Origin of the sequence: Streptomyces geranii (assembly GCF_002954775.1) — a bacterium.
Taxonomy (GTDB): Bacteria; Actinomycetota; Actinomycetes; order Streptomycetales; family Streptomycetaceae; genus Streptomyces; species Streptomyces geranii.
Genome location: NZ_PJME01000011.1, coordinates 1 through 55932 on the forward strand (window position 1 = coordinate 1; position 55932 = coordinate 55932).

Genomic DNA, 55932 nt, shown 5'->3' on the forward strand with positions numbered 1-55932 from the left:
CGGGGGTGGGTGGGGGGTGGATCGGCCTTGACGGCCTCGTCCTCAAACGCCGGACGGGCTAGGTCTTTCAGCCCGTCCGGCGTTTGAGGACAAAGGGGGGTCTGGGGGCGCAGCCCCCAGAAGGATGGGAACGGGTAGGGGCGGCGGGGGCGAGGAAACCCCGTCAGACCGCCTCAACCACAGACGACGCCCGAACCGAACCCGGCCCCGCCCCCTCGTCCCCCTTCTCAGGCCCCGCCCCCTTCAACGGAACCTCCTTCACGAACACCGCCGCCACCACCGCCGACACCGCGACCACAGCCCCCAGCAGGAACGCCGAGTGCGTCCCGGCCGACACCGCGTGCTGATACGCCTCCCGCACCGCCTCCGGCAACTTCGCCAGACTCGCCGCATCCAGCTGCGCCGACTGCTCGGTCACCTTCGACCCCAGCGCCCCGCCCCGCTCGACCATGACCTCCTGCACCCGGTTGTTGAACAGCGCCCCCATGATCGCGACGCCGAACGACGAACCCAACGTACGGAAGAGCGTGGTGGACGAGGACGCGACGCCCATGTCCTTCATCTCGACGCTGTTCTGCGCGACCAGCATGGTGATCTGCATCAGACAGCCCATGCCAAGCCCGACCACGGCCATGAACACCCCGGAGGCGAACCGCGAGGTCCCCGTGTCCATCGTCGACAGCAGGTACAGGCCGACGACCATCAGCACACTGCCGACCACCGGGAACACCTTGTACCGCCCGGTGTTCGTGGTCACCCGCCCGGCCACCATCGAGGTGACCAGCATCGCGCCGAGCATCGGGAGGAGGAGCAGGCCCGAGTTGGTCGCGGACGCGCCCTGCACGGACTGCTGGTACAGCGGCAGGAACAGCGTCGCGCCGAACATCACGAACCCGGTGATGAACCCGATCACGGACATCAGGGTGAAGTTCCTGCTGCGGAAGATGTGCAGCGGGACGACCGGCTCGGGCGCCTTGGTCTGCCAGAAGACGAAGCCGACGAGAGCCGCGACGCCGATCCCGATCAGCTCCATGATGCGGGCGGACGTCCACGCGTACTCCGTACCGCCCCAGGTGGTGACGAGCACGATCGAGGTGATGCCCACGGTCAGCAGCCCCGCGCCGAGGTAGTCGATCCGCGCCTGCGCCCGCTTGTTCGGCAGATGCAGGACCACGCTGATCGCGGCGAGCGCGACGACCCCGAGCGGCAGGTTGATGTAGAACGCCCAGCGCCAGCCCCAGTGGTCGGTGATGGTGCCGCCGATCAGCGGTCCGCCGATCATCGCGAGGGCCATGACGCCGGCCATCATGCCCTGGTACTTGCCCCGCTCCCGGGGCGGGATCAGGTCACCGATGATCGCCATGACGCCGACCATCAGACCGCCGGCCCCGAGCCCCTGCACCGCGCGGAACCCGATCAGCTGCCCCATGTCCTGGGCCATACCGCTCAGCGCCGAGCCGATCAGGAAGAGCACGATCGACGACATGAAGATGCCCTTGCGGCCGTACATGTCACCGAGCTTGCCCCACAGCGGAGTGGAGGCGGCGGTCGCCAGCGTGTACGCCGTCACGACCCAGGACAGATGCTCCAGCCCGCCCAGTTCACCCACGATCGTCGGCATCGCGGTGCCGACGATCATGTTGTCGAGCATCGCCAGCATCATCGTGATCATCAGCGCGAGCAGGACGACCCGCACGCTCCTCGGCTGTTTCTCAGCCGGTTCCCCGGCCCCCGCGTCTGTCTGTGTGTCCGCCATGGCTCCCACTCCCCCACGTGCTCGTGCACTCGTACTTACTTGCCGCCCGGCAAGTTGACTACACTGGGGAAGCTAGACCCGTAACTAGCCGGGCGTCAAGTAAGTTTTGTCCCAAGGGCACTCACCAGCGCGTTGAGAAGCACGCGCCGAGAAGCAGGAGTACGAGCAATGGACCGCACCAAGCAGCGCCGCCGCGGGGACACCCGCCAGCGCATCCAGGACGTGGCGCTCGAACTCTTCGCCGAACAGGGCTACGAGAAGACCTCGCTGCGGGAGATCGCCGAACGCCTCGACGTCACGAAGGCGGCGCTCTACTACCACTTCAAGACCAAGGAAGAGATCATCGTCAGCCTCTTCGAGGACCTGACGAAGCCGATCCAGGACCTCATCGACTGGGGCAGGCGGCAGCCGCACACCCTGGCCACGAAGCAGGAGATCGTACGCCGCTACAGCGAGGCCCTGTCCGAGGCGGCGCCGCTCTTCCGCTTCATGCAGGAGAACCAGGCGACGGTACGGGATCTGAGCATCGGCGACATGTTCAAGACGCGGATGCTCGACATGCGGGAGATCATCATCGACCCGGACGCCCCCCTGGTCGACCAGGTCCGCTGCGTCAGCGCGATGTTCACGCTGCACGCGGGGATGTTCGTGCTCCAGGACCTCGCGGGCGACGCGGACGAGAAGCGCAAGGCCGTACTGGAGGTCGCGATCGGCCTGGTCACCCAGGCCCACGGGGGCACGGACCAGCCGTAACGGCAGCGCGCCCCCACCCCTTCGTCAGACAGTCACACCCTTGGCCCGCAGAAACGCCACCGGGTCGACGGCCGAGCCGTAGTTCGCGGTCGTACGGATCTCGAAGTGCAGGTGCGGCCCGCTGGAGTTGCCCGTGTTGCCGGACAGGGCGATCCGCTGCCCGGTGGCCACGACCTGGCCGACCTTCACGTTGATCTTCGACAGATGGGCGTACTGCGAGTACGTCCCGTTGCCGTGCTTGATCACGACGGCATTGCCGTACGCGGACCCGTCACCGGCGCCGTTGCCGCCGGCCTTGACGACCGTACCGCCGTGCGCGGCGACGACCTTGGTGCCGCTCGGTACGGCGAAGTCCTGGCCGGAGTGGGTGGACGACCACATGTTGCCGGCCTGGTTGAAGCTGGCGCTGAGCGTGTACTTCTTGACCGGGTCCACCCAGGAGGCGGCCTTCTTGGCAGCGGCCTTCGCGGCGACGGTCTGCACCTGCGCGGCACTCGTCGTACCGGTCTCGGCGGCTGCGGCGACCCCGGTCGCGCCCAGCACGACCGACGCCCCGAGCCCTGCGGCCAGAACGGAGATACGGGAGACACGGGTGGTGGTGGCGCGCTGGATCATCGGAACCTCATGGGGACGGGGACAGAAAAACCATCCGGCACAGGCGACGCTGCCGGATGGGAAACCCCTTGGTACCCCCGGCCCCCACCCATCCCCAAACCCCTGCCCTACGACACAAGGTAGTAGTTAACTATAAATTTACCCACTTATTGACAAAGCGAACGAAGCCGCCGCACCGCACAAACCACCCTCCACGCGCCCAGTCACTCACTAACCGCCTTAGTAACGGACATTTCACCTATGCGTCATGTCACTGGCCCACAGGCCCGCAGACGCACGACTGTGACGCGCGCAATGGGACCCACGCCACCCCGGTCCCGAGCCGAAATAAACCCGCTCCGGCTACTGGCATCTCGCCGCTACCCGTGAGTAATGTTCCCTTCCCGCAAGCGCCACTCACTCCCGCAAGCATGCCCCTGACATCTGCTGACATCCGCAGTCCCCGGCACCGCACGGACCCACGTGAGAGGACCCCCACCCCGATGACAACAGGTTCCTGGACGCCCTGGACCCGCCGTATCGGTCTGACCGCCGTCGCCGCCGTCGCAGCGGTCACCCTGACCGGGCCCGGCGTCGCCCAGGCGGCGACCACCACGGCCGCCACCGCGTCCGTGTCGACGGCCGCAGCCGCCGAGGACGTCGACTACGCCACCTGGCAGGCGGACTGCCAGGCCGTGATGGACCAGGCGCTGCCCTACCTCAAGCAGCGCATCGCCGCCGCGTCGGCGGGTGAGAAGCAGGCGATCGTCTTCGACATCGACAACACCACCCTGGAGACCGACTTCGGCTTCAGCTACCCGTCGCCGGCCAACGCGCCCGTCCTGAAGGTCGCCCAGTACGCCCAGCAGCACGGCGTCGCCCTCTTCTTCGTGACCGCGCGCCCGGACATCATCAAGGCCCTGACGAAGTACAACCTCACGTACGTCGGCTACAACGTCACCGGGCTGTACGTCCGCAACCTGATCGACCTCTTCAAGAACGTGGCCGACTACAAGACCGCGCAGCGCGTCGACATCGAGTCGAAGGGCTACACGATCATCGCCAACATCGGCAACAGCGCCACCGACCTGTCGGGCGGCCACGCCGAGAAGACGTACAAGCTCCCGGACTACGACGGCCAGCTGTCGTAGGTCACCCCATCGGGCATACGAAAGGGGCCGGTGCTGGAAAGCACCGGCCCCTTTCTTGGGCTCAACCCCGGAGGGTCACGCCTCCTTGCTCAGGTTCGGCCCCGCACCGCCGGCCGCCTGCTCGATCGGCGGGACGTCGGGCAGTGCCGACTTCTCCTCGCCGCGGAAGGTGAAGGCAGCGGTCTCGCCCTCGCCCTCCACATCGACGACCACGATGTGACCGGGGCGCAGCTCGCCGAAGAGGATCTTCTCCGACAGCGTGTCCTCGATCTCCCGCTGGATCGTGCGACGCAGCGGACGCGCGCCCAGGACAGGGTCGTAACCCTTCTTGGACAGCAGCTCCTTGGCGGCCTGGGACAGCTCGATGCCCATGTCCCGGTCCTTGAGGCGCTCGTCCACCTTGCCGACCATCAGGTCGACGATCTGGAGGATGTCGTCCTGGGTGAGCTGCGGGAAGACGACGACGTCGTCGACTCGGTTGAGGAACTCGGGGCGGAAGTGCTGCTTGAGCTCGTCCGAGACCTTGTTCTTCATGCGCTCGTAGTTGGACTTCTTGTCACCGGAGGCCGCGAAGCCCAGGTTGAAGCCCTTGGAGATGTCCCGCGTGCCGAGGTTGGTCGTCATGATGATGACCGTGTTCTTGAAGTCCACGACCCGGCCCTGGGAGTCGGTCAGGCGACCGTCCTCCAGGATCTGCAGCAGCGAGTTGAAGATGTCCGGGTGGGCCTTCTCGACCTCGTCGAAGAGGACCACCGAGAACGGCTTGCGCCGCACCTTCTCCGTCAGCTGGCCGCCCTCTTCGTAGCCCACGTAGCCGGGGGGCGAACCGAAGAGCCGCGAGACCGTGTGCTTCTCGCTGAACTCCGACATGTCGAGGGAGATCAGCGCGTCCTCGTCACCGAAGAGGAACTCGGCCAGGGCCTTGCTCAGCTCGGTCTTACCGACACCGGACGGACCGGCGAAGATGAACGAACCACCGGGGCGCTTCGGGTCCTTCAGACCGGCACGCGTACGGCGGATCGCCTTCGAGAGCGCCTTGACGGCGTCCTTCTGGCCGATGACCCGCTTGTGGAGCTCGTCCTCCATGCGCAGCAGGCGGGACGACTCCTCCTCGGTCAGCTTGAAGACCGGGATGCCGGTCGCGGTCGCGAGGACCTCGGCGATCAGCTCGCCGTCGACCTCGGCGACGACGTCCATGTCGCCGGCCTTCCACTCCTTCTCCCGCTTGGCCTTCGCGGCGAGGAGCTGCTTCTCCTTGTCGCGGAGAGAGGCGGCCTTCTCGAAGTCCTGCGAGTCGATCGCGGACTCCTTGTCGCGGCGGACGCCGGCGATCTTCTCGTCGAACTCGCGGAGGTCCGGCGGCGCGGTCATCCGGCGGATGCGCATCCGGGAACCGGCCTCGTCGATGAGGTCGATCGCCTTGTCCGGCAGGAAGCGGTCCGAGATGTAGCGGTCGGCGAGCGTCGCCGCCTGCACCAGGGCCTCGTCGGTGATCGAGACACGGTGGTGCGCCTCGTACCGGTCGCGCAGGCCCTTGAGGATCTCGATCGTGTGGGGGAGGGAAGGCTCCGCCACCTGGATCGGCTGGAAGCGGCGCTCAAGGGCCGCGTCCTTCTCAAGGTGCTTGCGGTACTCGTCCAGGGTCGTCGCACCGATGGTCTGCAGCTCACCGCGGGCCAGCATCGGCTTCAGGATCGAAGCCGCGTCGATGGCGCCCTCGGCGGCACCCGCACCCACGAGCGTGTGCAGCTCGTCGATGAACAGGATGATGTCGCCGCGGGTGCGGATCTCCTTGAGGACCTTCTTCAGGCGCTCCTCGAAGTCACCGCGGTAGCGGGAGCCGGCGACCAGCGCGCCGAGGTCCAGGGTGTAGAGGTGCTTGTCCTTGAGGGTCTCGGGCACCTCGCCCTTGACGATCGCCTGGGCGAGACCTTCGACGACGGCGGTCTTGCCGACGCCGGGCTCACCAATGAGGACCGGGTTGTTCTTCGTACGGCGGGACAGCACCTGCATGACCCGCTCGATCTCCTTCTCGCGCCCGATGACCGGGTCGAGCTTGGACTCACGAGCCGCCTGGGTGAGGTTCCGGCCGAACTGGTCGAGGACCAGGGACGTCGAGGGGGTGCCCTCGGCGGGGCCGCCGGCGGTGGCGGTCTCCTTGCCCTGGTAACCGGAGAGCAGCTGGATGACCTGCTGCCGCACCCGGTTGAGATCTGCGCCCAGCTTGACCAGGACCTGGGCGGCGACGCCCTCGCCCTCACGGATCAGGCCGAGCAGGATGTGCTCCGTGCCGATGTAGTTGTGGCCCAGCTGAAGGGCCTCGCGGAGCGACAGCTCCAGGACCTTCTTGGCACGGGGGGTGAAGGGGATGTGCCCGGACGGGGCCTGCTGCCCCTGCCCGATGATCTCCTCCACCTGCTGGCGGACCGCCTCGAGCGAAATCCCGAGGCTCTCCAGGGCCTTAGCGGCGACACCCTCACCCTCGTGGATCAGGCCCAGGAGGATGTGCTCGGTGCCGATGTAGTTGTGGTTGAGCATCCGGGCTTCTTCCTGAGCCAGGACGACAACCCGCCGCGCGCGGTCGGTGAACCTCTCGAACATCGTTAATCGCTCCTCAGAGCGGTCAGGCAGTAAGGGGACGCTCCCCTCCCTGTCCTTCCGCAGCTTAGTCCCGCAAGCGGGGACCGCTCATTCCAACTGCCGACACCGGACCGAGAACCAACACAGCCTCCTGACCCCGTACGCCGACATATGCTCCAACCCGATCGTGCGAGACGATGTTCCCGCAGGCCAGGCAGTTACCCTCACTATCAGTACGCCGATGGCGAACGTGAGACGGCCTTTTCTGCGTGTCGCCCCCTCCCACTAGGGATGTCTTACCCGTACGGACTGACACTCCATGCCGGATGCACCGGTTCCCTCCGCTACGGGCGAACAACCTTGCGCCGCCGAACAGCTCCGGGCGTCCCCGAAATCGGAACTCCGCGCATCCGCAAGGGAACCCAGCGTAACTCGCGGCCCTTCGCGGCGGTTGGCTTCGCATGGTTCCCACGGTCCCCCTTCCGCGCCGCCCGCTCGATCCGGACGACGGCGTCGATGACGTACGGCACTGGTACGAGAACGAACTGGGATGGCCGACAGTGCCCGGTTCCGGCTCGGCGGGGATTCCGCTGCGGCTGGCCGTCGGCCCCTGCTTCGACGTCCTGGACGTGCCGGCCGAGGCGGGCCTGGCGGCGTTGCGGCACCCGGGGCAGCGGCGGGCGGCGGCTTTCCCGGTGGCCCGGTGCGGGGACCGGCTGCTGCTGCTGGTCGCGGCGGGGAGTGCGGACGAGCTGCCGGGGCTGCTGGACTGGCTGGAGTGGGGCGGGCTCGCGGCGGATCTGCGGGCGATCGGCGCGGGCGGCCGGATCGAGGCGCCCCGGCCGCCGGGGCCGCCCGTCGTCGCGGACCGCCCCGCGGGGCGTACCGGTCCGCCAAATCCGCAGGGGGCCGCTGTCTGGCTGCGGCCCCCTGAAACAAGGCGCGGGACGGAAATCCCGCTGCCGACGATGTCGGCCCTGGGGGGCACCGGAGGCACCCCCGATCTCGTACGGCTGGTGGACACGCTGGCGACGCAATGCCATCGCATCCGACTGCGGCGCGTGAGCGCTCAGCCGTTGGCCTTCTCGTAAGCCTCACGAATGGTCGCGGGAACACGGCCGCGGTCGTTGACGTCGTGACCGTTCTCCTTCGCCCAAGCACGGATCAGCGCGGTGTCCTGGCTGCCGCCGGAAGCGACACGCGCCTTTCCACGCCCACCCGAAGCACGGCCACCGGTACGGCGTCCGCCCTTCACGTAAGGCTCGAGAAGACCACGAAGCTTGTCAGCATTGGCAGTCGTGAGATCGATCTCGAACGTCTTGCCGTCCAACGCGAACGTCACGGTCTCGTCCGCCTCGCCGCCGTCGAGGTCGTCGACAAGAAGGACCTGAACCTTCTGTGCCACCGGATTTCCTTTCATCGATAACGTGGGAGCCGATGCCTGCGGCGAGCGCCGCTGTTTCGCATCCCCTGTTATATGCAGTACTGCAGTACGTCGGAAAGCAAACCGCTTTTGCCGGAAAAACACAAACCCCCGGGAGAGACCGGCCGCCCTTCCCCCGACCGGAAACGTGCGCGTTTCGGACATAGGGAACCTGGGCAGGCGGCCCACAGGAATTGCCGATGCCCGATCACGGATGCCCGATCACAGATGCAGAAGCATCCGACTGTTGCCCAAGGTGTTCGGTTTCACTCGTTCGAGACCGAGGAACTCCGCGACACCCTCGTCATAGGAACGCAGTAGCTCGGCGTAGACATCGGTGTCAACGGGCGTCTCACCGATCTCCACGAAGCCGTGCTTCCCGAAGAAGTCCACTTCAAAGGTCAGACAGAAAACGCGCCGAACGCCGAGCCAGCGGGCGGTCTGCAGCAACTTCTCCAGCAACTGATGCCCTACACCGGAACCCTTCAGGTCCGGGTTCACCGCGAGAGTGCGGACTTCGGCGAGGTCTTCCCACATCACGTGGAGAGCTCCGCACCCCACGACCTCGCCGTTGTCGTCGCGTTCGGCGACCCAGAACTCCTGGATGTCCTCGTAAAGTGTCACCGTCGCTTTGTCGAGCAGGATACGGCCCCGGACGAACGAGTCAAGGAGTCCGCGTACGGCCTGGACATCGCTGGTCCTGGCCCGCCGGACGGTGATGGCTTTCGCTGTGACTTCGGGGCGCGTCGCTGACATGAGCGGACGCTATCGCCCGGTGCGGCCCTGGGCCGAGGCGGGGTTCTCGTAGGCGGTATGTTCCGCGACTTCCGCCCGCTCGGGCCGTTCGGCTGGTTCTGCCTGTTCCGGCCCTTGGACGATGCGAACGGCATCCCTGAGGTCCAGCCGCTGTTCTTCGCTCATCATGCCGAAGAACGCGACGAGAGCGGCGGCGGGGTTGTCGCTCTGCGACCACGCGTCGTTCATCAGCGCCGCCGCGTAGGCGGCCCGGGTGGAGACCGCCTCATATCGATAGGCCCGGCCTTCCGCCTCGCGACGGACCCAGCCCTTCTGATGGAGATTGTCCAAAACGGTCATCACCGTGGTGTACGCGATGGACCGTTCCTGCTGAAGGTCTTCCAGGACTTCTCGAACGGTGACCGGGCGGTTCCACTTCCACACCCGCGTCATGACCGCGTCTTCGAGTTCTCCCAATGGGCGAGGCACAACTCAGCACAGTAGTGGGAGAAAGGGTGAATAGCGCGATGGACGTGCGCTTACCTGCTCAAACCTCTACGAGGCGGGGCGCTCCTGCGCGTCCTGCGTGGCCTGCCGGGTCTGCTCGGCGCGGGCGAGGGTGGCGTCGACGACGGCGTCCTCCTTGGCCTTGTTGGCACCGCCCTGGCTCTTGACCATCGTCACGATCACACCGATGAAGAGCGCGGCCATCACTACCGGGGGCACGAGCGCGGAGACGTAGTCCATGGGCCCAGGGTATCCAGCACGCCGAAAGGCCCGGGCGGGGGCCCGGGCCTTTGTGGGGTCGTGCTCGGTTCAGCCCGCGGCGAGCTGCTGCGGGGGATTCGCGGGCGGGCTCGGCTTGCGGCGCGGGAAGACCTCGCCGGGGGTGGGGATGGGCCGGTCGGGCTTGGGGGCGGCGGGCGCGGGAGCGGGGCGCTCGTGCGGCTTCTCCGCGGGCTTCTCGCCGGGCCTGCGGCCGGGCTCCTGGGTGGCGAGACCGCCGGGCAGGGCCAGCAGCCGGGTACGGGAGGCGGGCACGGTCGGCGCGACCGGCGCGCGGCCGGTCACCCTGGCGCCCAGCCGGGCCCGTACGTCCCGTTCCGCGTGGCGCAGACAGCGGTCCAGGAGGGCCGCCGCGGCCGGGTTGCCGCGCAGGGCGCGGAGGGCGGCGAGGTCGTCCGGGTGCGGGCGGTACCCGGCGCCCAGGGCCTCCTCCAGGAGCGTGAGGTAGCCGGCGGCGGTGCCGGGGAGGGCGGCACGGTAGCGGGCGAGGTCGGCCACGAGGAAGGCCCGCAGCCGGGCCGCCTCATGCGTCGCCTCGTCGACGGACTCGGCGAGCCGGAGACAGTCCTGGACGTCCTCCGCGGAGGCGGGGCCGGGGTGGAGGGCGAGGGCGAGAGCACGGCGGAGCACACGCAGCTCCTCCGCACCGAACGCCATGCCGCCGCGAGATCCGAATGGCGTGGGCATGCGGCGACGATACGCGCTAATCAGACAAACTCGGCATCGGAAAGGGGGTATCCAACAGGAAGCCACCCACCTGGCGGTGCGAAACGAACATTCCTCGCCCCCGAACCCCCGTATCGCGCTGAACGAGCGCGGCGGGGGGACTCACATGCGGGACACGTTCCGCTCGTACACCAGCCTCAGCCCGATCAACGTCAGCCACGGCTCGTGCTCGTCGATCACCGACGCCTCCCCCAGCACCATCGGCGCCAGCCCACCCGTAGCGATCACCGTCACATCGTCCGGATCCTCCGCCAGCTCCTTCGCCATCCGGGTCACCACACCGTCCACCTGCCCGGCGAACCCGTAGATGATCCCCGCCTGCATCGCCTCGACCGTGTTCTTCCCGATCACCGCCCGGGGCCGGGCCACCTCGATCTTGCGGAGCTGGGCGCCCTTCACGCCCAGCGCCTCGACCGAGATCTCGATACCCGGCGCGATCACCCCGCCCACGTACTCCCCGCGCGCGGACACCGCGTCGAACGTCGTCGCCGTACCGAAGTCGACGACGATCGCGGGACCCCCGTACAGCTCGACCGCCGCTACCGCGTTGATGATGCGGTCCGCGCCGACCTCCTTGGGGTTGTCGGTGAGGATCGGTACGCCCGTCTTCACGCCGGGTTCGACCAGTACCGCGGGCACATCGCCGTAGTAGCGCCGCGTCACCTCGCGCAGCTCGTGCAGCACCGACGGCACGGTCGCGCAGATGGCGATGCCGTCGATGCCGTCGCCCAGCTCGTCGCCGAGGAGCGGGTGCATGCCCATGAGGCCCTGGAGGAGGACCGCGAGTTCGTCGGCGGTACGGCGCGCGTCCGTGGAGATGCGCCAGTGTTCGACGATCTCGTCGCCGTCGAAGAGCCCGAGGACGGTGTGCGTGTTTCCCACGTCGATGGTCAGCAGCATGGCCTTGTACCTACTCCGCCGCTCGCAGGTCGAGACCGATGTCGAGGATCGGCGAGGAGTGGGTGAGGGCGCCGACCGCCAGGAAGTCGACCCCTGTGTCGGCGTATTCCTTGGCGTTCTTGAGGATCAGCCGGCCCGACACCTCCAGGACGGCGCGACCGTCGACGACCGCGACCGCCTCGTCGCACTCGCCGGGGGTGAAGTTGTCCAGGAGGATCAGGTCGGCGCCCGCGTCGACGATCTCGCGCAGCTGGTGCAGGGTGTCGACCTCGACCTCGATCGGTACGTCCGGGAAGGCGTCCCGTACGGCCTTGAAGGCCTGGGAGACGCCGCCGGCGGCGACCACGTGGTTGTCCTTGACGAGGGCCGCGTCCGAGAGGGACATGCGGTGGTTGACGCCGCCGCCGCAGCGGACCGCGTACTTCTCCAGGGAGCGCAGCCCGGGGGTCGTCTTGCGGGTGTCGCGGACCTTGGCCTTGGTGCCCTCCAGGACGTCCGCCCACGCGCGCGTGGCGGTCGCGATGCCGGAGAGGCGGCACAGGAGGTTGAGCGCGCTGCGCTCGGCCGTCAGGAGGTCGCGGGTGCGGGTGGTGACCGACAGGAGCTTCTGGCCCGCCTCCACGCGGTCGCCGTCCTCGACGTGCCGCTCGACCTCGAACTCGTCGGTGCAGACCACGGAGACGACCGCCTCGGCGATCCTGAGGCCTGCGACGACGCCTCCCTCGCGGGCGGTGAAGTCGGCGGTGGCGCGGGCCTCCTCGGGGATGGTCGCGACGGTCGTCACGTCGACGCCGCCGTCCAGGTCCTCCTGGATGGCGACGTTGGCGATGTCCTCGACCTCAAGGGGGTCGAGGCCGGCGTCGGCGAGGAGGGCGGCGAGTGCGGGATCGAGGCCGCACTCCAGGTACACCTCGTCCGCCATGTCGGGGTCGGCGCCGCAGGCGCAGCCGTCGCCGCAGCCGCCGCTCTGGGCGAGGGGAAGGTCGGGGGTGCTCACGTCTGTCACTGCTCCTGGGGACGGTGCTCCGGCTGATGCGGCCGGGTCGGGGGGAAGTCTGCGGTGTCGGTGGTGTGTACGGCCAGCGTCCGGTCGGGATTCAGCCGTACGACGATGTGGCGGTGCCAGGCGGTGTCGTCGCGCTCGGCGTGGTCCTCGCGCCAGTGGCAGCCCCGGGTCTCTTCGCGGAGGCGGGCGGCGGTGACCAGGACGCGGGCCACGCACAGGAGGTTGGTGGCCTCCCAGGTGTCGACGCCGGGCTCCGCGGTCTTGCCGTTCTCGTCGAGGGCACCGCGGGCGTCGGTGTGCAGCCGCTGGAGGGCCTCGGCGGCGGTGTCCAGGGAGGCGGCGGAGCGCAGGACGCCGGCGCCCTCGGTCATGATGCGCTGGATCGTGAAGCGGGTCTCGGGTTCGAGGAGCGGGTGCGCGGGCTTCTCGGGGTGCGGGACGGGTGCGGGCACGCGCGCGTGGAGGCCGTTCCCGGCGTGGGCCTCGGTGATGTCGGCGACGATGCGCTCGGCGTAGACCAGGCCCTCCAGGAGCGAGTTGGAGGCGAGTCGGTTGGCGCCGTGGACGCCGGTGCAGGCGACCTCGCCGCACGCGTACAGGCCGGGGACGGTCGTACGGCCCCGGGAGTCGGTGCGGACGCCGCCGGAGGCGTAGTGGGCGGCGGGGGCGACCGGGACGGGCTCGGTGACCGGGTCGATGCCGTGGGCTCGGCAGGAGGCGAGGATCGTCGGGAAGCGGGTCTCCCACATGTGGGCGCCGAAGTGCCGGGCGTCCAGGAACATGTGCTCAGCGCCCTGCTCCTGCATGCGGCGCATGATGCCCTTGGCGACGATGTCCCGGGGCGCGAGTTCGCCGAGTTCGTGCTGGCCGGTCATGAAGCGCACGCCGTCGGCGTCGACGAGATGGGCGCCCTCACCGCGTACCGCCTCGGAGACGAGCGGCTGCTGGCCCTCGGCGTCGGCGCCCAGGAAGAGCACCGTGGGGTGGAACTGGACGAACTCCAGGTCGCTGACCTCGGCACCCGCGCGGAGCGCCAGGGCGACACCGTCTCCCGTGGACACGGACGGGTTGGTGGTCGCCGAGAAGACCTGGCCCATGCCGCCGGTCGCGAGGACCACGGCGGGCGCGTGGACGGCCCCGACGCCGTCGTGCTGGCCCTCTCCCATGACGTGCAGGGTGACGCCCGCCGTGCGGCCGTCGGCGTCGGTCAGGAGGTCCAGGACGAGCGCGTTCTCGACCGTGCGCAGGCCCCGCGCGCGGACGGCCTCGACGAGGGCGCGGGAGATCTCCGCGCCGGTCGCGTCGCCGCCCGCGTGCGCTATCCGGCGCCGGTGGTGGCCGCCCTCGCGGGTCAGCTCCAGTCCTCCTTCGGAGGACTCGTCGAAGTGGGCGCCGGTCTCGATGAGCCGTCGTACGGCGTCGGGTCCCTCGGTGACGAGGATGCGTACGGCCTCCTCGTCGCACAGGCCCGCGCCGGCCACCAGGGTGTCGTCCAGGTGCTGTTCGGGGGTGTCGCCCTCCCCCAGGGCCGCCGCGATGCCGCCCTGGGCCCAGCGGGTGGAGCCGTCGTCGAGGCGGGCCTTGGTGACGACGACCGCCTTGAGGCCGGCCGCGTCGCAGCGCAGGGCCGCGGTGAGCCCGGCGACGCCGGAGCCGACGACCACGACGTCCGCGGTCAGGGCCCAGCCGGGGGCGGGGGCGTGCAGCCGTATGCCGGTGGCGGTACCGGGGGTGGGGCCTGTGGTGCTCACGAGGCGGCTCCGGGGGTTCCGAAAACGAGAGGGATGTTGTCGATCAGCCGGGTCGTCCCGACCTTGGCTGCGACGGCGAGGACGGCTTCGCCCGTGAAGTCGTCCGGGATGTCGGTGAAGTCGGCCGGGTCGACCAGGGCGAGGTAGTCGAGGACCAGTGGGGGTCTGAGGCGGGCCGCGTCGTCCAGGACGAGGCGGGCGGCGGCCCGGACGGCCGCGGGGCTGCCGCCGGGGACCTTGGCGACGGCGTGCGCGTCGGCGGCGGCACGGGACTCGCCGATGGCGCTGAGGGCCTGGGCACGCGCGTGCGTGGCGGGCACTTCGCGGGCCCGCGCGCGCAGCGCCTCCTGCGCGGCGTGCCGGTCGCCGCCTGCGAACAGGGCCTGGGAGAGCGCGAGCGCGGTGCGCCGTTCCTCGGTGGAGAGGTAGCGGTTGCGGCTGGAGCGGGCCAGGCCGTCGGCCTCGCGGACGGTCGGTACGCCGACGATCTCCACGCCGAAGTTCAGGTCGCGGACCATCCGGCGGATCATCGCGAGCTGCTGGGCGTCCTTCTGCCCGAAGAAGGCGACGTCGGGCCGGGTGAGGTGGAGGAGCTTGCCGACGACGGTGAGGACGCCGTCGAAGTGCCCGGGGCGGGTGGCACCCTCCAGCCGCTCCCCCATAGGGCCCGCGCTGATCCGCACCTGGGGCTGCCCGCCCGGGTAGACCTCGTCCACGGAGGGGGCGAACACCGCGTCCGCGCCCGCCTGTTCGGCGAGTTTCACGTCGGCGTCGAGGGTGCGCGGGTAGCGGTCGAGGTCTTCGCCCTGGCCGAACTGGAGGGGGTTGACGAAGACGGTGACGACCACGAAGCCCTTCGGGCCGACGTGTTCGCGAGCGGCCCGGATCAGAGCGGCGTGGCCTTCGTGAAGGGCGCCCATGGTCATGACGACGGCGTTGTGTCCGGGCGCCCCGAGGTGCGCGTGGGCGTCCGCGAGGTCGTCGGTGTCGGACAGGATTCCCCAGAAACGGCTGCTCATCGGTCTCCCCCGGCACTGTTGGGGCTCTCGGGACTCGCGGGCGGGTTGGTGCCCCCGGCGAGCACCCCGAGCAGGTCCTCGGCCAGCTCCGGCTTGAGGAGGCCGTGGGCGAGGGCGCGGTCGGCGGTCGCGCGGGCCATCGCCAGATAGGCGGCGACGCTCTGCGGGGAGTGCTTGCGCAGCTCCGCGACATGCGCGGCGACCGTACCGGCGTCCCCGCGCGCGACGGGCCCGGTGAGCGCCGCGTCCCCGGAGCGCAGCGCGTTGTCCAGGGCGGCGCCGAGGAGCGGGCCGAGCATCCGGTCGGGGGCGTCGACGCCGGCCGCGCGCAGCAGCTCCATGGACTCGGCGACCAGGGTGACCAGGTGGTTGGCGCCCAGGGCGAGGGCCGCGTGGTAGAGCGGGCGGCTCTCCTCGGCGATCCACTCGGGCTCGCCGCCCATCTCGATGACGAGGGCCTCGGCGGCCAGCCGCAGCTCGGGGCGCGCGGTGACCCCGAAGGAGCACCCGGCGAGCCGCTGGACGTCCACGGCGGTGCCGGTGAAGGTCATCGCGGGGTGCAGGGCCAGCGGCAGCGCCCCGGCCCGCAGAGCGGGGTCCAGGACCTTCGCGCCGTACCGCCCGGAGGTGTGCACGAGCAGCTGCCCCGGCCGTACGGCGCCGGTCTCGGCGAGGCCCTCCACGAGCCCGGGCAGGGCGTCGTCGGGGACGGTCAGCAGGACCAGGTCGGCGCGCTCCATGACCTGGGCGGGCGAGACGACGGGCACGTCCGGGAGCAGTTGGGCGGCCCGGCGGACGGAGGCGTCGGAGACTCCGGAGACGGCCACCGGGCGGTGCCCGGCGAGTTGCAGGGACGCGGCGAGGGCGGGGCCCACGCGTCCGGCGCCGACGACGCCGACGGTGAGTCGCGCGGGGCGGTCCCTGGGGTCTGGCTGTTGGAATGTACTCACTCGACGGCGGCCTTCCCGTTCCAGTCCGCTCGGGGTACCGGACGATGTACCGGACGATTTCTCGTCATGTTAACGCGATCGGTCCGAGGGGCGTCCGGTTGTCCACAGGCTGTGGGTACCCGCGAGCCGTCCGCACACGGGGTCCGGCCGAAATCGGGGTGACCGTCCGACCCGCGCGCGGGATGATCCGGAGCATGAGCGACACGGCGGCAGAGGGCGGGCGACCGGACGAGGAACCCGGCGCTGAGCAGGACCAGAGGGCGGAGCGCCGGCTGCGGCGCCGGGCGGTGCTGCGGACCGCCGAACGCGTCCTGGCCCGCCCGGGGTTCCTGGGCACGGTCGGGCAGCGGCTGGCACTGCTCGACGGGGCGGCGGACTCGTACGACCTGGACGAGCCGTCCGACATCTACGGCGGCGGCATCGTGGAGACCCTGGAGGAGCGGGTCGCCGGGCTGCTCGGCAAGGAGGCAGCCGCCTTCTTCCCGACGGGGACGATGGCCCAGCAGGTGGCCCTGCGCTGCTGGGCGGGCCGTACCGGCAACCCCGCGGTGGCCCTGCACGCCCTCGCCCACCCTGAGTTGCACGAGCGGAACGCGTTCAGCACGGTCAGCGGACTGCGCCCGCTGCGGCTGACGGACGAGCCGAGGCCGCCGACGGCCGCCGAGGTGCGCGACTTCGACGAGCCCTTCGGGACGCTGATGCTGGAACTGCCCCTCAGGGACGCCGGTTTCGTGCTGCCCACCTGGGAGGAGCTGTCCGAGGTCGTCGAGGCGGCACGGGAGCGGGACGCGGTGGTGCACTTCGACGGGGCCCGCCTGTGGGAGTCGACCACCCACTTCGGCCGCCCCCTGGACGAGATCGCGGGCCTCGCGGACAGCGTCTACGTGTCGCTGTACAAGTCCCTCGACGGTTACGGCGGTGCCGCGCTGGCCGGTCCCAGGACCCTGGTCGAGGAGGCGAAGGCCTGGCGGCACCGGTACGGCGGCGCGGTCTTCCAGCAGTTCCCGACCGCCCTGTCGGCCCTGATCGGCCTGGACCGCGAGCTGCCCCGGCTGCCGGAGTACGTGGCCCACGCGCGCGTGGTCGCCGCCGCGCTGCGCGAGGGGTTCGCGGCGGCCGGGATGCCGTGGGCGCGCGTACACCCGGAGGTGCCGCACACCAACGAGTTCCAGGTCTGGCTGCCGTACGACCACGAGGTGGCCGCCGAGACGGCCGTCCGGCAGGGCGAGGAGACGGGGACCCTGCTGTTCGCCAACGAGTGGGGCCGGGGCGGTCCGGGGATCGCGGTCACCGAGGTGTTCGTGCGTGCCACGGGTCTTGAGTGGACGGCGGACGACGTGAAGGCGGCGGTGACGGAGTTCGTGGCCCGGCTGTAGGCGCCTTCGCCGGGGGCGTTGTCAGTGGTGGGGTGCACCATGGCTGCATGAGCGTGAGCATCGACGTGTGCGGGCTGGGGCGGGAGCAGATCGCCGTCGTGCCCTCGCCCCTGGCCGAGCTGGGCATGGCGCTGCACGCGCTGACCGAGTCGGGGCACCACCCCCGGCTGCAGGGCTGGGCGACGGGCGTGACCGCCGGCCTGGATCCGCATCTGGCCGACCGGATGTGCGAGGCGGACTTCCTGTGGCGCTCCACGTTCTCGGACGTGTTCCTGCCGTTCGCGGGCCTCGGCACGGGCACGCTGCCCGCCGGCACACTCACCGGGGAACTCGACCAGCTGGACCGGCTGGCGGACGAACAGTTCGTGGACGCCTGCCTGGAGTTCACCTGCGCGCTGCCGTACGACGAGCAGGGCGCGGGCGCGCTCGCCGACCCCAGGGCCCGGCAGCGGGCCCTCGACCTGGCCGTCAGCCGCGGCCCCCTCCAGGTCAGGTTCACCCGGCGGCTGCTGGACGACCCGCCCAGGATCCGCACCTGGCTGCGGCAGCTGCTGGCCGACTGCGACGAGGCCTTCTTCGCGGAGACCTGGTCCCGGCTGCACCCCCAGCTCACGGCGGACGCCCGCCACAAGACGGACCTCCTGCGCCACAAGGGCCTGTCGGAGGCGCTGGCTTCGGTGTCGTCCGCGGTGACGCTGGACGAGGCCGCAGGCCGGATCACGGTCGACAAGCTGGGCAACGGCCACACCACGGCCGCGGGCAGCCTCCTGCTCGTCCCGACGAGCCTGGGCTGGCCGCACCTGATGGTCCTGCACCGGTACGGCTGGCAGCCGGTCCTGCACTACCCGGCGGGCTCGCCCGAACTCGCCGCCCCGCCCTCGGTCGAGCAGTTGGGCCTGCGGCTGACGGCACTGTCCCACCCGGTCCGCATCCGCCTCTGCCGCCAGCTGGCCCGCAGCTCGTTCACGACGACCGAGCTGGCCCGCACGCACAACATGACGGCGCCCGAGATATCCCGGCACCTCAGCGTCCTGCGCAAGGCGGGCCTGACGACCACCCGCCGCCGCGGCAAGTACGTCCTGCACCAGCTGGACGTGACGATGGTGGCCCGCCTGGGCAGCGACTTCCTGGAGGGCATCCTCAGATAGCGAAAACCCGGACCGGCCGTTCCGGCACCACGCACCACGGTGCTGCCGCGAGCCGCCCACGACCACCTGGGCAGAGCCACCCGTCAGCACCGCCGACGGCGACGGGTCCAGCCCACGCGCGGGCTGCGGGCTGCGGGCTGCGGCACCGTACCCCGCTGCCAGGGATCTCCCGCCGCCGGGCTCCTCGTCGCCGGGACCACCGGACCGCCGCCGACCTGCCTCACCGTGGGCTGCGGCGCAGAAGTCCTACGCCCGGTGCACGGACCCGGACCCGGACCCGGACCCGGCTCACGCCGACCACGGGCCGGACCGCCCTCCGTGAACCGGCGGCAGGCACCCCCGCTCCAGGGGACCGCCACCGCACCCGCGAGCCGCGCTCAGCCGCCCCCGCCCGCCCGCACCAGCCCCGTCTCGTACGCGAGCACAACCACCTGCACCCGGTCCCGCAGCCCCAGCTTGGTCAGGATGCGGCCCACATGGGTCTTCACCGTCGCCTCCGACAGGACCAGCCGCGCCGCGATCTCGCCGTTGGACAGGCCCTGGGCGACCAGGATCATCACCTCGCGCTCGCGGTCGGTGAGGCGGTCCAACTCCTTGTGCTGGGGCTGCTTGCCGGTGCTCGGCAGCATGGGTGCGAAGCGGTCGAGGAGGCGGCGGGTCGTCGAGGGGGCGACGACCGCGTCGCCGCTGTGCACGGAGCGGATGGCGGTGAGGAGTTCGCCGGGCGGCACATCCTTGAGCATGAAGCCGGACGCGCCCGCCTTCAGCCCCGAGAAGGCGTACTCGTCGAGGTCGAAGGTGGTCAGGATGAGCACCTTGGGCGGGTCCTCGCCCTGGCAGATGCGCCGGGTGGTCTCCACCCCGTCGAGCTTCGGCATGCGGACGTCCATCAGCACCACGTCGACCTCGGTCTCCCGCAGCACCTGGAGTGCCTCGACGCCGTCGCCCGCCTCGGCGACGACCTCCATGTCCGGCTGGGCGTCGAGCACCATCCGGAACCCGGTGCGCAGCAGCACCTGGTCGTCGACGAGCATCACGCGGATGAGCATGGCGGGGTCCTCCGGTAGATCGAACATGCACACTCATATCGAACGTGCACGTGTCAGTGGGCGGGTTTCAGCGGCAGCAGGGCGCTGATGCGAAAGCCGCCGCCCGGGCGCGGGCCCGCGTCCAGGGTGCCGCCCACCATGCCGACCCGCTCCCGCATGCCGATCAGGCCGTGCCCCTGTCCGTCGGCGCCGCCCTCCTCGTACAGCTCGTGCGGGGCGCCCTTGCCGTCGTCCTCGACAAGCAGGCCGAGGCCGTCGTCGAAGTAGACCAGGCGCACGCTCGCTCCGGTGTTCGGACCGCCGTGCTTCCGCGTGTTGGTGAGGGCCTCCTGCACGATGCGGTACGCCGTCAGCTCCACGCCGCTGGGCAGCGGGCGCGGGGTGCCCTCGATCTTGAAGTCGACGGGGAGACCGGCGCCCCGGCACTTCTCCACCAGGTCGTCGATCTGTTCGACGTCGGGCTGCGGAACGTACTCGCCGCCCTCCTTGTGCTCGCCGGTGCGCAGTACGCCGAGCAGCCGGCGCATCTCGGCGAGGGCCTGGCGGCCGGTGCCGGAGATGGTCTCCAGGGCCTTGCGCGCCTGCTCGGGGGCGGAGTCGAGGACGTAGGCGGCGCCGTCGGCCTGGACCACCATCACGGAGACGTTGTGCGCGACGACGTCGTGCAGCTCGCGGGCGATCCGGGCGCGCTCGGCGGCGACGGCCACCTTGGCCTGGGCCTCGCGCTCCTTCTCCAGCCGGGCGGCGCGCTCTTCCAGCTGGGCGAAGTAGGCGCGGCGGGTGCGCAGCGAGTCGCCGAGCACCCAGGCGAGGGCGAAGGGCACCGCCAGGAAGACCACCAGGGCGAGATTGCCCGCGGTGCTGGTCTGCTCCTCCGGCCAGCGCAGCTGGGCCATGGGGGCCGCGCACAGGCCGCCGATCAGCGCGAACCGCGAGGCCCAGCGGGGCCCGCTCACGGCGACCGTGTAGACGATCACCAGCATGGCGAAGTTCGCGGGCAACGGCTCTACGTCCACCACCAGCTGCGCCAGCCCGACCACGGCGGCCAGTACGAGCATCCGCTCGGGCACCCGCCGCCGCAGGGCGATCACCAGGCACAGCAGCAGCGTCACCACGACGATCGCCACCGGGGAGTCGGTTCCCTGGTGCTCGCCCTGGACGGCTCCGCCCATCAGTGTGATCCCGACGAGGCAGACGGCCCAGAAGCCGTCGACCCATGTCGGGTGTCTGCGGAGGAAGTCATAGACGCGTTGCACGTAACCCAGAGTAGGGATGCGGAATGTGTGCAGGGGTCAACCGGAGGGTCGATCCGCAACGCCCCGGCGTACTCCCCAAGGTGGAGACCCCGTCCCCTGGGCGGCGGGGGTCGGCGCCCTAGCCTGGCCCCGTGGCTGAGGAAACGGCGGGCGAGTGGTGTGGCTGGCGGGCGGCGGCGCAGGAGGCGCTGTACGGCCCACAGGGCTTCTACCGGCGGCCCGAGGGTCCCGCCGGGCATTTCCGTACGTCCGTCCACGCGTCGCCGCTCTACGCCGCCGCCGTGGCCCGCCTGCTGTGCCGGGTCGACGAGGCGCTGGGCCGCCCCGCGTCGCTCGCCTTCGTCGACATGGGCGCGGGCCGGGGCGAACTCGTCACCGGCGTCCTCAGGGCCCTGCCCCCGGAAGTGGCGGCACGCGCGCGTGGGTACGCAGTCGAGCTGGCCGACCGCCCCGTGGACGTCGATCCCCGCGTCGAGTGGCTGGCGGAGCCCCCGGGCGGTGTCACCGGGCTGCTGTTCGCGAACGAGTGGCTGGACAACGTCCCCGTGGAGGTCGCGGAGGTCGACGGGGCGGGCGTACCGCGCCTGGTCCTCGTACGACGGGACGGCACCGAGCGGCTCGGGGAGCCGGTCGCCGGGGCGGAAGCGGAGTGGCTGTCGCGGTGGTGGCCGCTGCCGCCGGAGCCGGGGACGCGGGCCGAGATCGGGCTCCCCAGGGACACCGCCTGGGCCGCCGCCCGGGCCACCGTCGAGCGCGGTCTCGCGGTAGCCGTGGACTACGCGCACCCGGCCGCCGCCCGGCCGCCCTTCGGGACGCTCACCGGTTTCCGGTCCGGCCGGGAGACGGCGCCCGTGCCGGACGGCTCCTGCGACCTGACGGCCCATGTGGCCCTGGACGCCTGCGCGGGCCCGGCAGCCCGCCTGCTGACCCAGCGGGCGGCCCTGCACGCCCTGGGGGTGGCCGGAGGGCGCCCGCCGCTGTCCCTGGCGTCCACGGACCCCACGGCGTACGTACGGGCCCTGGCGGGCGCCTCGGAGGCCGCCGAGCTGACGGCGAGGGGCGGGCTCGGGGACTTCGGGTGGCTGGTGGAGCCGGTGGGCATCGCCGACCCGCTCCTCCCATGACCCGGTACCGATGACCCGGCACCGAGAGGTGAGCGCTACTTGTCGATGTCCCCGACCACGAAGAACAGCGACCCCAGGATCGCCACCATGTCCGCGATGAGCGTCCCGGGCAGCAGTTCGGTGAGCGCCTGGATGTTGTTGAAGGACGCCGAGCGCAGCTTCAGCCGGTACGGGGTCTTCTCGCCCTTGCTGACGAGGTAGTAGCCGTTGATGCCGAGGGGGTTCTCGGTCCACGCGTACGTGTGCCCCTCGGGCGCCTTCAGGACCTTCGGCAGCCGCTGGTTGATCGGGCCGGGCTCCAGCTCGGCGAGCCGGTCGAGGCAGGCGTCGGCCAGGTCGAGGGCGTTGTGGGTCTGCTCCAGGAGGCACTCGAAACGGGCGAGGCAGTCGCCCTCCCGCCGGGTGACCACCTTCAGGGTGTCCTGGAGTTCCCCGTACGCCAGATACGGCTCGTCCCGGCGCAGGTCGAAGTCCACGCCCGACGCGCGCGCGATGGGCCCGCTGACGCCGTACGCGTGCACGGCCTCCGCGCTCAGCACGCCCACGCCGCGCGTGCGGCCCCGGAAGATCTCGTTGCCGAGGACCAGGTCGTCGAAGCGGTCCATACGGGAGCGCACGGAGGCGACGGCGGCACGCGCGCGCGTGGACCAGCCCGCCGGAAGGTCCTCCTTGAGGCCGCCCACGCGGTTGAACATGAAGTGCATGCGCCCGCCGGAGACCTCCTCCATGACGTTCTGGAGTTCCTCGCGCTCCCGGAAGGCGTAGAACATCGGGGTGATGGCGCCCAGCTCGATCGGGTACGAGCCCAGGAACATCAGGTGGTTGAGGACGCGGTTCAGCTCGGCGAGGAGCGTGCGCGTCCACACCGCGCGCGTGGGGACCTCCATGCCGAGCATCCGCTCCACGGCGAGGACCACGCCCAGCTCGTTGGAGAACGCCGACAGCCAGTCGTGCCGGTTGGCCAGCATGATGATCTGCCGGTAGTCGCGCGCCTCGAAGAGCTTCTCCGCGCCCCGGTGCATGTAGCCGATCACCGGCTCCGCGTGCTGGATCCGCTCGCCGTCGAGCACCAGCCGCAGCCGCAGCACGCCGTGCGTGGACGGGTGCTGGGGCCCGATGTTGAGCACCATGTCGGTGCTCTCCGCCGCGCCGCCGACCCCGACCACGGTCTCCGTGGGACCCGTCGTGAGACTCATGGACACAGTCTGGCGTACGTAGGCTTGCGGCATGGAGACCGGGAGCCCCGATACCGCGGGCGAAGCACGAGGCGAGCGGCGCGACGAGCCGGTGTGGACCGGGCTGCCCCGGGACCTGCTGCGGATGCGCCGGCTGCTGCTGGTGGTCTGGCTGGCCCCGCTGACACTCGGTACGGGGCTGCTGCTCGGCCTGCTCTGCGGCCCCGCGTGGGCGTCCTTCGCGCTGCTGCCGCTCGCCCTGCTGCTGTGGGGCTGGCCGATGCTGGGCCGCAACTGGGCCTCCTGGCGGTACGCGGAGCGGGCCGACGACCTGCTGATCAGCCGGGGTGTGCTGTGGCGCGAGGAGACGATCGTGCCGTACGGGCGGATGCAGCTGGTCGAGGTGACCTCGGGTCCCGTCGCCCGGCACTTCGGGCTGGCCAGCGTGCAGCTGCACACGGCCGCCGCCGCGACCGACGCGCTCATCCCCGGCCTCGAACCGGCCGAGGCGGAACGGCTGCGGGACCGGCTCACCGAGCTGGGCGAGGCCCGATCGGCGGGCCTGTGACGACCCCGGGCACCGACACCGACGTACCCATAGAGGACGGCAAGCAGCCGGTCGTCGAGCAGCGGCTGCATCCCGTGACGCCGCTGCGGCGGGCGTGGGCGCCGGTCGCCGTGCTCATCGGGTGGGCGGTGCACGACCCCGACCAGGCGCAGCGCCAGCTCACCAGGCTGACGACCACGACCCTGCTGCTCGGGCTCGCCGTGTGTGTCGTGGGCGGTGCCCTGTACGGCTTTCTGACCTGGTGGTTCACGCACTTCGCGGTGACGGAGACCGAACTGCGCATCCGTACCGGCCTGTTGTTCCGGCGCACCGTGCACATCCGGCTCGAACGCATCCAGGCCGTCGACATCACCCAGCCGCTGCTGGCCCGGGTCGCGGGCGTCGCCAAGCTCAAGCTGGACGTCGTCGGGACGGACAAGAAGGACGAGCTGGCCTACCTCGGCGAGGGGCACGCGCGTGCCCTGCGCGCCGAACTCCTCGCCCGCGCGGCCGGGTTCGCGCCCGAGACCGCGCACGAGGTCGGTGAGGCACCCGTACGGCAGCTGCTGCACATCCCCGCGCGCGTGCTCGCGATCTCCCTGGTGCTGACCGGCGCGACCTGGGGCTCGCTGGCCGCCGCACTGGTCGTACCGCCGTTCCTCTGGTTCGCCACCCACAGCCTGTGGACGGTCCTCGCGACCGGTCTGCCGCTGCTCGGCGCGGCGGGCGCGAGCAGCGTGGGGCGGTTCGTCGCCGAGTACGACTGGACGGTCGGCGAGTCCCCGGACGGGCTGCGCATCGACCACGGGCTGCTCGACCGCACGCACGAGACGGTGCCGCCCGGGCGCGTGCAGACCGTACGGATCGTGGAGCCGCTGCTGTGGCGGCGGCGCGGATGGGTCCGGGTGGAGCTGGACGTCGCGGGTTCGTCGAACTCGGTGCTGGTGCCGGTGGCGCCGCGCGAGATCGCGGAGGCGGTGATAGGCCGGGTGCTGCCCGGGGTGACGGTGCCCGCCGAACTGTCGCGGCCACCGCGCCGGGCGGGCTGGTGCCTGCCCTTCTGGTGGCGCGGCTACGGCATCGCCGTCACCGACGCCGTCTTCGTGTCCCGGCACGGACTGCTGCGCCGCAGCCTGGCGCTGGTCCCGCACGCCAAGGTCCAGTCCGTACGGCTGGAGCAAGGGCCCTGGGCGCGCTTCAAGGGCCTCGCGGACGTCCATGTGGACACGGGGGCCAACAAGACCGTCACAGCCGGTCTGCGGGACGCACAGGAGGCCGCCGAGCTGCTCCGTGGACAGGCCGAGCGGTCGCGCACGGGACGGCGGGAGGCGCTGCCGGACCGCTGGATGGTGTGACGGGAGCGTACGGACATACGGGCGGGGTGTGAACCGCGGTCAGGAGACCGCGCTGCGCAGCCCCTGCATGTCGATGTGCTCGGTCTCGTCGTGGGCCGTCAGGTCGATCACCTGGCCGCTGCCGATCCCGCGCGACTGCTCGTCCGCGGGCTTGAACCGGTCCTCGGACTCCGCCTTGTGCAGCGCGAGCGCCTCCTGCCCGACGACGTCGGCGAGGTCCTCGTTCTGCACGGACTCCAGCGCTGCGGACGCCGACTCCTTCTGCGTGCCGAAGAAGTCGAACCCGCCCTCGGCGCCCGGCCGGCGCAGGGGCGCGCTCGTCGGTACGACGGCCACCGCGGTCGGCACGGTGAAGTGCCCGGTGCCGCTCGCGGGCTTGGCGGGCTTCGCCTCGGCGGGGGTGACGGCGGCACGCGTGTGTCCGCGGGCCGCCTCGGGCTTCCCCTTCGCCTCGTTCTCCTCCCGCACGGCCTCCGTCTTGCCGGCCTTACCGGCCTTGGCGGCCTTGTCCGCGCCGGGGCCGTCGGTGGCCTCGGGGATCGCCGGGACCGTCACGGCCTTCGCCGCGTCGGCCGGGGCCGGGGCGGTCTTCACCGGCGCGTCGCCGTCGAACCTGGCCAGTGCCGCCCGCGCCCGCAGGAAGAGCGAGGAGCCCTCCGGGGAGAAGATCGTCGGCGCCGCCGGGATCTTCTCGTCGTCGTCCGTCTCGTCCGTGTCGCCGGAGACCACCGCACCCAGTGCGGCCGACACCCCGGCCGCCGCCGCGTCCAGCGCGGCGGCGTCGGAGTCCGACGTGTCCGCGGACTCGCCGGAGCCGGACGTGAGCGCCCGCGCGGAACCCGTACCCGTACCCGAAGCCGCCTTCACCTCGACGTCGGCGTCCACATCGGTATCGGCGTCCACGTCCGCATCGGCGTCCGTGCCCTGATCCGGTACCGAGGCCTCCAGCTCCAGCAGCCGGCGGCCCTCCAGGGCGCTGGCCCGCTCGGTCTCCGCGGTGGCGTAGCGCCGCAGCAGCGCCGCGTGTTCGTTGCGCAGGCCCTGCAGTTCGGTCCGCTTCGCGCGCAGCTTCTGCTCCAGCTTGACGCGCAGCTCGCGGGACTCCTCCAGGTCGCTCTCCAGCTCGGCGATGCGCTCCTCGTGCCGCCAGTCGTCGCTCGCACGCGCGCGTACGAGGTCCGCGACCTGCTTGCCCGCCTCCATGTCCCAGCGGCGCATGACGGCCGCGCCGACGACCGTGATCGCGGCGGCGAACGCGGCGATCACCCGGAGCAGGCCGGTATCCGTGAACACCCAGGGCCCCAGGGCGCAGACGAGCGAGACGCCCGCTATCGCCGCGGGAGGGAGGAGCCGGTGCAGAGGGGGTGAATGACGGTGGCGTCCACGTGGCATGGCCAGAAACTTACCGCGCGTAGGCGAATCTTGGCGCCCCGCCCGGTAAAAACACAGTCGCCCCAAACCTCGCACAGGGCTTGGGGCGTCAGTGATCCAGCCATTGGGGCGTGCCCCGGCAGCTGTCGGCGGGCGTCAGCGATCGGTCAGCCGCTGGCTCAGCCACTCCAGCGAACCGGGGATCTCCCGCCGCCAGGTGTTGAAGTTGTGGCCGCCGCTCTCCAGGACGATCGTCGCGATCCTGGTCGGGGCCTTCGTCTTGACGAGGTCCACGAACCGCATCGTGGGGCCGTAGTTGGCCTCGCCGTGCCTGCTGGTGGTGACCAGGAGGGAGACGTCCGGCGGCGGCTGGTGCCTGATGTACCACTCCAGGTCGGCGTGGCGCTTCAGCTCCTTGTCCCCCTGGAAGAGGTCTCCCGTGGTGGCGTCGATCGGCGCCTTGTAGGAGGGCGAGAGCCCCACCGCGGCCGTGTACACGCGCGGGTGGTGCATCGCGAGCTTCAGCGCGCAGTAGCCGCCCGTCGAGTCGCCGATGATGCCCCAGCTGCCGGGCTTCGAGCCGACCCGGTAGTGCCCGGCGATCACCGCGGGCAGGTCCCGGGCGAAGAACGTCTCCGTCTGCGGACCGTTCGGCACGTCCACGCACTCGGTGTCCCGGGGCGGCGCGACGGTCGGCCGCAGCATCACCAGGATCATCGGCTGCGCCCTGCCGTCGCGCACCAACTCGTGCGCCGTGTGCGGGTAGTTGAGCTTGGTGATGAGGGACTCCGAGGTCCCCGGATAACCGGTCAGCACGACAACGACCGGAAAGGTGCGCTTCGCGTACTGCGGCTGGAAGTACTCCGGTGGCAGATAGACGTACGCCGGAGAGGTGATCCCCGTCCGCTTGCCGACGACGCCGATCTTCTGGATCTGGCCGCCCACCCTGGGCAGATGGCCGCCCGGCACGCTCACCGACCGGGTGGACAGCACCTGGAAGCCGCCGTGCGCCCCGGAACTCTGGTCGACGACCACGCCCTGGTCGGTCTCCTTGCCCAGGAGGTCGTCCCAGGAGGCGTAAAAACCGAAGCTCTGGTTGACGGCGAGCCCGACCGACGCGAACACCATGACCTGGGTCGCGAGGAGCAGCACCGCCCGCCCGCCGACGGCCCGCCAGTTGCCGCGCGCCAGCCGGGGCCAGAACACGATCGTGCCGATGAACAGCAGTGCGGCGGCCAGGATCGCCAGCGCCAGCACCGTCTTGCTCGTGAGACCCATGACTGCAGTCGCCCACTCTCTTCGCCGACGACGAGCGCGCTTCCTTCACTGCGGCTTGCCCCGGGCTTTGGATGTCCTTTGAAACGGCTTTCCACAGGGGAGTGAACCTGTTCCCCCGAGACACCGTCCTAGAGGGCGCAATGTCGCCGGATGCCGGATTGGCTCCGGATTCCAGGTCTCTCGCAGAACTACGGGATGCGATGTCTGTCAGGACAGATGGTGAAATGTCGACCGAGGTTCCAGGGCGACGATCAAGCCGAGTACGGCGCGTACTGCGCGGCCCGCGTCCCGAAGCCGTCCCCGCGGTGGTCGCCCGGGCCTGTGCGCTGGTGGGTCTGGTCGACATCGCCGCCGGGGTGTTCCCGCGCTTCAGGCACAGCCGGATGCACGCCATCGCCGAGGTGCTGCCGGGCGCCCTCGGTCCGTTCGCCGCCGCGCTCTCGCTCAGCACCGGCGTACTGCTGCTGCTCCTCGCGCACGGCCTGCGCCGCCGCAAGCGCCGGGCCTGGCGGGCCGCCGTGGCCCTGCTGCCGGCCGGCGCGGTGGCCCAGTTCGCCTACCGGCACTCGCTCGTCGGGCTGGTCATCTCCGTACTCCTGCTGGTGGTGCTGCTGCGCCACCGCACCGAGTTCGAGGCCCTGCCCGACCCGCGCAGCCGCTGGCGCGCGCTCACCAACTTCGTCCTGATGAGCGCCGGTTCGCTGGCCCTCGGCCTGGTCATAGTGAGCGCCCACGGCGACCGCATGTACGGCGACCCGAGCCTCGCGGACCGCATCACGCACGTCCTGTACGGCCTGTTCGGCTTCGAGGGCCCCGTCGACTACGACGGGCCCACCTCCTGGACCGTCGGCTACTCCCTGGGCGCCCTCGGCCTGCTGACCGCCATCACGACGATCTACTTCGCCTTCCGCCCCGAACACCCGGCCGCACAGCTGACCGAGGAGGACGAGAACCGGCTGCGCGCCCTGCTCGACAGGCACGGCCGCCGCGACTCCCTCGGCCACTTCGCGCTCCGCCGCGACAAGGCGGTCGTCTTCTCCCCCAGCGGCAAGGCCGCGGTGACCTACCGCGTCGTCTCCGGTGTGATGCTGGCCAGCGGCGACCCGATCGGTGACGTGGAGGCGTGGCCGGGCGCGATCGAGCGCTTCATGGACGAGGCCAAGGCCCACTCCTGGACCCCCGCGGTGATGGGCTGCTCGGAGACCGGCGGCGAGGTCTGGACCCGCGAGACCGGCCTCGACGCCCTCGAACTGGGCGACGAGGCGGTGGTGGACGTCGCGGATTTCTCCCTCTCCGGGCGCGCGATGCGAAACGTGCGCCAGATGGTCAAGCGCATCGAACGCGCGGGCTACGAAACCCGGGTACGGCGCATCCGTGACCTCGGGGAGAACGAGCTGGAGCGCATCCGGCTCGCCGCGGAGGCCTGGCGCGGCACCGACACCGAGCGCGGCTTCTCGATGGCCCTGGGCCGCATCGGCGACCCCGGCGACGGCGACTGCCTGATCGCCACGGCCCACAAGACCGACGAGACACCCGGCCCGTACGGCGATCTGAAGGCGATCCTGCACTTCGTGCCCTGGGGCACCGACGGCGTCTCCCTGGACCTGATGCGCCGCGACCGCGCGGCCGACCCCGGCATGAACGAACTCCTCATCGTCGCCGCCCTGGAGGCCGCCCCGCGCCTGGGCGTGGCCCGTATCTCCCTCAACTTCGCGATGTTCCGCTCGGCCCTGGCCCGCGGCGAGAAGATCGGCGCGGGCCCTGTCCTACGGGCCTGGCGGGGCCTGTTGGTCTTCCTGTCCCGCTGGTTCCAGATCGAGTCCCTGTACAAGTTCAACGCGAAGTTCCGCCCCCGCTGGGAACCCCGCTTCGTGGTCTACCGCACCTCCAGCGACCTCCCGCGCATCGGCCTGGCGGCCATGCAGGCAGAGGGCTTCGTAACCCTGGCCCTCCCTCGCATCCTCCGCCGCCGCACATCCCCTCGCCGCCCATGCGCCCACGGGGTGGCGGACAGAGGAACGGTACGGCCGGCATAGCCCACGCCCACCAGAGACAGGCCCGAGCGGCGTCCCCACCCCGTCCCAGCCAGGGGTCACCGCTCGGGCCACGGGCCGATGCCGGTTCTCCGGCGACGGGGGGCGCGGTCGCTTCGCGCCGGGGCGGGTACCGGGTGACGACCCTGCGCGGAGCCAGCATCCCGACCTCGCCTGGGCCGCAGCACTGCCGGGCCGAGGCAGCTCCCCAATCAGATCGACGCAGTTCTCCCGTCGGGCCGAGGCAGTTCCCCAATCGGGCCGAGGTTTCTTTCCGACCGAGCGCGGACGCTTTTCGACCGAACTGATCGACCGACCGAGACGGGTGGGTGGGTGGGAAACCAAAGGCCCAAGCCACAACACACCGCCCAACCGCCGGGGGCCTACGCTGAACGCATGAACAACCACAGCGGACGCGGCCGGGTCGCCGGCCTCCCGGCCTGGGACCGCTGCGCGGTCATGGGCGTCGTGAACGTCACCCCGGACTCCTTCTCCGACGGGGGCCGCTGGTTCGACACCACCAACGCCGTCAAGCACGGCCTCGACCTGGTCACCGAGGGCGCCGACCTCGTGGACGTCGGCGGCGAGTCCACCCGCCCCGGCGCCAGCCGGGTCGACGAGGCCGAGGAACTCAAGCGCGTCGTCCCCGTGGTCCGCGGCCTCGCCGCCGAGGGCGTCACCGTCTCCGTCGACACCATGCGCGCCTCGGTCGCCGAACAGGCGCTCGCGGCAGGCGCCGTACTCGTCAACGACGTCAGCGGCGGCCTCGCGGACCCCGCGATGGTCCCGGTCGTCGCGGACGCCGGTGCCCCCTTCGTCGTCATGCACTGGCGGGGCTTCCTGGAGGGCGCGAACGTCAAGGGCGTGTACGCGGACGTCGTCTCCGAGGTCGTCGACGAGCTGCACGCGCGCGTGGACGCCGTACTCGCCGGCGGGGTCGCCCCCGACCGGATCGTCGTGGACCCGGGACTCGGCTTCTCCAAGGGCGCCGACCACGACCTGACCCTCCTGGCCCACCTGGACCGCCTGCACGGCCTGGGCCACCCCCTCCTGGTCGCCGCGTCCCGCAAGCGGTTCCTGGGCCGCGTACTGGCCGGTCCCGAGGGCGCCCCGCCCCCCGCGCGGGAGCGCGACGCCGCCACCGCCGCCGTCTCCGCGCTCGCCGCCCACCAGGGCGCCTGGGCGGTCCGCGTGCACGAGGTCCGTGCCACCGCCGACGCCGTACGGGTCGCCCGCGCGGTGGAGTGGGCCCGCGACGCCGAAGCCGTCCGCGGCGCGGAGGGAGCCCGGTGAGCGCGCCCCACACCGACGTCGAGCAGGTCGAACTCGCCAACCGGGCCTTCTACGAGGCTCTGGAACAGGGCGACTTCGACGAGGTCTCGGCGCTCTGGCTGACCCCCGCCGACCTGGGCGTCGACGAGGAGTACCACGACCCCGCGGAGACCGGTGTGGTCTCCTGCGTGCACCCGGGCTGGCCGGTGCTGACCGGACGCGGCGAGGTGCTGCGCTCGTACGCGCTGATCATGGCGAACACCGAGTACATCCAGTTCTTCCTGACCGACGTGCACGTCTCCGTGACCGGCGACACCGCCCTGGTGAACTGCACGGAGAACATCCTCAGCGGCGGCCCGCCCCCCGAGGACAGCGACGGCGAGCTGGGCCCGCTGGTCGGCCAGTTGGTCGTCGCCACGAACGTGTTCCGCCGTACGCCCGCCGGCTGGAAGCTCTGGTCGCACCACGCCTCCCCGGTCCTGGCCGAGAACGACGAGGACGAGGACGACGACACACCCTCCTGAACCGAACGTGGTTGGAATCACGATCTCGGGGTAAGTGCGGCTACCAGCCCGTGAGCAGCCGTGTTCCCACGGGGAAACAGCCGATGAACCCTCCCCTCCATCCCTTGGACGGGCCCCTCGCGGGACGGGCACTGTCAGTGCCCGAAGGTAGATTCGGAAGTGGCTGCCGGGCCGACCGCACCCGGTCGGCGGCCTCTTCGAGGCTGCCGCCAACGACGACTGCAGGAGTGATTCGCGTGGATCGTGTCGCGCTGCGCGGCCTGAGGGCCCGTGGACACCACGGTGTGTTCCCGCAGGAGCGGGCGGAGGGCCAGACGTTCGTCGTGGACCTCTCCCTCGGCCTGGACACCCGCCCGGCCGCGGCCGACGACGACCTGGCGAAGACCGTGCACTACGGCATCGTGGCGGAGGAGGTCGTGGCCGTCGTCGAGGGCGAGCCCGTCGACCTGATCGAGACCCTCGCCGAGCGCATCGCGCAGGCCTGCCTGAAGCACCCGGGGGTCCAGGAGGTCGAGGTCTGCGTCCACAAACCGGACGCGCCGATCACGGTCCCCTTCGACGACGTGACCATCACCATCACCCGGAGCCGAGTATGACCGCCTCGTTCACCGAGAGTCAGAGCGACCCGACCGTCCAGCCGGTGCCGGCCTCCGTCGTCCAGCAGGTGGACGCCGCCGACACCACCCTGCACAACCCGAAGCGGGCCGTCATCTCCCTCGGCTCGAACCTCGGCAACCGCCTGGAGACCCTCCAGGGCGCCATCGACGCCCTGGAGGACACCCCGGGCGTCCGCGTCAAGGCGGTCTCCCCCGTCTACGAGACGGAGCCGTGGGGTGTCCCGGCGGGCAGCCAGCCGTCGTACTTCAACGCGGTGGTCGTCCTGAAGACGACGCTCCCCCCGTCCTCGCTCCTGGAGCGCGCGCACGCCGTCGAGGAGGCCTTCCACCGGGTCCGCGAGGAGCGCTGGGGCGCGCGCACGATCGACGTCGACATCGTCGCGTACGCCGACGAGGTCTCCGACGACCCCGCGCTCACCCTCCCCCACCCGCGCGCCCACGAACGGGCCTTCGTCCTCGCCCCCTGGCACGACGTGGACCCCGAGGCCCAGCTGCCCGGCCGCGGCCCGGTGGCGGCGCTCCTGGAGCAGGTCGCCCTGGACGGTGTCGCGCCCCGCGCCGACCTGGAACTCCAGCTGCCGGAATAGCCGTTAAGGTCATGACGACCACGGGCCGGTGGTCGCTTCCGGGGAGCTGAAGGGGCACCGTGAGAGAGCTGCACATCAAGATGCTGGCCGGCGTGTTCGCGGTGGCCGGGGTGCTCTCGTGGGCGGGCGCCCGGCTGTGGAACTCGGTGGGGACACTCCCCAGCGTCCCGCTGGCCGCGCCCGTCGTGCTCGCCCTGATCGCCGTGGTCCTGCTGGCCACGGCCCTCTCGCTGCGCGCCCGCCTCAAGGCCCAGCGCGACCGCCGCCCCGGCGCCAAGGGCGTCGACCCCCTGATGGCCGCCCGCGCGGTCGTCTTCGGCCAGGCCAGCGCCCTGGTGGCCGCCCTGGTCGCCGGTATGTACGGCGGCACGGGCGTCTTCCTCCTGGAGTCCCTGGACATCCCGGCCCGCCGCGACCAGGCGTTCTACGCCGGTTTCTCGGTCCTGGCGGGCATCGCGGTGATAGCGGCGGCCTTCTTCCTGGAGCGGGTCTGCAAACTCCCGGAGGACGACGACACCAACGCGGGCACGGCGCCCGCGGCGTGACGTGACGTGGCTCAGCGAGCCATGATCAAGCTCATCGCCTCGTTACGGGTGGCGGGATCCCGCAACTGCCCCCGCACAGCCGAGGTGATCGTCTTCGCCCCCGGCTTCCGGACCCCCCGCATCGACATGCACATGTGCTCGCACTGAACGACGACGATCACCCCGCGCGGCTCCAGGATCTCCATCAGGGAGTCGGCGATCTGGGTGGTGAGCCGTTCCTGCACCTGCGGCCTGCGGGCGTACACGTCCACCAGCCGGGCCAGCTTCGACAGTCCGGTGATCTTCCCGTCGGCCGACGGGATGTAGCCGACATGGGCGACCCCGACGAACGGCACGAGGTGGTGCTCACAGGAGGACAGCACCTCGATGTCCTTCACCAGCACCATCTCGTCGTGCCCGAGGTCGAACGTCGTCGTCAGCACGTCCTCGGGCCGCTGCCACAGCCCCGCGAATATCTCGCGGTACGCCCGCGCCACCCGCCCCGGTGTCTCCCGCAGGCCCTCGCGGTCCGGGTCCTCGCCGACCGCGATCAGCAGTTCGCGTACGGCGTTCTCCGCCCGCTTCTCGTCGAACTCGCCGATCGTGCCCTCGCCGTCCAGCGTCACGGGGTCGGTCATCTGGTGCCTCGTTCCTGTCCCTGTCACACGTGTGGACCATGCGTCGCACGTGCGGACATACCGAAATGCCGCGCCCCCCAGGCTAGAACCTGGGGGGCGCGGCATCCATTCCGGGCCCGCTGAGCGGGAAGGGCCGGAGGGGGCCGGTGAGCCGGGATCAGCTCTCCGGGCGGTCCTCCGGCACCGGCTCCGTCGCGGGGACGGACTCGGTGGCTCCGGCCTTGGTGGTGATGGCCGGCGCCGAGCCGTTGGTCCCGTTCGTCAGCGACAGCTCCTTGGGGGAGAGCACCGGCGGGCGGGTGGACGGCGTACGGCGGGAGGAGCCGGTCCACGCGGGGCGGGCCGGGCGCTTGATGATGGGAGCGAAGACCTCGGCGATCTGCTCCTTGCTCAGCGTCTCCTTCTCCAGCAGTTCCAGCACCAGCGCGTCGAGCACGTCGCGGTTCTCGACCAGGATCTCCCAGGCCTCGTTGTGCGCGTTCTCGATGAGCTTCTTGACCTCTTCGTCGACGAGCGCGGCGACCTCTTCCGAGTAGTCGCGCGGGTGCGACATCTCCCGGCCCAGGAAGGGCTCGGTGTTGTCGCCGCCGAACTTGATCGCGCCGAGGCGCTCGGTCATGCCGTACTGCGTGACCATCGCGCGGGCCGTCGCCGTGGCCTTCTCGATGTCGTTCGCCGCGCCCGTCGTCGGGTCGTGGAAGACGAGCTCCTCCGCCGCGCGCCCGCCCAGCATGTAGGCCAGCTGGTCGAGCATCTCGTTGCGGGTGGTGGAGTACTTGTCCTCGTCCGGGAGCACCATCGTGTAACCGAGGGCCCGGCCGCGCGACAGGATCGTGATCTTGTGGACCGGGTCGGAGTTCGGGGAGGCCGCCGCGACCAGGGCGTGGCCGCCCTCGTGGTACGCGGTGATCTTCTTTTCCTTCTCCGACATGATCCGGGTCCGCTTCTGCGGGCCCGCCACGACGCGGTCGATCGCCTCGTCCAGCGACGCGTTGTCGATCAGCTTCTTGTCGGTGCGGGCGGTGAGCAGCGCTGCCTCGTTGAGGACGTTGCTCAGGTCCGCGCCGGTGAAGCCCGGCGTACGGCGGGCGACCGCACCCAGATCGACGTCCGGGGCGACCGGCTTGCCCTTCTGGTGAACCTTGAGGATCTCCAGACGGCCCAGCATGTCCGGGCGGTCGACCGCGATCTGGCGGTCGAAACGGCCGGGGCGCAGCAGCGCCGGGTCGAGGATGTCCGGACGGTTCGTGGCGGCGATGAGGATCACACCGCCCTTGACGTCGAAGCCGTCCATCTCGACGAGCAGCTGGTTGAGCGTCTGCTCGCGCTCGTCGTGACCACCGCCGAGGCCGGCGCCGCGGTGGCGGCCGACCGCGTCGATCTCGTCGACGAAGACGATCGCCGGGGCGTTCGCCTTGGCCTGCTCGAAGAGGTCACGCACTCGGGAGGCACCGACACCGACGAACATCTCGACGAAGTCGGAACCCGAGATCGAGTAGAACGGAACGCCCGCCTCGCCCGCGACAGCACGCGCGAGCAGCGTCTTGCCCGTACCGGGAGGCCCGTAGAGGAGCACACCCTTGGGGATCTTCGCGCCGACGGCCTGGAACTTGGCCGGCTCCTGGAGGAACTCCTTGATCTCGTGCAGTTCCTCGACGGCCTCGTCCGCGCCCGCGACGTCCGCGAACGTCGTCTTCGGGGTGTCCTTGGTGATGAGCTTGGCCTTGGACTTCCCGAACTGCATGACCCGGGAGCCGCCACCCTGCATCTGGTTCATCAGGAACAGGAACACGACGACGATGAGGACGAAGGGGAGCAGCGACAGCAGGATGCTCACGAACGCGTTCTGCTTGGTCGGAGAGACCGTGTAGCCGTCCGGAATCTGCTTGTTCTGGTACTTGTCCTGGAGAGTGTTCGCCAGGTTGACGCCCTGGTCGCCGATGTAGCTCGCCTGGATCTTCGAGCTGCCCTCGACTTTTTGGCCGTCCTTGAGCTGGACCTTGATGACCTGTTCGTCACCGGTGGTGATCTTGGCCTGCTCGACCTTGTTGTCATTGATCGCCTGGACGACCTGGCCGGTGTCCACCGTCTTGTAGCCGCCGGACGAGCCGACGACCTGCATCAACACGACCACGGCAAGGACGGCCAGCACGATCCACATGACCGGCCCACGGAAGTATCGCTTCACGTCCATCCATACGGAGCGGTGCCGCCCCGTCCCTCCTGCCATAGTGAGTTTGACAAAGACTGTTCTAAATACTGCTCTTCGGACGGTACCCCAGCTTTGTTGCCCGAAGGCGCACGGGCGGGCTGCCGATCCCGTCTACGAATGCTCCAACGGCGCGAAACCCTCCGGGGTTCCCGGACGTCTCACAGGACTGGCCCTTTGGCTCAGCAGCCACCGGACCGGGCGCCGTGTCAGCCGCCGTAGACGTGCGGCGCGAGCGTACCGACGAACGGGAGGTTGCGGTACTTCTCCGCGTAGTCGAGGCCGTAGCCGATCACGAACTCGTTCGGGATGTCGAAGCCGACCCACTCCACCTCGATGGCGACCTTCGCGGCCTCCGGCTTGCGCAGCAGGGTGCAGATCTTCAGCGACTCGGGCTCCCGGGAGCCCAGGTTGGAGATCAGCCAGGACAGGGTCAGTCCCGAGTCGATGATGTCCTCGACGATGAGGACGTGCTTGCCCTTGATGTCGGTGTCGAGGTCCTTGAGGATCCGCACCACACCGGAGGACTGGGTGCCCGCGCCGTAAGACGACACGGCCATCCAGTCCATGGTGAGGGGGGTGGACAGCGCCCGGGCCAGGTCGGCCATGACCATCACCGCGCCCTTGAGGACGCCGACGATCAGCAGGTCCTTGCCCGCGTACTCCGCGTCGATCTTCGCGGCCAGTTCGACCAGCTTCGCGTCGATCTCTTCCTTGGTGATGAGCACCGACTTGAGGTCGGCACCCATGTCTTTCGCGTCCACCCGCATCACTTTCGGTCGCCCGTCGCCATTCGCCCGGCCCGCCGACCCCCGCCCCTCCTCGAAGAGGAGGGTGAGATTCAGCCTTGCCGAATCACCAGTCTGCCACCCTGCCGCTGGGCGACGACCCGGCCGGGGAGATTGATGGCCCCCTGACCACGCCAGCCGGTGATCAGCCGGTCGACTTCCTCGATGTGCCGGGCGAACAGCGAACCGGCCGGGGCGCCCGCCTCGATGGCGGCGCTGCGCAGGATGCGGCGGCGTACGGCGGGCGGCAGGGCGTACAGCTTGGCGCACTCCAGGAGGCCCGCGGCGTCCCGTACGGAGGCCTCGGCCTGGCGGGCCCAGGTGTCGAGGGCGTCGGCGTCGTCGCGGGAGAGCTGGGCCGTACGGGCGAGGGCCTCGACGACGCCCTTGCCGAGGGCCTTCTCCAGGGCGGGCAGGCCCTCGTGGCGCAGCCGGGACCGGGTGTAGGCCGGGTCGGCGTTGTGCGGGTCGTCCCAGACGGGGAGGGACTGGACCATGCACGCCTTGCGGGCGGTCTGCCGGTCGAGCTGGAGGAAGGGCCGGCGGTAACGGCCGGGGGCCCCCGGCCCCCCGGAGACAGCGGCCATTCCGGAGAGGGAGCGGATGCCGGAGCCGCGGGCGAGGCCCAGCAGTACGGTCTCGGCCTGGTCGTCGCGGGTGTGGCCGAGAAGGACGGCGGCGGCGCCGTGCCGCTCCGCGGCGGCGTCCAGGGCGCTGTACCGGGCGTCGCGGGCGGCGGCCTCGGGGCCGCCCTCACGGCCGACGGTGACGGCGATCGACTCGACCGGGGCGAGGCCGAGTTCGGTCAGCCGCAGGACGACCTCGTCGGCGCGGAGGTCGGAGCCGGGCTGCAGGCCGTGGTCGACGGTGACGCCGCCGGCGCGCAGGCCGAGTTTGGGCGCTTCGAACGCCAGCGCGGAGGCGAGCGCCATGGAGTCGGCGCCGCCGGAGCACGCCACGAGGACGAGCGGGGCGGACTCGCCTGAGGTGGTGGGGCCGGGGAGGAGCGGGGCGTGCGCCGTGCGCGAGGTGTTGCGCGTGGCGTTGTGTGCGGTGTGGTGCGGGGTGTGGTGCCCGCTCAGGATGTCGTGGAGGGCGCGGCGAACCGCCAGGCGTATCGCCGCGACCGCAGGATGGGGACCCATGTCCGGTTCCCTTCATGAAGTTTTCGGGGGGTGAGCCGATTCCGGTCACTCAGAGTGTGTAGATGGTGACAGAAACGGGCGGTTCCCCGAGCATTGCACGCCTACCCATGCCCCACGGTCCCTCGGACGGGTGATTGAAGGGGCGTTCACCTGCCGTAGGCCGGATTCGTTTCACCACATGCCCCATCTGCTCACGATTCGGGCTTGCGGTGCACCCGCGCGACCCAGTCCGCCGGTTTGGCGATCTCCGCCTTGGTCGGGAGGGTGTTCGGGGAGGTCCAGACGCGGTTGAAGCCGTCCATGCCGACCTGGTCGACGACCGCGCGGACGAAGCGTTCGCCGTCCCGGTACTGCCGGAGTTTGGCGTCCAGGCCGAGGAGTTTGCGCAGCGCGAGGTCGAGCCGGGAGGCGCCCTTGGCCCGCCGCTGCTGGAACTTCTCCCGGATCTCGGCCACGGAGGGCACCACCGCGGGGCCCACTCCGTCCATGACGAAGTCCGCGTGCCCCTCCAGGAGGGACATCACCGCGGTGAGGCGGCCGAGGATCTCCCGCTGGGCCGGCGTCTGCACCAGCTCCACCAGGGAGCGCCCGCCGTCGTCCTCCTCGCCCTCCGGCCGACCGCCCGCGAGGGACTGCGCGGCCTCCCTGATGCGCTCCAGGAACGTCGAGGGGTCGACGTCGGTCTCCCCCAAGAACGACTGGATTTCGCCCTCCAGGTGGTCGCGCAGCCAGGGCACACCGGTGAACTGGGTGCGGTGCGTCTCCTCGTGCAGACACACCCAGAGCCTGAAGTCGTGGGGCTGTACGTCGAGTTCGCGCTCCACGTGCACGATGTTCGGCGCGACGAGCAGCAGCCGGCCACCGCCATTGGCGCCCGCGGGCAGCTCACGGGTGGCCGGCGCGAAGGTCTCGTACTGGCCCAGCACCCGCGACGACAGGAACGACAGCAGCATGCCCAGCTCGACGCCGGTGACCTTGCCGCCGACGGCCCCGAGCACGGCCCCGCCGGGTGAACTCCCGCGCCGCTCCTCCATCTTGCCGAGCAGCGGCCTGAGCACCTCGCGGAACCCGGCGACGTTCGCCCGCACCCAGCCGGGGCGGTCGACGACGAGTACGGGGGTGTCGTGGACGGCGTCGGTACCCATCCGGGTGAAGCCCCGGACGTGCTCCTCGGACGCCTTCGCGTGCCGGCGCAGCTCCGCGACGATGGCCCGCGCCTCGTCACGGCTGACCTCCGGCCCCGGCCGCACGAGCCGGGTCGCGGTCGCCACCGCGAGATTCCAGTCGACCATCCCAGCAGATGCGGCACCACCGATGCTCGTCATGCGTCAACCGTACGTGAGCGGTGCCCTCCGGGGGCAGGGCGGCGAGGTCGGCAGAGGTGAGGCCTGCTGGTCCGGCACCCGGCACTGCAGGCTGTGCCCACCCGTTCCGCCCTGCGGAACGCCTGCCCACAGCGGTGGCCGCGGACGAGGAACCGTCCATCCAGCGGAGCTACCCGCAGCCGCACGCCGCAAGTGCCGTCGCCGTGCGGTCCAACGCCGCCTGGGCCTCTGTCGGGCTGGTCGTGTTCGCGGCCAGGAAGGCGAAGGCCAGGAGGCGGCCGTCGTGGTCCACGACCGTGCCCGCCAGGGCGTTGACGCCCGTCAGGGTGCCCGTCTTCGCGCGTACGACGCCTGCCGCGCCGTCCGTGTAGCGGGCGCTCAGGGTGCCCGTGAAGCCGGCCACCGGGAGGCCGGTGAGGGCCGCGCGGAGGTCGGGGCGGGACGGGTCGCCGGCCTTGGCCAGGAGGGCCGTGAGGAGGGCGGGGGTGAGCCGGTCGGCGCGGTTCAGGCCGCTGCCGTCCGCGAAGCGGGCGCCCGTCATGGGCAGGCCCAGCTTCTTCAACTGGGCGTGGATCGCCCTGCCGCCGCCCGCGAAGTCGGGGCGGGTCTTCGTCGCCAGCGCGGTCTGCCGGGCCAGTGCCTCCGCCAGGTCGTTGTCACTGTTCGTCAGCATCCGCTCGACCAGGGCCGAGAGCGGCGGCGAGGAGACCTGCGCGAGGGTGCTCGCGCGGGCCGTGGCCTTGGACGGGCCGGGCGACGTCGTCTTGATGCCGTGCTTCGCCAGCAGGGCGGCGAAGGCGCGGGTCGCGGACGCCGCCGGGTCGGTGAGGCGCGGCGCCGGTCCGCTCGTCGAGCCGTCCGTGCGGGCCTCGTCGGTCATCAGGGCGCTGACCGGGGCGAGGTTGTCGTTGACCCCGATCGGGTGGAGTTCGGCGCCGGCGTACAGCGTGGTGTCGTACGACAGCGTCACCTGGCGTACGCCGCGCTTCTTCAGGGCGGCGGCCGTCGAGTCGGCCAGGGTGCGCAGGCTCGCCCAGCCCTCCGGGTCCGTACGGGCCGTCAGGGTGGGGTCGCCGCCGCCGACCAGGACGAGTTCGTTGGTGTCGGGCTCCAGGGCGGCCCGGGTGGTGAGGCGGTGGTCGGCGCCGAGGGCGGAGAGCGCGGCGACGGCCGTGGCGATCTTCGTCGTCGAGGCGGGGACGAGCGCCTGGCCCGCCCCGAGGCCGTACAGACGCTTCCCCGTGGCCACGTCGACGACCGCGGCGGTCCGCCGGGTACCGAGCGCCGGATTCTTCAGAAGCGGGTCCAGAACGGCCGCCAGGGCCCTTCCCGCGGGCGCCGCCTTCAGCGTGCCGGTGGCACCGCCGAGCCCGGTCAGCACGGACGGGGCGCTCGGCGCGGGCGCGGGCGCCCCGGCCGACGTACCGGAGGTAGCGGATGAATCGGACGTATCAGATTTACGACCGTGATCTGTGCCACCAGATCCCTCCTGTACGGCCGCCCAGTCCCGCTCCGCCGTACGCTGACCGGAGGAGTCCCAGGGGCCGGCGGCGGTCACCACGCCGGCGGTCAGCGCCAGTCCGGCGGTGGCGGCGCCCGCGGTGTACTGCCAGGTCCGCACGGTCCTCGGCAGGGACAGCGGGAGGGTCGTCAGCGCCTTCAGGTTCTTCGGCCTCGGCAGGGCCGCGAGCTTCGGTGCCACCGACTGTGTGATCCGCGCGACCCGCGGTCGTACGGCGGCCGTGGCCCGTGCCAGCTGCGGTTTCACCGAGGCCGCGGCCACGGTGAGACGCGGTCGTACGGTTCGCGCCAGCCGCGCCACCCGCGGCCTCGCGGCCCGCCAAGGCCTCAGCTCCGGCACGACCAACCAGCCCCTTTCGCGATCACACTCCTGCGTGAGGGACACTTAACCACCAGAACTATGTGCTGATCATGGAGGAGCCACCGGTGGAGTTCGACGTCACGATCGAGATTCCGAAGGGTTCACGGAACAAGTACGAGGTGGACCACGAGACCGGTCGGATCCGTCTGGACCGTCGCCTCTTCACCTCGACCAGTTACCCGGCCGACTACGGCTTCGTCGAGAACACCCTCGGCGAGGACGGCGACCCGCTGGACGCGCTGGTCATCCTGGACGAGCCGACCTTCCCGGGCTGCCTCATCCAGTGCCGTGCGATCGGCATGTTCCGGATGACGGACGAGGCCGGCGGCGACGACAAGCTGCTGTGCGTGCCCGCGCACGACCCGCGCGTGGAGCACCTCCGGGACATCCACCACGTGTCGGAGTTCGACCGGCTGGAGATCCAGCACTTCTTCGAGGTCTACAAGGACCTGGAGCCCGGCAAGTCCGTCGAGGGCGCCAACTGGGTGGGCCGCGCGGACGCCGAGGCCGAGATCGAGCGGTCGTACAAGCGCCTCAAGGAGCAGGGCGGCCACTGAGCTTGCCCGGCCGTTGTGCCCGACGGGCCGCACGCGTGCGCGTGCGGCCCGTTCGTGTGTCTGTGCGCATACTGAGGCGTACTGAAAGGGCGTGCGCAGGGAGCGATACGGAGTGACGGACGAGGACCGCAAGCCGCCGTCGGACGAGGCCAGGCTGATCTTCGCGGGCGGCGCTGACGGGGAGTCGTCCACGACCTCCGAGTTCGCGCTTCCCGAGGGGATGGCGCCGCCGAGGCCCGTCGCCGGGGAGTCCGAGACCACCTCCGAGTTCGCCCTGCCGGACGGGCTGGACGTTCCGCAGCCGCCCGGTGGTGACAGCGAGGGCTCCGCCTTCAGCACCCCGCGCACCTACCGCGCACCCGCGTTCACCCCGCCCATGGGCATCCCTGTGGTGAGTCTCACCAAGGACGCGCCCTGGCAGGACCGGATGCGCACGATGCTGCGGATGCCGGTGGCCGAGCGGCCCGCGCCGGAACGGGTGCCCAAGGCGGCCGAGGAGGGCGGGCCCGCCGTCCCGCGCGTGCTCGACCTGACCCTGCGCATCGGCGAGCTGCTGCTCGCGGGTGGCGAGGGCGCCGAGGACGTGGAGGCGGCCATGTTCGCCGTCTGCCGGTCCTACGGCCTCGACCGCTGCGAGCCGACGGTCACCTTCACCCTCCTGTCGATCACGTACCAGCCCTCGCTCGTCGACGACCCGGTGTCGGCGTCACGGACGGTCCGGCGCCGGGGCACCGACTACACGCGCCTGGCGGCCGTCTACCGGCTCGTGGACGACCTGAGCGACTCGGAGACCGCCACCTCGCTGGAAGAGGCTTACGGGCGCCTTGCGGAGATCCGGCGCAACCGGCACCCGTACCCCGGCTGGGCGCTCACCGTGGCCGCCGGGCTGCTCGCGGGCGCGGCCTCCGTGCTCGTCGGCGGCGACTTCGTCGTGTTCGTCGCGGCGGCGCTCGGCGCGATGCTGGGCGACCGGCTGGCGTGGCTGTGCGCGGGGCGCGGGCTGCCGGAGTTCTACCAGTTCACCGTGGCCGCGATGCCCCCGGCCGCGATAGGGGTCGCGCTGACCCTCGCGGACGTGGACGTGAAGGCGTCCGCCGTGGTCACCGGTGGGCTGTTCGCGCTGCTGCCCGGGCGGGCGCTGGTGGCGGGCGTGCAGGACGGGCTGACCGGGTTCTACATCACCGCGTCCGCGCGGCTGCTGGAGGTCATGTACCTCTTCGTGGGCATCGTCGTCGGGGTGCTGCTGATCCTGTACTTCGGCGTGGAGCTGGGCGCGGAACTCAACCCGGACGCCGCGCTGGGCACCGCCGAGCCCGAGTGGCAGATCGGCGCGTCCATGCTGCTGTCGCTGACCTTCGCGGTCCTGCTCCAGCAGGAACGATCCACCGTGCTGATCGTGACGCTCAACGGGGGTGTCGCGTGGAGCGTGTACGGCGCGATGCACGACACCGGGGAGTTCTCGCCGGTGGCGTCGACCGCCGTCGCGGCGGGGCTGGTGGGGCTGTTCGGGCAGCTGCTGTCGCGGTACCGGTACGCGTCCGCGCTGCCGTACACCACCGCGGCGATCGGGCCCCTGCTGCCGGGGTCGGCCACGTACTTCGGGCTGTTGTCGATCGCGCAGAACGACATGGACGCGGGGTTGGTCTCGCTGTCCAAGGCGGCGGCGCTGGCCATGGCCATCGCGATCGGGGTGAATCTGGGGTCGGAGATCTCGCGGTTGTTCCTGAGGGCGCCGAGCGGCTCCGCCGGGGGGCGGCGGGCCGCGAAGCGGACGCGAGGGTTTTAGTGGGGGGCGCCTAGGAGCTCGGGGGTTCTGTTGTGCGGCGAGTGCAGGTGCGTTGTGGCTTGTCGCGCCCACGCGGCAGAGCCGCAAATGTCACAGCCCCGCGCCCCTAGGTGGGTGCCCCGACCGTCAGCCTTGCGGGTAGCCGTTGTTCTGGTTGCCGTAGGGGGGGTACTGCTGCTGGCCCTGCTGCTGGTAGCCGTAGTCCGGGTTGTACGGGTATTGCTGGGCGTACTGCTGGGCATAGCCCTGGTCGTCGTTCTGCTGCTGGGTCGGGGGGATGCGGCGGAGCTGGGTCGTCGCGTCGTCCATGGGGGCCTGGTACTGCTGCTGGGCCGGGGGTTCGGGCTGCTGGGGCGGGTTCTTCTTGGCCTTGCTGCGGGCCCTGGCGAACTCGATGATGATCGGGACGACCGAGATGAAGACGATCAGCAGCAGGATGGGCTCGATGTTCTTCTTCACGAAGTCGATGTTGCCGAGCCAGGAGCCGAGCAGGGTGACGCCCGCGCCCCAGAGGACGCCGCCGATCACGTTGTACGTCACGAAGGAGCGGTACTTCATGCCGCTGACGCCCGCGATGATCGGCGTGAACGTGCGCACGATGGGCACGAAGCGGGCCAGGACCAGGGACTTCGGGCCGTACTTCTCGAAGAACTCGTGTGCCTTGGTGACGTTCTCCTGTTTGAAGAGGCGGGAGTCCGGTCGGCTGAAGAGCGACGGTCCCACCTTCTTGCCGAACATGTAACCCGCCTGGTCGCCGAGGATCGCGGCGACGCAGATCAGGGCGACCGCCCCCCACAGGGGGAAGTCCAGGGTGCCCGCGGTGATCAGCAGGCCCGCGGTGAACAGGAGCGAGTCGCCCGGCAGGAAGAAGCCGATGAGCAGGCCGGACTCGGCGAACACGATCAGCAGCAGGCCCCAGATGCCGAACTGGTCCAGCAGATAGTCCGGGTCCAGCCAGCTCGGTCCGAGGGCAATCGTCACTGTTCCGGGCTCCTGAGGCTTGGCAGAGATGAGCAGAGAATCGGGTGGGGCAAAGCTATCAACGCTATGGGTCCCCTCCAGGTTCCACCAGCTTCCATGCGCCACTCCGGGGTGCGCTGTGCGGCGACTGGGACCACCCTGTGAGGTTATGGGCATCGAAGAGTACGGCGGCGGCCAGGGACCCGGGTCCGAGGTTCTGGTCGTGACGACGAACGACGCACCCGGCTACCGGGTCGAGCAGGTCATCGGTGAGGTGTTCGGGCTGACCGTGCGGTCACGGCATCTCGGCAGCCAGATCGGGGCCGGGCTGAAGTCGATGATCGGCGGCGAGCTGAAGGGGCTGACGAAGACTCTGGTCGAGACGCGCAATCAGGCCATGGAACGGCTCATCGAGCAGGCACGCGCGCGTGGCGCCAACGGCGTGCTCGCCTTCCGCTTCGACGTGACCGAGGCGGCGGACGTGGGCACGGAGGTGTGCGCGTACGGGACCGCGGTCGTCCTGGTCCGGGAGTAGCACCCCGGGGTACGGGCTCCCGGACCAGGTCGCCTCTAGGAGGTGCGGCTATCCGGCGTGCCGGGCCGCGTTCGCCGTGATCGCCTCCCTGAGGTGCTCGGCGAGGCCCGGCCGCATGGAGTCGTAGAACTCCTTGAAGCGCTCGTCGGAGACGTACATCTCGGCGAGGCCCTGGTGGATGTCGTACGTGCATTCGTAGAACCACTTGGTGATGTGCCGCCGGTGTTCCTCGGCCATGCTCATGGCCGCCTCGCCCGTCGGGGGCTCTCCGGCGGCCATCAGGGCGTCGTAGCGCTCGCCCCAGGAGGCCACCTCGGCCTGCATGCGTTTCCAGTCGTCCTTGGTGTACGAGGCCGTGCGGCGCTGCGACTCCGCGTACGTGTCCGTGCCGCCCCAGCGGCGTTCGGCCTCCTCCGCGTGTGCCTCCGGGTCCTTGTCCCCGAAGACCTCGAACTTCTCCTCGGGCGTGAGGTTGATGCCCATTCTGCGTGCCTCCATGGCGTGCTCCACGGCCGCCGCCATCTTCTGGAGCCGTTCGATCCGGACGGTCAGCAGCTCGTGCTGGCGGCGCAGTTGCGCGCGCGGGTCCGCCTCCGGGTCGTCCAGCAGGGCGGCGACCTCGTCGAGGGGGAAGCCGAGCTCCCGGTAGAACAGGATCTGCTGCAGCCTGTCGAGGTCGGCGTCGCTGTAGCGCCGGTGGCCCGCGTGGCTGCGCTCGCTCGGTACGAGCAGGCCGATCTCGTCGTAGTGGTGCAGGGTGCGCACCGTGACGCCGGCGAATCCGGCGACCTGTCCCACGGAGTGGCTCACTTCCGCTCCCTTCTCGGTACGCGTTCCACACTGGGTCCTCACCCGACGTGAGGTGCAAGCCCCGGGGCCCGGCTCTACCGTCGTATGCATGCCACTGCACCGCGGGGACAGCGAAGCACCTGACGACAAAGGCGACCGGCGCAGGCTCGCCGTGAACCCGTTCTACGGGGAGGCCAATCCGGTCGGCGGGATGACCGAGGCCCCGCCCACGCACCGGCTGCCGGACGCCCCGCTGCCACCGTCGACGGCGTACCAGGTCGTGCACGACGAGCTGATGCTCGACGGGAACTCGCGGCTCAACCTGGCCACCTTCGTCACCACCTGGATGGAGCCGCAGGCCGGTGTCCTGATGGGTGAGTGCCGGGACAAGAACATGATCGACAAGGACGAGTACCCGCGCACCGCCGAGCTGGAGCGGCGCTGTGTGGCGATGCTCGCCGATCTGTGGAACGCGCCCGATCCGGCCGCCGCCGTGGGCTGTTCGACCACGGGTTCGAGCGAGGCGTGCATGCTCGCCGGGCTGGCGCTGAAGCGGCGGTGGGCGGCGCGCAACGCCGACCGGTATCCGGCCCGCGACGTGCGGCCGAACCTGGTCATGGGCGTCAACGTGCAGGTCTGCTGGGAGAAGTTCTGCAACTTCTGGGAGGTGGAGGCGCGGCTGGTGCCCATGGAGGGCGAGCGGTTCCATCTCGACCCGCAGGCGGCGGCCGAGCTGTGCGACGAGAACACCATCGGGGTCGTCGGGATCCTCGGGTCGACCTTCGACGGTTCGTACGAGCCCGTGGCGGAGCTGTGCGGGGCCCTGGACGCCCTCCAGGAGCGGACCGGGCTCGACATCCCGGTGCACGTCGACGGGGCCTCAGGGGCCATGGTGGCGCCCTTTCTCGACGAGGACCTGGTGTGGGACTTCCGGCTGCCGCGCGTGGCCTCGATCAACACCTCGGGGCACAAGTACGGGCTGGTGTACCCAGGCGTCGGCTGGGCGCTGTGGCGGGACAAGGAGGCGCTCCCCGAGGAGCTGGTCTTCCGCGTCAACTACCTGGGCGGCGACATGCCGACGTTCGCGCTCAACTTCTCGCGCCCCGGGGCGCAGGTCGTCGCGCAGTACTACACCTTCCTGCGGCTGGGCCGCGAGGGCTACCGCGCGGTGCAGCAGTCCACGCGGGACGTGGCGTGCTCGCTGGCGAAGCGGATCGAGGAGCTGGGCGACTTCCGGCTGCTGACCCGGGGCGACGAACTGCCCGTGTTCGCCTTCACGACCGGCGCGGACGTGACCGCGTACGACGTCTTCGACGTCTCACGGCGGCTGCGCGAGCGGGGCTGGCTGGTGCCCGCGTACACCTTCCCGGCGAACCGGCAGGACCTGTCCGTACTGCGGGTCGTGTGCCGCAACGGCTTCTCCGTGGACCTCGCCGAGCTGTTCGTGGAGGACCTGGAACGGCTGCTGCCGGAGCTGCGCCGGCAGTCGCACCCCTCGACCCACGACAGGGGCGCGGCCACCGGTTTCCATCACTGACACCCGCCCATTGGTGGGCGGTTGCCGTGGTTAACGGCTCAGGCGGCCGAACCTCCGTACCGCCAGCGGGAAGAAGACCGCCAGGAGGGCCAGGGGCCAGGCGACGGCCGCCCAGATGTGGCCCGGTTCGCCGCCGGGGTTGCCGAACAGGTCGCGTACCGCGGTGGCCGTCTGGGACATCGGGTTCCACTGGACGGCCGTGCCCAGCCAGCCGGGCATGGAGCCGGGGGTGGCGAAGGCGTTGGAGAGGAAGCCGACCGGCCAGACCAGGATCTGGACCGCCTGCACCAGTTCCGGCTTCCCGGCCACCAGGGCCAGTTGGATGCCGATCCACAGCATGGCGAAGCGGAACAGCAGGAGCAGGCCCACGGCCCCCAGGAGGCCCGCCACGCCCCCGTGGGCGCGCCAGCCGATGGCGTACCCCACCGCGAGCAGTACGGCGAGCCCTACGGCCGACTGGAGCATGTCGGCGGCCGAACGGCCGACCAGGACCGCGCCGTTGGCCATGGGCATCGAGCGGAAGCGGTCGATGACGCCCTTGTTGAGGTCCTGGGTGACGGCGAGCATCGTGCCCTCCAGGCCGAAGGCCATGGTGAGCGCGAGCATCCCGGGGACCAGGTAGTCGACGTAGTTCCCGCTCACCTCCCGGCCGCCGCCGACCAGATAGCCGAACATCAGCAGCAGCATCACCGGGAACACCAGCCCGACCAGCACCTGGACCGGCTGCCGGGCCCAGTGGGCGAGTTCGCGACGGGTCATCGTCCAGCAGTCGGTCAACGCGCGCGTGCCCGGCCCGCCGGTCGCCCGGCCCGTCCCGTAGGTCTCGTACGTCGTCACGCGGCCTCCCTCGTCCGTTCGTCGTCCCCGGTGAGGTGCAGGAAGACCTCGTCCAGCGTCGGGCGCCGCAGGGCGACGTCCTCGGCCTCGATCCCGGCCGCCTCCAGGGCCCGTACGACCCCGGAGAGCGCCGCCATGCGGTCGGTGACCGGGGCGCTCAGCAGGCGCCGGTCGGGGTCCACGCGGACGCCTTCGGCGGGTACGGGCAACAGGGCGACGGCCGCGCCCAGTTGGCCCGCGTGGCGCAGGACGACGTCGATGCGGTCGCCGCCCGTCGCGGCCTTCAGCTCGTCCGGGGTGCCGTCGGCGACGACCCGGCCCCGGTCGACGACACAGACGCGGTCGGCGAGCTGGTCGGCCTCCTCCAGGTACTGGGTGGTCAGCAGGACCGTCGTACCGCCGCCGACGAGGGAGCGAACCGCCGCCCACACCTCCGTACGGCCGCGCGGGTCGAGACCGGTCGTCGGTTCGTCGAGGAAGAGCACCTCGGGGTCGGTGATGAGGGAGGCGGCGAGGTCCAGGCGGCGGCGCATTCCGCCGCTGTAGTGGCGGACGGCCTTGCGGCCGGTGTCCGCGAGGTCGAAGCGGGCGAGGAGTTCGTCGGCCCGCACGCGCGCGTGGCGGGCGCCCAGGTGGTGGAGGCGGCCGAACATGTCCAGGTTCTGCCGGCCGCTCAGCTCCTCGTCGAGCGCGGCGTGCTGGCCGAGCAGGCCGATGCGGAGGCGGACCTCCCGGGCCTCGGTCAGCACGTCGTGGCCGGCCACCTCGACCCGGCCGCCGTCGGGTCGCAGCAGGGTGGACAGGATGCGGACCAGGGTCGTCTTGCCCGCGCCGTTCGGCCCGAGCACGCCGTGCACCGTGCCGCGGGCGACCAGGAGGTCGAGTCCGGACAGTGCCTGGGTGCCGCCGTACTTCTTGTGTGCGCCTTCGACGGTGATCGCCGCGTCGGCCACGGACCACTCCCTTGCTAGTCAAACTTGATTACCAGTCGAAGGTAACCCGCCCGGAGTAATTGGTCAAACTTGATTAGCGAGCGTCCCCGGGGTGCTTCTCCCCCGTCGCGTACGGGTTCTCCTCACCCTCGACCAGGACGCCGACGAACGGCTCGCCCTCCCCCGCGAAGGTGTACGCCCCGCCCTCGATCCGGGCGATCAGACCCTGGGTCCACTCGGCCTCGGCGTCGGCCGTGTGGATCCAGAGGTTCATGATCTCGCCGATGTGGCCCAGCTGTTCGGGGCCGTCCTCGGGGACGTAGTGCTCGGTGACGGAGGCCCGCCACTCGCCGATGCGCCGGGTGCGTTCCTTGAGGAGGGTGACCGCCTCGGCGCGGGGCAGGTCGACGATGAAGCCGATCGCCGCCGACTTGACGTCCATCTTCTGGTCGTACGAGGTCAGGGCCTCGCGCAGCAGGCGCAGGTATTCGTCGGTGCCCCAGTCGGTGATCTCGTACTCCGTGCGCGGCGGGCCGCCGGCCGTGGAGGGCGCGATCTCGTGCGCGTGCAGCAGCCCTTGCTTGGCCATCTGCTTGAGCGCGTGGTAGATCGAGCCGGGCTTGGCGTTGGACCACTCGTGCGCGCCCCAGTACTCCAGGTCGTTGCGCACCTGGTAGCCATGGGCCCGCCCGTGCTGACGGACCGCGCCGAGCACGAGGAGACGGATCGCTGACATGGGGCCAGCGTAGGACCCTTGACGTCAGCCCCAGCTCGTGCCCTGCTCCTTGGCCACCAGCTCGAAGGCGGTCGCGCCGTCCAGGGACTCACGGATGATGTCGGCGTGGCCCGCGTGCCGGGCGGTCTCGCGGATCAGGTGCAGGCCCAGCCAGCGCATCGAGACCCGGCCCTCCGGCGGGAACCAGGGGTCCGGCGGCAGCGCGAAGGTGTCGTCGAGGCTCGGTACGGAGCGCAGGAACGCCTCGGTCTCGGCGGCGACCTTCTCCCAGTACGCGAGCTGCGAGGCGACCGTCTCCCCCTCGACGAGCACGAAGTTCTCGTGCCAGTTCGACTGGTCCCGCTGGACGGCCGGCGGCTCGCCCTTGGCCCGCGCGATCCAGCCCTGCTCGACCTCGGCGACATGCTTCAACAGCCCGGAGAGGGACAGCTCACTGGCGCTGGGCTTGCTCGCCGCCTGCTCGTCCGTCAGCCCGAGCAGGGCCCGCCGGATGCCGCCGCGCTGCTCCTCGATGAACGCGAGCAGTGCTCCGCGCTCGTCGCCGGGTGCCTCGGTGGGGACGTGGGTGACCATGGCCGGCCGCCTTTCATCGGGGTCGTGCGGGCGTTTGCTGCCCGACACCGATGAATTTACGAGGGCTTTAGGACAGGTTCGGTCCTAAAGCCCTCGGGTCGCGCGAGAAGTTCCGGAACTGCCGGAACCGGGACTAGAAGGGGAAGCCGCTCCGCCCGTGCTGCACCGAGATCCACTTCTGGGTCGTGAACGCCTGCACCGTCGCGTCGCCGTTCAGGCGGCCGATGCCCGAGGACTTCTCGCCGCCGAAGGCGACCAGGGGCTCGTCGTGGACCGTGCCGTCGTTGACGTGGAACATGCCCGTGTCGATCCGCTTGGCGAAGGCGACACCGCGTTCCACGTCGGCCGTGTGGACGGCGCCGCTGAGGCCGTACGGGGTGTCGTTGACCAGGCGGACCGCCTCCTCCTCGCCGTCGAAGGGGACGAGGATGGCCACCGGGCCGAAGATCTCCTGGCGGAGGAGGGGCGAGTCGGCGGGCAGGTCGGTCAGGACCGAGGGCTCGACCAGGTTGTCCGTCGTCGTGCCGTGCAGCAGGGCCGTCGCGCCGTCCTCCACCGCCCGTCGCACGACGCCCGAAATGGCCTCCGCCTGGGACGAGTTGATCACCGGGCCGATGACCGTCGACGGGTCGTTCGGGTCGCCCACCTTCAGGGACTTGACCTTGGCGACGAACTTCTCGGTGAACTCGGCGGCGATCGAGCGGTCCACCAGCACCCGGTTGGCGGCCATGCAGACCTGGCCCTGATGGACGTACCGGCTGAAGACCGCCGCGTCGACCGCGTAGTCGATGTCCGCGTCGTCCAGGACCACCAGGGCGCTGTTGCCGCCGAGTTCGAGGACCACGTTCTTGAACAGGGGCGCGGCGACGGCCGCGACGTGGCGGCCGACCTTGTCGGAGCCGGTGAAGGAGATGACCTTCGGGATCGGGTGCTCGATGAACGCGTCGCCTATCTCGGCTATGTCCGTGATGACGACGTTCAGCAGGCCCGGCGGCAGGCCCGCGTCCTCGAAGATCTTCGCGACCAGGGAGCCGCCGACCACCGGGGTGTCCTGGTGCGGCTTGAGGACGACGCCGTTGCCGAGCGCGAGGGCCGGGGCGACCGACTTCAGGGAGAGCAGGAAGGGGAAGTTGAAGGGGCTGATCACGCCCACCACACCCACCGGGACGCGGTAGACGCGGTTCTCCTTGCCCTCGACCGGCGAGGGGATGATCCGCCCCTCGGGGGTCAGCGACAGGCGGATCGACTCGCGGAGGAACTCCTTGGCGAGGTGCAGTTCGAAGCCGGCCTTGAGGTGGGTGCCGCCGAGTTCGGCGATGATCGCGGCGGCGATCTCCTGCTCCCGGTCCTCGATGATGCGCAGGGCTCTCTCGAAGACCGCGCGACGGGCGTACGGGCTGGTCGCGGCCCATTCCTTCTGGGCCGCGGCTGCCGCACGGTACGCCTCGTCGACCTCGTACACCGTGGCGATCGTGATCGACGCGAGCTTCTCGCCGTCGTACGGATTGAAGTCGATGATGTCCCAGGAGCCGGTGCCCGGGCGCCACTCACCGCCTATGTACTGCTGCGCGAGGTCGGTGAAGTAGTGCTCAGGCGCTGGCATGTGATCCCTCAATCCGTCAATCCCGAAAATCCCGTATCACGGTCTGATCGCACGTCATCGTACGTGCGTTCCAAGGGAGTTGGGGGACCAATCGAGGACTCCGGGGACAGGCCCCGTCAGGACAGTTGCAGCAGGCCCCGCAGCAGGTCCCTGCTCTCGGCCGGGCCGGGGCTGTCCTGCTGGAGTTCCTTCATCGCCTTCTCGTACTGGGTGACGTCCTCCGCCTTGTCGAGGTACAGCGCGCTGGTGAGCTGCTCCAGGAAGATCACGTCGGACAGGTCCGACTCCGGGAAGCTCAGGATGGTGAACGCGCCGCTCTCGCCCGCGTGTCCGCCGAAGCCGAACGGCATGATCTGCAAACGCACGTTGGGCCGCTCGGAGACCTCGATCAGATGCTGGAGCTGACCGCGCATCACCTCGCGGTCGCCGTACGGGCGGCGCAGCGCGGCCTCGTCCAGGACGACGTGGAACTCCGAACCGCCGTCGGACAGCAGGTGCTTCTGGCGCTCCAGGCGCAGCGCGACCCGGCGCTCGATGTCGTCGGGGCTCGCGCCCCGCATCCCGCGTCCGACGACCGCGCTCGCGTAGGCCTCGGTCTGCAACAGGCCGTGCACGAACTGGACTTCGTAGGCGCGGATCAGTGAGGCCGCGCCCTCCAGGCCCACGTAGGTGGGGAACCAGCTCGGCAGGACGTCCGAGTAACTGTGCCACCAGCCCGCGACGTTGGCCTCCCTGGCGAGGGAGAGAAGCGCGTTGCGCTCGGCCTCGTCACTCACGCCGTACAACGTCAGCAGGTCCTCGACGTCCCGCGTCTTGAAGCTCACCCGGCCCAGCTCCATACGACTGATCTTCGATTCGGAGGCACGGATCGAGTAACCCGCCGCCTCACGCGTGATCCCCCGTGCCTCACGCAGTCGCCTCAGGTGCGATCCGAGCAGCATGCGCCGCACCACCGATCCCGGCTCTCCCGCGCTCACGTTCGACAACCTCCCCAACCTCTCCAGGGGCCGCAGTCTGCCACTAAAACACTCCGAGCAGTACTCGTCCGGTTACTCAAATGGGAAGACGTCAGAGCGTACGCACAGGAAGAGGCAAGGGGAAGACCGGCCAGAGGTGAAAAGTTGGCGGAAAAAATGACCAAGAAGCGGTACGGGAGGGTCCAATTGGGGCGCGTGCACGTGCATCTGCCCTTGCATCCGCCGTACGCATCGGAAACCATGGTCTCGCGCCACCGCTGCAACGCAATGTCTGCTTCGCAACGACCGCGATCTCCCGGGAGTGCCTCGCATGGGGACGAATGGATCAACCATGCTCGAGCCGTTAAGGCAGGGCCTTCCGCCGCTGGATCCCTCGACCGTGTCCAACGCCGCTTCGTGCGCGCTGCCCGCCCGCTTCGAAGCGGTGCGCGAGGCACGGCAGTTCAGCCGCAGAACACTCGCCCAGTGGGACGTGGGCGACCGCTTCGACGACGTCTGTCTGGTCGTCTCCGAGCTGGTCACCAACGCCCTGCGGCACGCGCTGCCCAAGGACGCCACGCTCTCGCCCGCCGCCCAGGAGCCGCCAGTACGGCTGCACCTGATGCGCTGGACCGAGCGGCTGGTGTGCGCGGTGCGCGACCCCAGCCGGGAGAGTCCGGTGGCCTACGAGGCCGAGGAGTTCTCGGAGGACTTCTCCGCCGAGTCGGGGCGCGGACTGTTCCTGGTCGACTCGTTCAGCGACAGCTGGGGCTGGCACCCGCTCTCGGGCTCGCTGGGCGGCAAGGTGGTCTGGGCGCTGTTCCGGTTGCACTCCGCGGAGTGAGCCGGGGCGTTTTCTCGGGTCGCGATTCTACGCGCGTCACCGTGCGCGAGGGGGCGACTGCGCCCCGTTTGCTCCGGATTCGGGGCGGTCAGCTCGCGATCAGGTGGTCGAACTCGCCGTCCTTGATGCCGAGCAGCATCGCCTCGATCTCGGCGCGGGTGTAGACGAGCGCCGGACCGTCGGGGAAGCGGGAGTTGCGCACCGCCACCTCGCCGCCGGGCAGCCGCGCGAACTCCACGCAGGAACCCTGCGAGTTGCTGTGCCGGCTCTTCTGCCAGGCGGCGACGCCGTCCAGCAGTGCGGCGGCCATGCCGTTGTGCACGCCGGACTCATCGGCTACGTCTACGCCAACGCCGTACACGTCGTGGTCCACAGGTCGCTCCCTGGTGGTGCACTGGCTGGTGAGGCCATTGGTGCAGTGGTCAACTGAACCGGATCATAGCTCTGTTCACGTGCAAACGCATGGACGTATGCACGGGCTTATGCATGGGCAGACGCACGAGCAGATGCACGTGCACGTGGGGTGTTCGCGCCGCTACACACCTTGACGCACGCGCGCCCCTACGCGTTCCCCGCACGGCCCGGAGCACGCCCGTACCCCCACCTCCTGGGACAAATGGAGGCGGGGGTACGGGAGTTGCGGCGCGCGCCGGCTACCGGGACACGTACGGCAGCAGGGCCATCTCGCGGGCGTTCTTGATCGCACGGGCGAGCATCCGCTGCTGCTGGGCCGAGACACGGGTGACCCGGCGGCTGCGGATCTTGCCGCGATCGGAGATGAACTTCCGCAGCAGATCCGTGTCCTTGTAGTCGATGTACGTGATCTTGGCCGCGTCGAGCGGATTCGGCCGGGCCTTGAGGGGCTTGCGTTCGGGCTTGCGGGCCATGGCGGGTCAGACCTCCAGGAGGGTGTCGAAGGCGGGCGGCAGGCGCTTCCAGGCGGTGCGGCCACCGGCGTACTCGGCGTCGGTGAGCAGGCAGGACTCCAGCAGCTGTTCGAGTCCGTCGCGGTCGAGGCCGGGTGACGTGAACACCAGGTGCTGGCAGCAGTCGCCGTGCTCGGGGTGCCAGTCGAGGGCGGCGGCGGCCCGGCGCACGGCCGGGACCAGGTCCCAGGCGGCGTCCGGGAGGGAGGCGAGCCAGGGGCCCGCGCTCTCCACGCACAGGGCGCCGCCGGCCGCGTCCCAGTGGAGCAGCGTGTCCGGGTGGTCGGCGAGCCAGAACCGGCCCCGGCTGCGCGCGGCGGCGCAGGTCAGGTCCTCCAGCGCCTCGTACAGCCGCTCGGGGTGGAAGGGGCGGCACCGGTGCCAGACCAGGGTGGACACACCGTGCGCGTCGGCCTCGGCGGGCAGCAGGGCACAGGCCGGGTGCTGGGCCGCGGCGGCGGCTTCGACGTCGAAGCCGGCGAGGGCGGCGGAGGCGAGCGGAGAGAGCGGCGCAGGGGTCGGGGTAGGGGCAGGGGTCGGCGATGCCGGTTCCCGATCCCGCCCCGGGACCGCGTCTGCGTCTGTGCCTTCACCTGCGTCTGCGGGTGCAGCTGCAGGTGCGGGGCCCGCCAAGCCCCCTGGGTGGCCGCCCGTAACAGGGACTTGACGGGCTGTCGGGTGGAGCTGGGCGAGCAGTTCGCGGTCCTCGTCGTCGGCCTCCGGGGAGTCGACGAGGGCGAGGACCGTGGCGTACTCCAGCTGACGGGCGAAGGTGTCGGCGACGGTGCGCTGGTCGGTGGCCGCGGCGGCGAGGCCGCGTTCGGCCAGGTCGTCGCCGTTGCCGAGGTACGGCAGCAGCAGTGCCGGGTCGACGGCGGTGATGACGCCGGTGACCGTGAGGCCGCCGGCCGTCACCACCTCGGCCATCGCCTTGGGCTCGACGGAGTCCCACAACTCGACGACCGCCAGCCGGGTCAGGCCGGCGTCCGCGAGCCGCCGCAGCTCCGG

General features: G+C 70.8%; 54 protein-coding genes (1 of these 54 only partly in view). 19 read left to right on the forward strand and 35 right to left on the reverse strand.

The features are described from left to right. Positions 1-163: 163 nt before the first annotated feature. Entirely contained in the window at positions 164-1756 is a 1593-nt protein-coding gene (locus CW359_RS17230; RefSeq protein WP_105970839.1) for an MDR family MFS transporter, read from the reverse strand. Between the two features lie 168 nt (positions 1757-1924). Between CW359_RS17230 and CW359_RS17235 the strand changes: the two genes are divergently transcribed. Further along, complete coding sequence (locus CW359_RS17235; protein ID WP_105970840.1) at positions 1925-2509, forward strand: TetR/AcrR family transcriptional regulator; 585 nt, start codon at positions 1925-1927, stop codon at positions 2507-2509. 24 nt (positions 2510-2533) lie between these two features. On the opposite strand, the gene CW359_RS17240 is transcribed toward CW359_RS17235, so the two are convergent. Further along, entirely contained in the window at positions 2534-3124 is a 591-nt protein-coding gene (locus tag CW359_RS17240; RefSeq protein ID WP_105970841.1) for a M23 family metallopeptidase, read from the reverse strand. A gap of 482 nt (positions 3125-3606) precedes the next feature. On the opposite strand from CW359_RS17240, the gene CW359_RS17245 reads away from it, so the two are divergent. Then, positions 3607-4254: an HAD family acid phosphatase gene (locus CW359_RS17245; RefSeq protein WP_105970842.1), complete on the forward strand. Its 648-nt coding sequence runs from the start codon at positions 3607-3609 to the stop codon at positions 4252-4254. Positions 4255-4329: 75 nt separating this feature from the next. Here CW359_RS17245 and CW359_RS17250 read toward each other — a convergent pair whose 3' ends face one another. Next, entirely contained in the window at positions 4330-6855 is a 2526-nt protein-coding gene (locus CW359_RS17250) for an ATP-dependent Clp protease ATP-binding subunit (RefSeq protein ID WP_105970843.1), read from the reverse strand. A 440-nt stretch (positions 6856-7295) separates the two neighbouring features. Here CW359_RS17250 and CW359_RS17260 point away from each other — a divergent pair, with 440 nt between their 5' ends. Beyond that, entirely contained in the window at positions 7296-7925 is a 630-nt protein-coding gene (locus CW359_RS17260; protein ID WP_105970844.1) for an SCO3374 family protein, read from the forward strand. On the opposite strand, the gene CW359_RS17265 is transcribed toward CW359_RS17260, so the two are convergent. From CW359_RS17265 to CW359_RS17310, 10 genes are all read right to left on the reverse strand, one after another. Beyond that, on the reverse strand, positions 7904-8239 hold the full coding sequence (locus CW359_RS17265; protein ID WP_105970845.1) for a histone-like nucleoid-structuring protein Lsr2: 336 nt from the start codon (positions 8237-8239) through the stop codon (positions 7904-7906). The two genes, CW359_RS17260 and CW359_RS17265, sit on opposite strands and share 22 nt — an antisense overlap. Before the next feature lie 240 nt (positions 8240-8479). Further along, on the reverse strand, positions 8480-9013 hold the full coding sequence (locus tag CW359_RS17270) for an amino-acid N-acetyltransferase (protein WP_105970846.1): 534 nt from the start codon (positions 9011-9013) through the stop codon (positions 8480-8482). Between the two features lie 9 nt (positions 9014-9022). Continuing rightward, on the reverse strand, positions 9023-9445 hold the full coding sequence (locus tag CW359_RS17275) for a BlaI/MecI/CopY family transcriptional regulator (RefSeq protein WP_232838440.1): 423 nt from the start codon (positions 9443-9445) through the stop codon (positions 9023-9025). A 102-nt stretch (positions 9446-9547) separates the two neighbouring features. Continuing rightward, positions 9548-9739, reverse strand: a complete 192-nt coding sequence (locus CW359_RS17280) for a hypothetical protein (RefSeq protein ID WP_105970848.1) — start codon at positions 9737-9739, stop codon at positions 9548-9550. Between the two features lie 69 nt (positions 9740-9808). Beyond that, entirely contained in the window at positions 9809-10435 is a 627-nt protein-coding gene (locus CW359_RS17285) for a hypothetical protein (RefSeq protein ID WP_105970849.1), read from the reverse strand. Between the two features lie 171 nt (positions 10436-10606). Beyond that, positions 10607-11404, reverse strand: a complete 798-nt coding sequence (locus tag CW359_RS17290) for a type III pantothenate kinase (RefSeq protein WP_105970850.1) — start codon at positions 11402-11404, stop codon at positions 10607-10609. A gap of 10 nt (positions 11405-11414) precedes the next feature. After that, positions 11415-12401, reverse strand: coding sequence for a carboxylating nicotinate-nucleotide diphosphorylase (gene nadC / locus CW359_RS17295; RefSeq protein WP_105970851.1), 987 nt, complete (start codon positions 12399-12401; stop codon positions 11415-11417). A 5-nt stretch (positions 12402-12406) separates the two neighbouring features. After that, on the reverse strand, positions 12407-14161 hold the full coding sequence (locus CW359_RS17300) for an L-aspartate oxidase (protein ID WP_105970852.1): 1755 nt from the start codon (positions 14159-14161) through the stop codon (positions 12407-12409). Further along, positions 14158-15180: a pantoate--beta-alanine ligase gene (panC, locus tag CW359_RS17305; protein WP_105970853.1), complete on the reverse strand. Its 1023-nt coding sequence runs from the start codon at positions 15178-15180 to the stop codon at positions 14158-14160. Before panC ends, CW359_RS17300 begins: the two co-directional genes overlap by 4 nt. Next, positions 15177-16130, reverse strand: a complete 954-nt coding sequence (locus CW359_RS17310; protein WP_105970854.1) for a Rossmann-like and DUF2520 domain-containing protein — start codon at positions 16128-16130, stop codon at positions 15177-15179. Before CW359_RS17310 ends, panC begins: the two co-directional genes overlap by 4 nt. Positions 16131-16324: 194 nt before the next feature. Here CW359_RS17310 and CW359_RS17315 point away from each other — a divergent pair, with 194 nt between their 5' ends. Together CW359_RS17315 and CW359_RS17320 are read left to right on the forward strand one after the other, a co-directional pair. Beyond that, a complete protein-coding gene (locus tag CW359_RS17315) occupies positions 16325-17506 on the forward strand; it encodes a threonine aldolase family protein (protein WP_105970855.1) in 1182 nt (393 codons plus the stop codon). A gap of 47 nt (positions 17507-17553) precedes the next feature. Continuing rightward, a complete protein-coding gene (locus CW359_RS17320) occupies positions 17554-18654 on the forward strand; it encodes a DUF5937 family protein (protein ID WP_105970856.1) in 1101 nt (366 codons plus the stop codon). A 377-nt stretch (positions 18655-19031) separates the two neighbouring features. On the opposite strand, the gene CW359_RS17325 is transcribed toward CW359_RS17320, so the two are convergent. Then, a complete protein-coding gene (locus CW359_RS17325) occupies positions 19032-19703 on the reverse strand; it encodes a response regulator transcription factor (protein ID WP_105970987.1) in 672 nt (223 codons plus the stop codon). Between the two features lie 53 nt (positions 19704-19756). Further along, positions 19757-20959, reverse strand: a complete 1203-nt coding sequence (locus CW359_RS17330) for a sensor histidine kinase (RefSeq protein WP_105970857.1) — start codon at positions 20957-20959, stop codon at positions 19757-19759. 131 nt (positions 20960-21090) lie between these two features. Between CW359_RS17330 and CW359_RS17335 the strand changes: the two genes are divergently transcribed. Continuing rightward, entirely contained in the window at positions 21091-22083 is a 993-nt protein-coding gene (locus tag CW359_RS17335; RefSeq protein ID WP_105970858.1) for an SAM-dependent methyltransferase, read from the forward strand. A gap of 35 nt (positions 22084-22118) precedes the next feature. Here CW359_RS17335 and CW359_RS17340 read toward each other — a convergent pair whose 3' ends face one another. Further along, on the reverse strand, positions 22119-23279 hold the full coding sequence (locus tag CW359_RS17340) for an NADH-quinone oxidoreductase subunit D (protein ID WP_105970859.1): 1161 nt from the start codon (positions 23277-23279) through the stop codon (positions 22119-22121). Between the two features lie 31 nt (positions 23280-23310). On the opposite strand from CW359_RS17340, the gene CW359_RS17345 reads away from it, so the two are divergent. Continuing rightward, positions 23311-23826: a PH domain-containing protein gene (locus CW359_RS17345; protein WP_105970860.1), complete on the forward strand. Its 516-nt coding sequence runs from the start codon at positions 23311-23313 to the stop codon at positions 23824-23826. Then, the gene (locus tag CW359_RS17350) at positions 23823-25160 is read left to right on the forward strand and encodes a PH domain-containing protein (protein ID WP_105970861.1); all 1338 of its coding nucleotides are present in this window, start codon (positions 23823-23825) and stop codon (positions 25158-25160) included. The genes CW359_RS17345 and CW359_RS17350 overlap by 4 nt, the downstream gene beginning before the upstream one ends. Positions 25161-25199: 39 nt before the next feature. Here the strand turns inward: CW359_RS17350 and CW359_RS17355 are convergent, their stop codons facing one another. Continuing rightward, positions 25200-26552, reverse strand: a complete 1353-nt coding sequence (locus CW359_RS17355) for a cell division protein ZapB (protein ID WP_105970862.1) — start codon at positions 26550-26552, stop codon at positions 25200-25202. A 135-nt stretch (positions 26553-26687) separates the two neighbouring features. After that, complete coding sequence (locus tag CW359_RS17360) at positions 26688-27809, reverse strand: alpha/beta hydrolase (RefSeq protein WP_105970863.1); 1122 nt, start codon at positions 27807-27809, stop codon at positions 26688-26690. 224 nt (positions 27810-28033) lie between these two features. Here CW359_RS17360 and CW359_RS17365 point away from each other — a divergent pair, with 224 nt between their 5' ends. The 6 genes from CW359_RS17365 to CW359_RS17390 all read left to right on the forward strand — a co-directional run bounded on the left by CW359_RS17365 (position 28034) and on the right by CW359_RS17390 (position 33387). Continuing rightward, positions 28034-29845, forward strand: a complete 1812-nt coding sequence (locus tag CW359_RS17365) for a phosphatidylglycerol lysyltransferase domain-containing protein (RefSeq protein ID WP_105970864.1) — start codon at positions 28034-28036, stop codon at positions 29843-29845. 393 nt (positions 29846-30238) lie between these two features. After that, the gene (gene folP / locus CW359_RS17370; protein WP_105970865.1) at positions 30239-31135 is read left to right on the forward strand and encodes a dihydropteroate synthase; all 897 of its coding nucleotides are present in this window, start codon (positions 30239-30241) and stop codon (positions 31133-31135) included. After that, on the forward strand, positions 31132-31638 hold the full coding sequence (locus tag CW359_RS17375) for a nuclear transport factor 2 family protein (protein ID WP_105970866.1): 507 nt from the start codon (positions 31132-31134) through the stop codon (positions 31636-31638). The genes folP and CW359_RS17375 overlap by 4 nt, the downstream gene beginning before the upstream one ends. A 236-nt stretch (positions 31639-31874) precedes the next feature. Next, entirely contained in the window at positions 31875-32234 is a 360-nt protein-coding gene (folB, locus tag CW359_RS17380) for a dihydroneopterin aldolase (protein WP_105970867.1), read from the forward strand. Continuing rightward, positions 32231-32842: a 2-amino-4-hydroxy-6-hydroxymethyldihydropteridine diphosphokinase gene (gene folK / locus CW359_RS17385; RefSeq protein ID WP_105970868.1), complete on the forward strand. Its 612-nt coding sequence runs from the start codon at positions 32231-32233 to the stop codon at positions 32840-32842. The genes folB and folK overlap by 4 nt, the downstream gene beginning before the upstream one ends. Before the next feature lie 59 nt (positions 32843-32901). Further along, on the forward strand, positions 32902-33387 hold the full coding sequence (locus CW359_RS17390) for a DUF3180 domain-containing protein (protein WP_105970869.1): 486 nt from the start codon (positions 32902-32904) through the stop codon (positions 33385-33387). A gap of 11 nt (positions 33388-33398) precedes the next feature. Here the strand turns inward: CW359_RS17390 and folE are convergent, their stop codons facing one another. The 6 genes from folE to dacB all read right to left on the reverse strand — a co-directional run bounded on the left by folE (position 33399) and on the right by dacB (position 41338). Continuing rightward, positions 33399-34004: a GTP cyclohydrolase I FolE gene (gene folE, locus CW359_RS17395; RefSeq protein ID WP_105970870.1), complete on the reverse strand. Its 606-nt coding sequence runs from the start codon at positions 34002-34004 to the stop codon at positions 33399-33401. Between the two features lie 157 nt (positions 34005-34161). Beyond that, positions 34162-36198 carry an ATP-dependent zinc metalloprotease FtsH gene (ftsH, locus tag CW359_RS17400; RefSeq protein WP_105970871.1) on the reverse strand — a complete coding sequence of 679 codons (2037 nt, stop codon included), beginning with the start codon at positions 36196-36198 and terminating at the stop codon, positions 34162-34164. Positions 36199-36422: 224 nt separating this feature from the next. Continuing rightward, positions 36423-36983, reverse strand: a complete 561-nt coding sequence (gene hpt, locus CW359_RS17405) for a hypoxanthine phosphoribosyltransferase (RefSeq protein WP_105970872.1) — start codon at positions 36981-36983, stop codon at positions 36423-36425. A gap of 71 nt (positions 36984-37054) precedes the next feature. Next, a complete protein-coding gene (gene tilS, locus CW359_RS17410) occupies positions 37055-38146 on the reverse strand; it encodes a tRNA lysidine(34) synthetase TilS (protein ID WP_105970873.1) in 1092 nt (363 codons plus the stop codon). 191 nt (positions 38147-38337) lie between these two features. Next, complete coding sequence (locus CW359_RS17415) at positions 38338-39471, reverse strand: zinc-dependent metalloprotease (RefSeq protein WP_105970874.1); 1134 nt, start codon at positions 39469-39471, stop codon at positions 38338-38340. 169 nt (positions 39472-39640) lie between these two features. After that, positions 39641-41338: a D-alanyl-D-alanine carboxypeptidase/D-alanyl-D-alanine endopeptidase gene (dacB, locus tag CW359_RS17425; RefSeq protein WP_105970876.1), complete on the reverse strand. Its 1698-nt coding sequence runs from the start codon at positions 41336-41338 to the stop codon at positions 39641-39643. 80 nt (positions 41339-41418) lie between these two features. On the opposite strand from dacB, the gene CW359_RS17430 reads away from it, so the two are divergent. After that, positions 41419-41910, forward strand: a complete 492-nt coding sequence (locus CW359_RS17430; RefSeq protein WP_053746895.1) for an inorganic diphosphatase — start codon at positions 41419-41421, stop codon at positions 41908-41910. A 112-nt stretch (positions 41911-42022) separates the two neighbouring features. After that, positions 42023-43696: a threonine/serine exporter family protein gene (locus CW359_RS17435; RefSeq protein WP_105970877.1), complete on the forward strand. Its 1674-nt coding sequence runs from the start codon at positions 42023-42025 to the stop codon at positions 43694-43696. Positions 43697-43822: 126 nt separating this feature from the next. Here the strand turns inward: CW359_RS17435 and CW359_RS17440 are convergent, their stop codons facing one another. After that, positions 43823-44677, reverse strand: coding sequence for a DedA family protein (locus tag CW359_RS17440; RefSeq protein WP_105970878.1), 855 nt, complete (start codon positions 44675-44677; stop codon positions 43823-43825). 148 nt (positions 44678-44825) lie between these two features. Between CW359_RS17440 and CW359_RS17445 the strand changes: the two genes are divergently transcribed. Next, a complete protein-coding gene (locus tag CW359_RS17445; protein WP_105970879.1) occupies positions 44826-45191 on the forward strand; it encodes a YbjQ family protein in 366 nt (121 codons plus the stop codon). Between the two features lie 48 nt (positions 45192-45239). On the opposite strand, the gene CW359_RS17450 is transcribed toward CW359_RS17445, so the two are convergent. After that, the gene (locus CW359_RS17450) at positions 45240-46001 is read right to left on the reverse strand and encodes a MerR family transcriptional regulator (protein WP_105970880.1); all 762 of its coding nucleotides are present in this window, start codon (positions 45999-46001) and stop codon (positions 45240-45242) included. An 88-nt stretch (positions 46002-46089) separates the two neighbouring features. Here CW359_RS17450 and CW359_RS17455 point away from each other — a divergent pair, with 88 nt between their 5' ends. Beyond that, positions 46090-47517 (forward strand): glutamate decarboxylase, encoded by a 1428-nt coding sequence (locus tag CW359_RS17455; protein ID WP_105970881.1) that lies wholly within the window; start codon positions 46090-46092, stop codon positions 47515-47517. A 30-nt stretch (positions 47518-47547) separates the two neighbouring features. Here CW359_RS17455 and CW359_RS17460 read toward each other — a convergent pair whose 3' ends face one another. From CW359_RS17460 to CW359_RS17485, 6 genes are all read right to left on the reverse strand, one after another. Beyond that, on the reverse strand, positions 47548-48276 hold the full coding sequence (locus CW359_RS17460; protein WP_105970988.1) for an ABC transporter permease: 729 nt from the start codon (positions 48274-48276) through the stop codon (positions 47548-47550). Between the two features lie 74 nt (positions 48277-48350). Then, positions 48351-49307 carry an ATP-binding cassette domain-containing protein gene (locus CW359_RS17465; protein WP_105970882.1) on the reverse strand — a complete coding sequence of 319 codons (957 nt, stop codon included), beginning with the start codon at positions 49305-49307 and terminating at the stop codon, positions 48351-48353. A 73-nt stretch (positions 49308-49380) separates the two neighbouring features. Beyond that, positions 49381-50022: a PadR family transcriptional regulator gene (locus tag CW359_RS17470; RefSeq protein ID WP_105970883.1), complete on the reverse strand. Its 642-nt coding sequence runs from the start codon at positions 50020-50022 to the stop codon at positions 49381-49383. 24 nt (positions 50023-50046) lie between these two features. Continuing rightward, positions 50047-50595, reverse strand: a complete 549-nt coding sequence (locus CW359_RS17475; RefSeq protein WP_105970884.1) for a DinB family protein — start codon at positions 50593-50595, stop codon at positions 50047-50049. A gap of 133 nt (positions 50596-50728) precedes the next feature. Beyond that, positions 50729-52198, reverse strand: coding sequence for an aldehyde dehydrogenase family protein (locus CW359_RS17480; protein WP_105970885.1), 1470 nt, complete (start codon positions 52196-52198; stop codon positions 50729-50731). Between the two features lie 116 nt (positions 52199-52314). After that, positions 52315-53139 (reverse strand): helix-turn-helix domain-containing protein, encoded by an 825-nt coding sequence (locus CW359_RS17485; protein WP_105970989.1) that lies wholly within the window; start codon positions 53137-53139, stop codon positions 52315-52317. A gap of 367 nt (positions 53140-53506) precedes the next feature. On the opposite strand from CW359_RS17485, the gene CW359_RS17490 reads away from it, so the two are divergent. Beyond that, positions 53507-53998, forward strand: coding sequence for an ATP-binding protein (locus CW359_RS17490; protein ID WP_105970886.1), 492 nt, complete (start codon positions 53507-53509; stop codon positions 53996-53998). 88 nt (positions 53999-54086) lie between these two features. Here the strand turns inward: CW359_RS17490 and CW359_RS17495 are convergent, their stop codons facing one another. The 3 genes from CW359_RS17495 to CW359_RS17505 form a co-directional block, all read right to left on the reverse strand. Then, complete coding sequence (locus CW359_RS17495) at positions 54087-54371, reverse strand: DUF397 domain-containing protein (protein ID WP_105970887.1); 285 nt, start codon at positions 54369-54371, stop codon at positions 54087-54089. Positions 54372-54651: 280 nt separating this feature from the next. After that, complete coding sequence (rpsR, locus tag CW359_RS17500) at positions 54652-54885, reverse strand: 30S ribosomal protein S18 (RefSeq protein ID WP_105970888.1); 234 nt, start codon at positions 54883-54885, stop codon at positions 54652-54654. Between the two features lie 6 nt (positions 54886-54891). Beyond that, on the reverse strand, positions 54892-55932 hold the 3' portion of the coding sequence (locus tag CW359_RS17505) for a CobW family GTP-binding protein (protein WP_105970990.1). It continues 273 nt past the right edge of the window; 1041 of the gene's 1314 nt are visible here — the last part of the coding sequence; the start codon falls outside the window, past its right edge — the gene reads right to left on this strand; the stop codon is at positions 54892-54894.

Bases quoted from the DNA above. Each gene is read 5' to 3' on its own strand.
- CW359_RS17230 (WP_105970839.1), bottom strand. From the start codon at position 1,756: ATGGCGGACACACAGACAGACGCGGGGGCCGGGGAACCGGCTGAGAAA.
- CW359_RS17235 (WP_105970840.1), top strand. From the start codon at position 1,925: ATGGACCGCACCAAGCAGCGCCGCCGCGGGGACACCCGCCAGCGCATC.
- CW359_RS17240 (WP_105970841.1), bottom strand. From the start codon at position 3,124: ATGATCCAGCGCGCCACCACCACCCGTGTCTCCCGTATCTCCGTTCTG.
- CW359_RS17245 (WP_105970842.1), top strand. From the start codon at position 3,607: ATGACAACAGGTTCCTGGACGCCCTGGACCCGCCGTATCGGTCTGACC.
- CW359_RS17250 (WP_105970843.1), bottom strand. From the start codon at position 6,855: ATGTTCGAGAGGTTCACCGACCGCGCGCGGCGGGTTGTCGTCCTGGCT.
- CW359_RS17260 (WP_105970844.1), top strand. From the start codon at position 7,296: ATGGTTCCCACGGTCCCCCTTCCGCGCCGCCCGCTCGATCCGGACGAC.
- CW359_RS17270 (WP_105970846.1), bottom strand. From the start codon at position 9,013: ATGTCAGCGACGCGCCCCGAAGTCACAGCGAAAGCCATCACCGTCCGG.
- CW359_RS17275 (WP_232838440.1), bottom strand. From the start codon at position 9,445: ATGACGCGGGTGTGGAAGTGGAACCGCCCGGTCACCGTTCGAGAAGTC.
- CW359_RS17280 (WP_105970848.1), bottom strand. From the start codon at position 9,739: ATGGACTACGTCTCCGCGCTCGTGCCCCCGGTAGTGATGGCCGCGCTC.
- CW359_RS17285 (WP_105970849.1), bottom strand. From the start codon at position 10,435: ATGGCGTTCGGTGCGGAGGAGCTGCGTGTGCTCCGCCGTGCTCTCGCC.
- CW359_RS17290 (WP_105970850.1), bottom strand. From the start codon at position 11,404: ATGCTGCTGACCATCGACGTGGGAAACACGCACACCGTCCTCGGGCTC.
- panC (WP_105970853.1), bottom strand. From the start codon at position 15,180: ATGAGCAGCCGTTTCTGGGGAATCCTGTCCGACACCGACGACCTCGCG.
- CW359_RS17315 (WP_105970855.1), top strand. From the start codon at position 16,325: ATGAGCGACACGGCGGCAGAGGGCGGGCGACCGGACGAGGAACCCGGC.
- CW359_RS17320 (WP_105970856.1), top strand. From the start codon at position 17,554: ATGAGCGTGAGCATCGACGTGTGCGGGCTGGGGCGGGAGCAGATCGCC.
- CW359_RS17325 (WP_105970987.1), bottom strand. From the start codon at position 19,703: ATGCTCATCCGCGTGATGCTCGTCGACGACCAGGTGCTGCTGCGCACC.
- CW359_RS17340 (WP_105970859.1), bottom strand. From the start codon at position 23,279: ATGAGTCTCACGACGGGTCCCACGGAGACCGTGGTCGGGGTCGGCGGC.
- CW359_RS17345 (WP_105970860.1), top strand. From the start codon at position 23,311: ATGGAGACCGGGAGCCCCGATACCGCGGGCGAAGCACGAGGCGAGCGG.
- CW359_RS17355 (WP_105970862.1), bottom strand. From the start codon at position 26,552: ATGCCACGTGGACGCCACCGTCATTCACCCCCTCTGCACCGGCTCCTC.
- CW359_RS17360 (WP_105970863.1), bottom strand. From the start codon at position 27,809: ATGGGTCTCACGAGCAAGACGGTGCTGGCGCTGGCGATCCTGGCCGCC.
- CW359_RS17365 (WP_105970864.1), top strand. From the start codon at position 28,034: ATGTCGACCGAGGTTCCAGGGCGACGATCAAGCCGAGTACGGCGCGTA.
- folP (WP_105970865.1), top strand. From the start codon at position 30,239: ATGAACAACCACAGCGGACGCGGCCGGGTCGCCGGCCTCCCGGCCTGG.
- folK (WP_105970868.1), top strand. From the start codon at position 32,231: ATGACCGCCTCGTTCACCGAGAGTCAGAGCGACCCGACCGTCCAGCCG.
- folE (WP_105970870.1), bottom strand. From the start codon at position 34,004: ATGACCGACCCCGTGACGCTGGACGGCGAGGGCACGATCGGCGAGTTC.
- ftsH (WP_105970871.1), bottom strand. From the start codon at position 36,198: ATGGACGTGAAGCGATACTTCCGTGGGCCGGTCATGTGGATCGTGCTG.
- hpt (WP_105970872.1), bottom strand. From the start codon at position 36,983: ATGCGGGTGGACGCGAAAGACATGGGTGCCGACCTCAAGTCGGTGCTC.
- tilS (WP_105970873.1), bottom strand. From the start codon at position 38,146: ATGGGTCCCCATCCTGCGGTCGCGGCGATACGCCTGGCGGTTCGCCGC.
- CW359_RS17415 (WP_105970874.1), bottom strand. From the start codon at position 39,471: ATGACGAGCATCGGTGGTGCCGCATCTGCTGGGATGGTCGACTGGAAT.
- CW359_RS17445 (WP_105970879.1), top strand. From the start codon at position 44,826: ATGGGCATCGAAGAGTACGGCGGCGGCCAGGGACCCGGGTCCGAGGTT.
- CW359_RS17455 (WP_105970881.1), top strand. From the start codon at position 46,090: ATGCCACTGCACCGCGGGGACAGCGAAGCACCTGACGACAAAGGCGAC.
- CW359_RS17460 (WP_105970988.1), bottom strand. From the start codon at position 48,276: ATGACCCGTCGCGAACTCGCCCACTGGGCCCGGCAGCCGGTCCAGGTG.
- CW359_RS17470 (WP_105970883.1), bottom strand. From the start codon at position 50,022: ATGTCAGCGATCCGTCTCCTCGTGCTCGGCGCGGTCCGTCAGCACGGG.
- CW359_RS17475 (WP_105970884.1), bottom strand. From the start codon at position 50,595: ATGGTCACCCACGTCCCCACCGAGGCACCCGGCGACGAGCGCGGAGCA.
- CW359_RS17480 (WP_105970885.1), bottom strand. From the start codon at position 52,198: ATGCCAGCGCCTGAGCACTACTTCACCGACCTCGCGCAGCAGTACATA.
- CW359_RS17485 (WP_105970989.1), bottom strand. From the start codon at position 53,139: ATGCTGCTCGGATCGCACCTGAGGCGACTGCGTGAGGCACGGGGGATC.
- CW359_RS17490 (WP_105970886.1), top strand. From the start codon at position 53,507: ATGCTCGAGCCGTTAAGGCAGGGCCTTCCGCCGCTGGATCCCTCGACC.
- rpsR (WP_105970888.1), bottom strand. From the start codon at position 54,885: ATGGCCCGCAAGCCCGAACGCAAGCCCCTCAAGGCCCGGCCGAATCCG.